Source organism: Amycolatopsis sp. NPDC028719 (assembly GCF_055565395.1).
Genome location: NZ_JBVHUL010000003.1, coordinates 276,003 through 331,413, shown reverse-complemented (window position 1 = coordinate 331,413; position 55,411 = coordinate 276,003). Strand labels below are relative to the sequence as shown.

The 55,411-nt window shown below is 72.1% G+C and carries 54 protein-coding genes and 1 riboswitch (2 of these 55 only partly in view); of the genes, 39 read left to right on the top strand and 15 right to left on the bottom strand.

Translation table 11 applies throughout. The features are described 5' to 3' along the window. The 7 genes in view from ACZ4TR_RS15425 to ACZ4TR_RS15395 are tightly spaced (at most 4 nt apart) and all read left to right on the top strand, a layout consistent with a single transcriptional unit that may run on beyond the window. On the top strand, positions 1-228 hold the final stretch of the coding sequence (locus ACZ4TR_RS15425) for a UDP-N-acetylmuramoyl-tripeptide--D-alanyl-D-alanine ligase (protein WP_465287650.1). Its footprint begins 1,275 nt before the window's first position; 228 of the gene's 1,503 nt are visible here — the last part of the coding sequence; the start codon falls outside the window, past its left edge; its stop codon occupies positions 226-228. After that, the gene (gene mraY / locus ACZ4TR_RS15420) at positions 225-1,307 is read left to right on the top strand and encodes a phospho-N-acetylmuramoyl-pentapeptide-transferase (RefSeq protein ID WP_155546014.1); all 1,083 of its coding nucleotides are present in this window, start codon (positions 225-227) and stop codon (positions 1,305-1,307) included. Before ACZ4TR_RS15425 ends, mraY begins: the two co-directional genes overlap by 4 nt. A gap of 2 nt (positions 1,308-1,309) precedes the next feature. Beyond that, positions 1,310-2,716, top strand: coding sequence for a UDP-N-acetylmuramoyl-L-alanine--D-glutamate ligase (murD, locus tag ACZ4TR_RS15415; RefSeq protein ID WP_465287649.1), 1,407 nt, complete (start codon positions 1,310-1,312; stop codon positions 2,714-2,716). Next, positions 2,703-4,202: a putative lipid II flippase FtsW gene (ftsW, locus tag ACZ4TR_RS15410; protein ID WP_364525033.1), complete on the top strand. Its 1,500-nt coding sequence runs from the start codon at positions 2,703-2,705 to the stop codon at positions 4,200-4,202. The genes murD and ftsW overlap by 14 nt, the downstream gene beginning before the upstream one ends. Next, positions 4,199-5,323 carry an undecaprenyldiphospho-muramoylpentapeptide beta-N-acetylglucosaminyltransferase gene (gene murG / locus ACZ4TR_RS15405; protein WP_465287648.1) on the top strand — a complete coding sequence of 375 codons (1,125 nt, stop codon included), beginning with the start codon at positions 4,199-4,201 and terminating at the stop codon, positions 5,321-5,323. Before ftsW ends, murG begins: the two co-directional genes overlap by 4 nt. Then, entirely contained in the window at positions 5,316-6,713 is a 1,398-nt protein-coding gene (murC, locus tag ACZ4TR_RS15400) for a UDP-N-acetylmuramate--L-alanine ligase (RefSeq protein WP_465287647.1), read from the top strand. The genes murG and murC overlap by 8 nt, the downstream gene beginning before the upstream one ends. A 4-nt stretch (positions 6,714-6,717) precedes the next feature. Beyond that, entirely contained in the window at positions 6,718-7,551 is an 834-nt protein-coding gene (locus tag ACZ4TR_RS15395; RefSeq protein WP_465287646.1) for a cell division protein FtsQ/DivIB, read from the top strand. Between the two features lie 6 nt (positions 7,552-7,557). Here the strand turns inward: ACZ4TR_RS15395 and ACZ4TR_RS15390 are convergent, their stop codons facing one another. Continuing rightward, positions 7,558-7,716, bottom strand: a complete 159-nt coding sequence (locus ACZ4TR_RS15390) for a hypothetical protein (RefSeq protein WP_465287645.1) — start codon at positions 7,714-7,716, stop codon at positions 7,558-7,560. Between the two features lie 295 nt (positions 7,717-8,011). On the opposite strand from ACZ4TR_RS15390, the gene ACZ4TR_RS15385 reads away from it, so the two are divergent. After that, positions 8,012-8,836: an NAD(P)H-binding protein gene (locus ACZ4TR_RS15385; protein WP_465287644.1), complete on the top strand. Its 825-nt coding sequence runs from the start codon at positions 8,012-8,014 to the stop codon at positions 8,834-8,836. On the opposite strand, the gene ACZ4TR_RS15380 is transcribed toward ACZ4TR_RS15385, so the two are convergent. Beyond that, the gene (locus ACZ4TR_RS15380) at positions 8,833-10,002 is read right to left on the bottom strand and encodes an MFS transporter (protein ID WP_465287643.1); all 1,170 of its coding nucleotides are present in this window, start codon (positions 10,000-10,002) and stop codon (positions 8,833-8,835) included. The two genes, ACZ4TR_RS15385 and ACZ4TR_RS15380, sit on opposite strands and share 4 nt — an antisense overlap. Positions 10,003-10,079: 77 nt before the next feature. Here ACZ4TR_RS15380 and ACZ4TR_RS15375 point away from each other — a divergent pair, with 77 nt between their 5' ends. Further along, the gene (locus ACZ4TR_RS15375; RefSeq protein WP_465287642.1) at positions 10,080-10,619 is read left to right on the top strand and encodes a CGNR zinc finger domain-containing protein; all 540 of its coding nucleotides are present in this window, start codon (positions 10,080-10,082) and stop codon (positions 10,617-10,619) included. Between the two features lie 90 nt (positions 10,620-10,709). Here the strand turns inward: ACZ4TR_RS15375 and ACZ4TR_RS15370 are convergent, their stop codons facing one another. Both ACZ4TR_RS15370 and ACZ4TR_RS15365 read right to left on the bottom strand, forming a co-directional pair. Next, positions 10,710-11,144, bottom strand: coding sequence for an OsmC family peroxiredoxin (locus tag ACZ4TR_RS15370; protein WP_465287641.1), 435 nt, complete (start codon positions 11,142-11,144; stop codon positions 10,710-10,712). Beyond that, positions 11,131-11,589 carry a MarR family winged helix-turn-helix transcriptional regulator gene (locus ACZ4TR_RS15365; RefSeq protein ID WP_364510861.1) on the bottom strand — a complete coding sequence of 153 codons (459 nt, stop codon included), beginning with the start codon at positions 11,587-11,589 and terminating at the stop codon, positions 11,131-11,133. Before ACZ4TR_RS15365 ends, ACZ4TR_RS15370 begins: the two co-directional genes overlap by 14 nt. Positions 11,590-11,662: 73 nt before the next feature. On the opposite strand from ACZ4TR_RS15365, the gene ACZ4TR_RS15360 reads away from it, so the two are divergent. After that, positions 11,663-12,169 carry a DinB family protein gene (locus ACZ4TR_RS15360; protein WP_465287640.1) on the top strand — a complete coding sequence of 169 codons (507 nt, stop codon included), beginning with the start codon at positions 11,663-11,665 and terminating at the stop codon, positions 12,167-12,169. Here the strand turns inward: ACZ4TR_RS15360 and ACZ4TR_RS15355 are convergent. Continuing rightward, positions 12,156-12,935, bottom strand: a complete 780-nt coding sequence (locus tag ACZ4TR_RS15355) for a DUF1295 domain-containing protein (protein WP_465287639.1) — start codon at positions 12,933-12,935, stop codon at positions 12,156-12,158. The two genes, ACZ4TR_RS15360 and ACZ4TR_RS15355, sit on opposite strands and share 14 nt — an antisense overlap. After that, positions 12,932-14,206, bottom strand: a complete 1,275-nt coding sequence (locus ACZ4TR_RS15350) for a class I SAM-dependent methyltransferase (protein WP_465287638.1) — start codon at positions 14,204-14,206, stop codon at positions 12,932-12,934. Before ACZ4TR_RS15350 ends, ACZ4TR_RS15355 begins: the two co-directional genes overlap by 4 nt. Positions 14,207-14,288: 82 nt before the next feature. Between ACZ4TR_RS15350 and ACZ4TR_RS15345 the strand changes: the two genes are divergently transcribed. From ACZ4TR_RS15345 to ACZ4TR_RS15295, 11 genes are all read left to right on the top strand, one after another. Further along, positions 14,289-15,566, top strand: a complete 1,278-nt coding sequence (locus tag ACZ4TR_RS15345; protein WP_465287637.1) for an NAD(P)/FAD-dependent oxidoreductase — start codon at positions 14,289-14,291, stop codon at positions 15,564-15,566. Further along, positions 15,560-16,294, top strand: a complete 735-nt coding sequence (locus tag ACZ4TR_RS15340) for a DUF1365 domain-containing protein (RefSeq protein ID WP_465287636.1) — start codon at positions 15,560-15,562, stop codon at positions 16,292-16,294. The genes ACZ4TR_RS15345 and ACZ4TR_RS15340 overlap by 7 nt, the downstream gene beginning before the upstream one ends. Next, the gene (gene sigK / locus ACZ4TR_RS15335; protein WP_364510877.1) at positions 16,287-16,892 is read left to right on the top strand and encodes an ECF RNA polymerase sigma factor SigK; all 606 of its coding nucleotides are present in this window, start codon (positions 16,287-16,289) and stop codon (positions 16,890-16,892) included. Before ACZ4TR_RS15340 ends, sigK begins: the two co-directional genes overlap by 8 nt. After that, entirely contained in the window at positions 16,889-17,659 is a 771-nt protein-coding gene (locus ACZ4TR_RS15330) for an anti-sigma factor (protein WP_465287635.1), read from the top strand. Before sigK ends, ACZ4TR_RS15330 begins: the two co-directional genes overlap by 4 nt. Positions 17,660-17,900: 241 nt before the next feature. Beyond that, complete coding sequence (ftsZ, locus tag ACZ4TR_RS15325; protein ID WP_465287634.1) at positions 17,901-19,205, top strand: cell division protein FtsZ; 1,305 nt, start codon at positions 17,901-17,903, stop codon at positions 19,203-19,205. 83 nt (positions 19,206-19,288) lie between these two features. Then, positions 19,289-19,993: a peptidoglycan editing factor PgeF gene (gene pgeF / locus ACZ4TR_RS15320; protein ID WP_465287633.1), complete on the top strand. Its 705-nt coding sequence runs from the start codon at positions 19,289-19,291 to the stop codon at positions 19,991-19,993. Beyond that, positions 19,990-20,718, top strand: a complete 729-nt coding sequence (locus tag ACZ4TR_RS15315; protein ID WP_465287632.1) for a YggS family pyridoxal phosphate-dependent enzyme — start codon at positions 19,990-19,992, stop codon at positions 20,716-20,718. The genes pgeF and ACZ4TR_RS15315 overlap by 4 nt, the downstream gene beginning before the upstream one ends. A gap of 97 nt (positions 20,719-20,815) precedes the next feature. Further along, the gene (locus ACZ4TR_RS15310) at positions 20,816-21,415 is read left to right on the top strand and encodes a cell division protein SepF (protein ID WP_364510889.1); all 600 of its coding nucleotides are present in this window, start codon (positions 20,816-20,818) and stop codon (positions 21,413-21,415) included. A 115-nt stretch (positions 21,416-21,530) separates the two neighbouring features. Continuing rightward, complete coding sequence (locus tag ACZ4TR_RS15305; RefSeq protein ID WP_072477845.1) at positions 21,531-21,806, top strand: YggT family protein; 276 nt, start codon at positions 21,531-21,533, stop codon at positions 21,804-21,806. 54 nt (positions 21,807-21,860) lie between these two features. Next, complete coding sequence (gene wag31 / locus ACZ4TR_RS15300) at positions 21,861-22,709, top strand: DivIVA-like cell division protein Wag31 (RefSeq protein ID WP_364510892.1); 849 nt, start codon at positions 21,861-21,863, stop codon at positions 22,707-22,709. 124 nt (positions 22,710-22,833) lie between these two features. Then, complete coding sequence (locus ACZ4TR_RS15295; RefSeq protein WP_465287631.1) at positions 22,834-23,451, top strand: hypothetical protein; 618 nt, start codon at positions 22,834-22,836, stop codon at positions 23,449-23,451. A 35-nt stretch (positions 23,452-23,486) separates the two neighbouring features. On the opposite strand, the gene ACZ4TR_RS15290 is transcribed toward ACZ4TR_RS15295, so the two are convergent. Next, on the bottom strand, positions 23,487-24,233 hold the full coding sequence (locus ACZ4TR_RS15290) for an ArsR/SmtB family transcription factor (RefSeq protein WP_465287630.1): 747 nt from the start codon (positions 24,231-24,233) through the stop codon (positions 23,487-23,489). Between the two features lie 65 nt (positions 24,234-24,298). Here ACZ4TR_RS15290 and ACZ4TR_RS15285 point away from each other — a divergent pair, with 65 nt between their 5' ends. The 11 genes from ACZ4TR_RS15285 (at position 24,299) to ACZ4TR_RS15235 (ending at position 38,306) form a co-directional block, all read left to right on the top strand. Beyond that, positions 24,299-25,630 (top strand): MFS transporter, encoded by a 1,332-nt coding sequence (locus ACZ4TR_RS15285; protein ID WP_465287629.1) that lies wholly within the window; start codon positions 24,299-24,301, stop codon positions 25,628-25,630. Between the two features lie 239 nt (positions 25,631-25,869). Further along, the gene (gene ileS, locus ACZ4TR_RS15280; RefSeq protein ID WP_465287628.1) at positions 25,870-29,037 is read left to right on the top strand and encodes an isoleucine--tRNA ligase; all 3,168 of its coding nucleotides are present in this window, start codon (positions 25,870-25,872) and stop codon (positions 29,035-29,037) included. A 76-nt stretch (positions 29,038-29,113) separates the two neighbouring features. Beyond that, complete coding sequence (locus tag ACZ4TR_RS15275) at positions 29,114-30,736, top strand: penicillin-binding transpeptidase domain-containing protein (RefSeq protein ID WP_465287627.1); 1,623 nt, start codon at positions 29,114-29,116, stop codon at positions 30,734-30,736. Between the two features lie 76 nt (positions 30,737-30,812). After that, a complete protein-coding gene (locus ACZ4TR_RS15270; RefSeq protein ID WP_465287626.1) occupies positions 30,813-31,496 on the top strand; it encodes an ArsR/SmtB family transcription factor in 684 nt (227 codons plus the stop codon). Positions 31,497-31,591: 95 nt separating this feature from the next. Next, a complete protein-coding gene (locus tag ACZ4TR_RS15265; RefSeq protein WP_465287625.1) occupies positions 31,592-33,070 on the top strand; it encodes a potassium/proton antiporter in 1,479 nt (492 codons plus the stop codon). A gap of 141 nt (positions 33,071-33,211) precedes the next feature. Next, positions 33,212-33,865, top strand: a complete 654-nt coding sequence (locus ACZ4TR_RS15260) for a M23 family metallopeptidase (protein ID WP_465287624.1) — start codon at positions 33,212-33,214, stop codon at positions 33,863-33,865. An 81-nt stretch (positions 33,866-33,946) separates the two neighbouring features. Beyond that, positions 33,947-34,061: riboswitch (SAM riboswitch) on the top strand. A gap of 37 nt (positions 34,062-34,098) precedes the next feature. Then, positions 34,099-35,466, top strand: coding sequence for an aminotransferase class V-fold PLP-dependent enzyme (locus ACZ4TR_RS15255; RefSeq protein WP_465287623.1), 1,368 nt, complete (start codon positions 34,099-34,101; stop codon positions 35,464-35,466). 46 nt (positions 35,467-35,512) lie between these two features. Beyond that, positions 35,513-36,136 (top strand): hypothetical protein, encoded by a 624-nt coding sequence (locus ACZ4TR_RS15250; RefSeq protein WP_465287622.1) that lies wholly within the window; start codon positions 35,513-35,515, stop codon positions 36,134-36,136. Continuing rightward, complete coding sequence (locus ACZ4TR_RS15245; protein WP_465287621.1) at positions 36,079-36,720, top strand: hypothetical protein; 642 nt, start codon at positions 36,079-36,081, stop codon at positions 36,718-36,720. Before ACZ4TR_RS15250 ends, ACZ4TR_RS15245 begins: the two co-directional genes overlap by 58 nt. 21 nt (positions 36,721-36,741) lie before the next feature. Continuing rightward, positions 36,742-37,380 carry a signal peptidase II gene (lspA, locus tag ACZ4TR_RS15240; RefSeq protein WP_465287620.1) on the top strand — a complete coding sequence of 213 codons (639 nt, stop codon included), beginning with the start codon at positions 36,742-36,744 and terminating at the stop codon, positions 37,378-37,380. Then, the gene (locus ACZ4TR_RS15235; protein ID WP_465287619.1) at positions 37,377-38,306 is read left to right on the top strand and encodes an RluA family pseudouridine synthase; all 930 of its coding nucleotides are present in this window, start codon (positions 37,377-37,379) and stop codon (positions 38,304-38,306) included. The genes lspA and ACZ4TR_RS15235 overlap by 4 nt, the downstream gene beginning before the upstream one ends. A gap of 99 nt (positions 38,307-38,405) precedes the next feature. Here the strand turns inward: ACZ4TR_RS15235 and ACZ4TR_RS15230 are convergent, their stop codons facing one another. After that, positions 38,406-39,461, bottom strand: a complete 1,056-nt coding sequence (locus ACZ4TR_RS15230; protein WP_465287618.1) for an AsnC family protein — start codon at positions 39,459-39,461, stop codon at positions 38,406-38,408. 132 nt (positions 39,462-39,593) lie between these two features. Here ACZ4TR_RS15230 and ACZ4TR_RS15225 point away from each other — a divergent pair, with 132 nt between their 5' ends. From ACZ4TR_RS15225 to ACZ4TR_RS15215, 3 genes are all read left to right on the top strand, one after another. Continuing rightward, a complete protein-coding gene (locus ACZ4TR_RS15225; protein ID WP_465287617.1) occupies positions 39,594-44,567 on the top strand; it encodes a DUF885 domain-containing protein in 4,974 nt (1,657 codons plus the stop codon). A gap of 121 nt (positions 44,568-44,688) precedes the next feature. Beyond that, entirely contained in the window at positions 44,689-45,894 is a 1,206-nt protein-coding gene (fahA, locus tag ACZ4TR_RS15220; protein ID WP_465287616.1) for a fumarylacetoacetase, read from the top strand. A 316-nt stretch (positions 45,895-46,210) separates the two neighbouring features. Then, complete coding sequence (locus tag ACZ4TR_RS15215) at positions 46,211-47,251, top strand: LLM class F420-dependent oxidoreductase (protein ID WP_465287615.1); 1,041 nt, start codon at positions 46,211-46,213, stop codon at positions 47,249-47,251. A gap of 18 nt (positions 47,252-47,269) precedes the next feature. Here the strand turns inward: ACZ4TR_RS15215 and ACZ4TR_RS15210 are convergent, their stop codons facing one another. After that, entirely contained in the window at positions 47,270-47,857 is a 588-nt protein-coding gene (locus ACZ4TR_RS15210; protein ID WP_465287614.1) for a class F sortase, read from the bottom strand. 241 nt (positions 47,858-48,098) lie between these two features. On the opposite strand from ACZ4TR_RS15210, the gene ACZ4TR_RS15205 reads away from it, so the two are divergent. Together ACZ4TR_RS15205 and ACZ4TR_RS15200 are read left to right on the top strand one after the other, a co-directional pair. Continuing rightward, complete coding sequence (locus ACZ4TR_RS15205; RefSeq protein WP_465287613.1) at positions 48,099-49,046, top strand: Ppx/GppA phosphatase family protein; 948 nt, start codon at positions 48,099-48,101, stop codon at positions 49,044-49,046. Positions 49,047-49,087: 41 nt separating this feature from the next. Next, the gene (locus ACZ4TR_RS15200) at positions 49,088-49,270 is read left to right on the top strand and encodes a hypothetical protein (RefSeq protein ID WP_364510947.1); all 183 of its coding nucleotides are present in this window, start codon (positions 49,088-49,090) and stop codon (positions 49,268-49,270) included. Here the strand turns inward: ACZ4TR_RS15200 and ACZ4TR_RS15195 are convergent. The 3 genes from ACZ4TR_RS15195 to ACZ4TR_RS15185 are packed head-to-tail and all read right to left on the bottom strand — an operon-like array spanning position 49,251 to position 52,760. Next, positions 49,251-51,656, bottom strand: coding sequence for a glycoside hydrolase family 65 protein (locus ACZ4TR_RS15195; RefSeq protein WP_465287612.1), 2,406 nt, complete (start codon positions 51,654-51,656; stop codon positions 49,251-49,253). The genes ACZ4TR_RS15200 and ACZ4TR_RS15195 overlap by 20 nt on opposite strands. Then, complete coding sequence (locus ACZ4TR_RS15190; protein WP_465287611.1) at positions 51,657-52,385, bottom strand: HAD family hydrolase; 729 nt, start codon at positions 52,383-52,385, stop codon at positions 51,657-51,659. A gap of 9 nt (positions 52,386-52,394) precedes the next feature. Next, entirely contained in the window at positions 52,395-52,760 is a 366-nt protein-coding gene (locus tag ACZ4TR_RS15185) for an ArsR/SmtB family transcription factor (protein WP_465288113.1), read from the bottom strand. A 129-nt stretch (positions 52,761-52,889) separates the two neighbouring features. Between ACZ4TR_RS15185 and ACZ4TR_RS15180 the strand changes: the two genes are divergently transcribed. After that, positions 52,890-53,402, top strand: a complete 513-nt coding sequence (locus ACZ4TR_RS15180) for a PaaI family thioesterase (RefSeq protein ID WP_465287610.1) — start codon at positions 52,890-52,892, stop codon at positions 53,400-53,402. Here the strand turns inward: ACZ4TR_RS15180 and ACZ4TR_RS15175 are convergent. Both ACZ4TR_RS15175 and ACZ4TR_RS15170 read right to left on the bottom strand, forming a co-directional pair. Beyond that, the gene (locus ACZ4TR_RS15175; RefSeq protein ID WP_465287609.1) at positions 53,386-53,703 is read right to left on the bottom strand and encodes a nuclear transport factor 2 family protein; all 318 of its coding nucleotides are present in this window, start codon (positions 53,701-53,703) and stop codon (positions 53,386-53,388) included. The two genes, ACZ4TR_RS15180 and ACZ4TR_RS15175, sit on opposite strands and share 17 nt — an antisense overlap. Positions 53,704-53,753: 50 nt before the next feature. Next, entirely contained in the window at positions 53,754-54,236 is a 483-nt protein-coding gene (locus tag ACZ4TR_RS15170; protein WP_465287608.1) for a MarR family winged helix-turn-helix transcriptional regulator, read from the bottom strand. On the opposite strand from ACZ4TR_RS15170, the gene ACZ4TR_RS15165 reads away from it, so the two are divergent. Beyond that, positions 54,235-54,696, top strand: a complete 462-nt coding sequence (locus ACZ4TR_RS15165; protein ID WP_465287607.1) for a pyridoxamine 5'-phosphate oxidase family protein — start codon at positions 54,235-54,237, stop codon at positions 54,694-54,696. The two genes, ACZ4TR_RS15170 and ACZ4TR_RS15165, sit on opposite strands and share 2 nt — an antisense overlap. Positions 54,697-54,714: 18 nt before the next feature. On the opposite strand, the gene ACZ4TR_RS15160 is transcribed toward ACZ4TR_RS15165, so the two are convergent. Continuing rightward, a protein-coding gene (locus ACZ4TR_RS15160; RefSeq protein WP_465287606.1) for an ROK family transcriptional regulator crosses the window boundary here: on the bottom strand, positions 54,715-55,411 show its 3' portion. Its footprint extends 461 nt past the window's final position; only the last 697 of its 1,158 coding nucleotides appear in the window; the start codon falls outside the window, past its right edge; the stop codon is at positions 54,715-54,717.

Genomic DNA, 55,411 nt, shown 5'->3' with positions numbered 1-55,411 from the left:
GCGGCCATGCACCAGGGTGCGTTCCAGGAAGGCTCCTGGGGCGAGGAATCCACTCTGGTACCCGACGTCGGGGCCGCGATCGCCCTGCTGCATGATCAGCTCCGCCCCGGGGACGTGGTGCTGGTGAAGGCTTCCAAGGCCGCCGGCCTCTGGCGGGTCGCCGAAGCTCTGCTCGAACCCCGGGAAACCGACAACTCCGAGAATCGCTCGAACGGTGGTGACGCGTGATCAGCATCCTGATCGCGGCCGGGGCGGGCCTGCTGATCTCCATCCTGCTGACGCCGTACCTGATCCGGGTGTTCTCCCGGCAGGGCTTCGGCCAGGAGATCCGTGAGGAAGGCCCGCAGGGACACAAGTCCAAGCGCGGCACGCCGACGATGGGTGGCGTCGCGATCATCATCGCGATGGTCGTCGGGTACTTCGCCGCGCACCTGATCAACTGGATGTTCAACTCCCGCAGCGGCGCGCCGACGGCCTCCGGGCTGCTCGTGCTGATGCTCGCGGTGGGCCTCGGGATCGTCGGGTTCCTCGACGACTTCATCAAGATCCGCAAGCAGCGCAACCTGGGGCTGAACAAGACCGCGAAGCTGGTCGGCCAGCTGGTGGTCACCATCGCGTTCGCGGTCCTGGCGCTGAACTTCGCGGACTCGCGCGGCATCACGCCGGCGTCGGAGAGCCTTTCCTACGTCCGTGACCTCGCGCTGATCACCTTCCCGTCGGTGATCTTCGTGATCTTCTGCTACATCGTGATCTCCGGCTGGTCGAACGCGGTGAACTTCACCGACGGTCTCGACGGCCTGGCGGGCGGCTCGGCGGCCATGGTGCTGGCGACCTACGTTGTGATCGCGTTCTGGCAGGAGCGGCTGAACTGCGCCAACGGCCCGGCGCCCGCCTGCTACGACGTCCGCGACCCGCTCGACCTGGCCGTGGTCGCCGCCGCGGCCGCCGGCGCCTGCGTCGGGTTCCTGTGGTGGAACGCCGCCCCGGCGAAGATCTTCATGGGCGACACCGGCTCGCTGGCCCTCGGCGGCCTGGTCGCCGGGCTGTCCATGACCACCCGCACCGAGCTGCTCGCCATCGTCATCGGCGGCCTCTTCATGGTCGAGATGATCTCGGTGGTCGCGCAGATCGCGGTCTTCCGGACGACCCGGCGAAGGCTGTTCCGGATGGCGCCGTTCCACCACCACTTCGAGCTCGCCGGGTGGGCCGAAACCACGGTGATCATCCGGTTCTGGTTGCTGTCGGCGATCTGCTGCATGTTCGGGCTCGGCCTGTTCTACAGCGAGCAGCTGGGCTTTGGGGGCTGACCTTGGACATCGCCGGTCGTCACGTCCTCGTCGCCGGTGCGGGGGTCACCGGCAAGTCGATCGTGCCCGTGCTCACCGAGCTGGGTGCGCGGGTCACGGTCACCGACGGCAACGCCGAGCGCCTGGCCGAGCTGGCAGGCCTGGGTGCCGAGCTGGTGCCCGGCCTGACCGAGCCGCCGTCCGACGTCGTCCTCGTCGTCACCAGCCCCGGCTGGCGGCCGACGTCGCCGCTGCTGGTGGCCGCGGCCGAGGCGGGCGTCGAGGTGATCGGCGACGTCGAGCTGGCCTGGCGCGTCGGGCAGCTGCGCGAGCACCCGCCGTCCTGGCTGGTCGTCACCGGGACCAACGGCAAGACGACCACCGTGGGCATGCTCGAGTCGATCCTCAAGGCGGCCGGTGCTCACGCCGTGGCCTGCGGAAACATCGGCTACGCGGCCCTCGACGCCGTTCGCGCCGGCTACGACGTGCTGGCCGTGGAGCTGTCGAGCTTCCAGCTGCACTGGTCCTCGACCCTCGCGCCGGACGCGGCCGTGGTGCTCAACCTGGCCGAGGACCACATCGACTGGCACGGCTCGATGGATTCCTACGCCGCCGCCAAGGGCCGCGTGTACAGGCGGGCCAAGGTCGCCGTGCACAACGCCGACGACGAGTGGTCCACGCGGATCGCCGAAGAGCACGCGCCCGAGAGCGCCCGCCGCGTCGGCTTCCGGCTGGACACGCCGTCCGCCGCGGAGCTGGGGCTGGTCGAGGATCTGCTGGTCGACCGCGCTTTCGTCGTCGACCCGGCGAACAGCGCCGAAGAGCTCGCCACCCTCGCCGACGTCCGCCCGGCGGGCCCGCACAACGTCTCGAACGCCCTGGCCGCCGCCTCGCTGGCCCGGGCCCACGGCGTCCCGCCGGAGGCCGTGCTGAAGGGCCTGCGCGAGTACCAGCCGGCCCCGCACCGGGCCGTCGAGGTGGCCGAGGTCGCCGGGGTCCGGTACGTCAACGACTCGAAGGCGACCAACCCGCACGCGGCCGCCGGGTCGCTGCGGGCCCACCAGAGCATCGTCTGGATCGCCGGGGGCCAGCTCAAGGGCGCCTCCGTCGACGAACTGGTGAGCAGCATCGCCGGCCGTCTCCGCGGAGTCGTGCTCCTCGGCGTCGATTCACCCGTGATCGCCGCCGCGGTGGCGCGACACGCGCCGGATGTCCCGGTGAACAGCCTCCGTCCGGGTGACCATGAACCCATGACTGCGGCGGTGAGTGCGGCCAGCGCGATGGCCCGGCCTGGTGACGTGGTGCTGCTCGCACCCGCCGCGGCGTCGTTGGACATGTTCTCGAGCTACGGCGAGCGCGGCGACGCGTTCGCCCGGGCTGTGCATGTGCTCCGCGACGACGCAGCGGGGGAGCCGAGTGACGGTCACTGAGCCCAAGCCCCGGACACCACCGAAGCGCCCGCGCCGGGAGCGCAAGGAGAGCGGCTTCGTCGCCTTCCGGACCGCGCTGACCGCGTGGCTCTCGCGCCCGCTGGCGTCGTTCCACCTCGTGCTCGCGCTGACCGGTGTGCTCACCGTGATCGGCATCGTCATGGTGCTCTCGGCGTCGTCGGTCGCGTCCTACAACCCGAAGACCGGCAGCGGGGTCTACTCGCTGTTCACCAAGCACCTGGTGTTCGTCGCGCTCGGCGGCGTGGTGTTCTGGCTGGGCATGCGGGTCAAGCTGGAGCGGATCCGGCGGATGTCGGCCACCGCGACGGTGATCTGCCTCGGCCTGCTGGTGCTCGTGCTCACCCCGCTCGGCTCGACGGTGAACGGCTCGCAGGGCTGGTTCCGGATCGGCGAGTTCACCTTCCAGCCCGTCGAGGCCGCGAAGGTCGCGCTGGCCTTCTGGGGCGCGCACATCCTGGTGATCAAGTACAACGTGATCCACCAGTGGCGGCACCTGCTGGTGCCGGTGGTGCCGATCGCGCTGCTGATGTTCGCCCTGGTCATGCTGCAACCGGATCTCGGCGGCACGGTCACCCTCGCCGTGGTGCTGCTGGCGCTGCTGTGGTTCGCCGGTGCGCCGAAACGGCTGTTCGGCGTGATCCTGGCCGGCGGCCTGGCCGGCATCCTCGTGCTCGCGGTGATCGCGCCCTACCGGCTCGACCGCGTCATGTCGTTCCTGTCGCCGGACGCCGACACCAGCGCCGAGGGCTTCCAAGCCAACCAGGCCAAGCTCGCGCTCGCCGACGGCGGCCTGTTCGGCAAGGGCCTCGGCCAGGGCGCGGCCAGCTGGAACTACCTGCCGAACGTGCAGAACGACTTCATCTTCGCCCTGATCGGCGAGGAGCTGGGCCTGATCGGCTGCATCGTCGTGCTCGCCCTGTTCGCCGGGGTCGCCATCGTGGGCCTGCGGATCGCCACCCGCAACATCGACCCCTGGATCCGGATCGTGTCCGGCACGCTCACCGTGTTCTTGGTGGCCCAGGCCGGTATCAACATCGGCTACGTCGTCGGCCTGCTGCCGGTCACCGGCGTCACGCTGCCGCTGATCTCCTACGGCGGCACCTCGCTGGTGATCACCATGCTCATCATGGGCGTGCTCGCGAACGCCGCCCGGCACGAACCGGAGGCGGTGGCCGCACTGCGCACGCAGGGGCCGGGTAAGTTCGGACGCCTGCTGCGGCTGCCCGCGCCCGACCCGTACCGCCCGCCCGCCACGCGCAAGGGGGCGGCGCGCAGTGGGGCGAAGGCGGCCAGGCCCGCGCCCCGTGCGGCGCGGCCCGCCCCGGCGCAGGAACGGCGCAAGTCGGTCCGCGAGCCGGTTCGCCGCAGCGCGGCACGGACGAGCACGGCCACGTCTCGCGGGGCCGCGCGGACAACAGCGAGCCGTGGTACCCGGAGTACCGCGAACCGGAGAGGTCATTGGTGAGCAAGCCCGTCAAGGGAACCGAGCGAGGCGTCGCGGGCCGGGCGCCCGTGGTCGTGGTCGCCGGAGGTGGCACCGCAGGACACATCGAACCCGCCCTCGCCCTGGCCGACGCCGTGAAGCGGCTGCGCCCGGACGCGACGGTGGTCGCTCTCGGCACCGAGCGCGGCCTGGAGAGCAAGCTCGTCCCGGCCCGCGGGTACGAGCTGGAGCTGATCCCGCCGGTGCCGCTGCCGCGCAAACCGACGCCTGAGCTGCTGCGGCTGCCCCTGAAGGTCCGCGACTCGGTCCGCAAGACCCGCGAGGTCCTGGAGCGGGTCGGCGCGGACGTCGTCGTCGGCTTCGGCGGCTACGTCGCCCTGCCCGCCTACCTGGCCGCGCGCGGGCGCGTCCCGATCGTCGTGCACGAAGCCAACCAGTCGCCGGGCCTGGCGAACAAGGTGGGCGCGCGGTTCGCGAAGCGGGTCGCGGTCGCCGTCGCGGGCACGCCGCTGCCGAAGGCCGAGGTCGTCGGGATCCCGCTGCGGCGGTCGATCACGTCGCTCGACCGGGCCGGGCTGCGCGCCGAGGCCCGCGCGCACTTCGGGCTCGACCCGGACGCGCCGACGCTGCTGGTGTTCGGTGGCTCGCAGGGCGCGCAGTCGATCAACTCGGCGCTGTCCGGCGCGGCGAAGGACCTGGCCGACGCCGGGGTCGGCGTGCTGCACGCGCACGGCCCGAAGAACACGCTGGTCGTGCAGGAGTTCCCGGGCAAGCCGGCGTACGTGCCGGTGCCGTACCTGGAGCGGATGGACCTGGCGTACGCGGCCGCCGACGTCGCGGTGTGCCGGTCGGGCGCGATGACCGTCGCCGAGGTGACGGCGGTCGGGCTGCCCGCGGTGTTCGTCCCGCTGCCCCACGGCAACGGCGAGCAGGCCACCAACGCGCGGCCGGCCGTCGACGCCGGCGCGGCGCTGATGGTCTTCGACGGCGACCTCACCGCGGCCAAGGTCGCCGACCTGGTCGTCCCGCTGGTCACCGACGCCGACCGCGTCGCGAAGATGGGCGCGGCCGCGGTCGGCATGGGCCACCGCGAGGCCGACGAACTGCTCGCCCGCATCGTCTTGGAGGCTGCCGGTGCCTGAACTGCCTGAAGACCTGCGCCGGGCGCACCTGATCGGGATCGGCGGCGCCGGCATGTCCGGCGTCGCGCGGATCCTGCTGGCGCGCGGGGCTTTCGTGTCGGGCTCGGACGCCAAGGAGTCGCGCGCGCTGCTGTCGCTGCGCGCCCAGGGCGCCGAGCTGTTCGTCGGCCAGAGCGCCGAGAACATTTCCGCCTTGGCCGAGCCGCCGTCCGCGGTCGTCGTTTCGACGGCGATCAAGGAGACCAACCCCGAGCTGGCCGCGGCGCGGGCCGCGGGGATCCCGGTGCTGCACCGGGCGCAGGCGCTGGCCGGGCTGATGGAAGGCCACCGCGTCGCCTGCATCGCGGGCACGCACGGCAAGACGTCGACGACGTCGATGCTCACCGTGGCGCTGCAGCACTGCCGGCTCGACCCGTCGTTCGCCATCGGCGGCGACCTCAACGAGTCCGGGGCCAACGCCCACCACGGCGAGGGCGGCATCTTCGTCGCCGAAGCCGACGAGAGCGACGGCTCGTTCCTGACCTACTCGCCGTCGGTCGCGGTCGTGACGAACGTCGAGCCGGACCACCTGGACCACCACGGCACCGCCGAGGCGTACACGAAGGTGTTCACCGAGTTCGTGGGCCGGATCGTGCCGGGCGGGCTGCTGATCGTCTGCGCTGACGACGCGGCGGCGGACGAGCTGGGCACGCAGGCGGCCGAGCTCGGCGTCCGGGTGCGCCGCTACGGCCGCACGGCCACCGGTGAGGGCGACGCCCGCATCCTGGACTACACCCCGGCGCCCGACGGCGGCGTCGTGCGGCTCCTGCTGGACGGCTCCGAGCTGTCGGTGCGGGTCGCGGTGCCGGGTGAGCACATGGCGCTCAACGCGGTCGCCGCGCTGCTGGCCGGCCTGGAGCTGGGTGCCCCCGCCGCCGAGCTGGCGGACGGGCTCGCGGCGTTCGGCGGCGTGCGGCGTCGCTTCGAGTTCAAGGGCCGGGCCGGCGACGTCCGCGTCTACGACGACTACGCCCACCACCCGACCGAGGTGGCCGCGCAGCTGCGCGCCGTGCGGACCGCGGCCGGGACCGGCCGGGTCGTCGTCGTGTTCCAGCCGCACCTGTTCTCGCGGACCAAGCTGTTCTCGGCGGAGTTCGCCGCGGCGTTGTCCTTGGCCGACGAGGTCGTCGTGCTGGACGTCTACGGCGCTCGCGAGGAGCCGGAGCCGGGCGTGACCGGCGCGCTGATCGCCGACGCGGTGACCGTGCCGGTGCACTACGAGCCCGCGTTCGACGTCGCCGCCGGTCTGGTGGCCGGGCTGGCCCGCGCGGGCGACCTGGTCGTCACCATGGGGGCCGGGGACGTGACGCAGCTGGGGCCGGAGATCCTCGCCGAGCTGGACAAGCGCTGAGCCGATGAGTCCGACCAGGGAACGCCGCCGTCCGTCCGAAGAGGACGAACGGGATCGCGCCGCCCTGGCGCGGGAACGCCGGGGGCGGCGCTCCGAGGAGGAGCGCCGCCGCACCCGCGCCGCGCGCCCCAGGCCCGGGGTGCGGAACCGGCCGAACCGGCAGGTGGTGATCCGCCGCCGGTGGGTCGCGCTGCTCACCGTGCTGACCGTCGTCGCGGCGGTGTACCTGCTGTTCTTCAGCTCGATGCTCGGGGCGAAGGACGTCTCGGTCAGCGGCTCGCGCACGGTTTCGGCCGACCGGATCCGCGACGCGGCGGCGGTGCCGGTGGACAAGCCGATGCTGCTGCTGAGCACCGACGAGATCCGCGACCGCGTGGCGGCGATGCCGGGTATCGCGACGGTCGAGGTGTCGCGGTCGTGGCCGAACACGGTCGAGATCACGGTGACCGAGCGGACGGCGATCGCGTTCTTCGACAGCGGCCCGGGCGGCGACGGCGTCCACCTGGTCGACGGCGGCGGCGTGGTGTTCAAGACGGTGCCCGGCCGCCCGGCGGGGTTGCCGGAGCTCAAACTGCCGAAGGTGTCGGCGGACGACCCGGTGACCCGAGCGGTGACGGCGGTTCTGGGCGTGATCCCGGAGCAGCTGCTGAAGCAGGTTACGACGGCGACGGCGAAGACCCCGGCGAGCGTGGAGTTCACCTTGTCGAGCGGGAAGATCGTCCGCTGGGGAACGGCGGAGCAGACGGACCGCAAGGCCAAGGTCCTGGCGGCGCTGCTCACCCAAGAGGGCAAGGTCTACGACGTCGCGGCGCCCGAGCTGCCGACGATCACTTCCTGATTCCTGTCAGGTGGCGGGCTGCGACGACCGCAACCGCCGGATGCCCCGCAGCACCGTGCCACGGTTCTCCGCCGACTTCAGCCAGGCGGGGAGCCGTTCCACCATGCTCATCGAGCCGGGAACCGGCCCGCGTTCGCGAAGCCGCGCGGCGGCGTAGGACTCCAACAGTTCTAGGTGTCCGGCGTTGTAGGCCCACAGGGTCTCGCCGCAGCAGTCGGCCACAGGCGAGACAGCGCATGCGTCTTCCAGCCACCCGGCGGCTTCGCCGCCTCGGGCTCGGTACTGCGCCGCGTCTGTGAACCGGCCGACCCGGACCAAAGGGGGCCCCGGAATCGGTCAGCGGCGTCATTCACCGGCTCATCCTGCCTGGCGCCGATCCTGGTCGTCATCGGAAATCCCCTGCACCGCATTGTCGTATGCCGTACGATCTCGTACGGCATACGACAACGTGGAGGGTGTCATGACGATCCTGGTGACGGGCGCGACCGGCAGTGTCGGACGGCTCGTGGTCGACGAGCTGCTCGAGACCGGCGCATCAGTGCGGGCGCTGACCATCGATCCCGAACGCGCGAAGCTGCCGCCGGAAGCGGAGGTGGTCGTCGGGTCGCTCGCCAAGCCGGCGACGCTGCCGTTGGAGGGGGTCGACGCCGTCTACCTGGCTCCGATGGCGCGGACCGTCCGGCGGTTCTGCGAACTGGCGGCCGAAGCGGGCATCAAGCGGGTCGTCGCGCTGTCGGGCAGCAGCGTCGGCGATGACCACGAAGGCTCCAGCGGCAACGAATACGGCGCGGTCGAGAAGGCGGTGCGGGAAGCCGGCTTCGCGTGGACGTTCCTGCGTCCCGGCGTCTTCATGAACAACACCCTCGACTGGGCGCCCATGGTCCGCGCGGGTGAGGCCGCGATGGCCTACGGCGACGCGACGCAGACCCCGATCGACCTCGGCGACATCGCCGCGGTGGCCGCCCGCGTGCTGACCACCGAAGGGCACGCCGGGCAGACGTATGTCCTCAGTGGACCTGAGGCGATCAGCCTGCGGGGGCAGGTCGCGACGCTGGAAACGGTGCTGGGCAGGGAAATCCGGTTCCGGGAGCTGACCCGCGCCGAGCAGCGCGCGCAGTGGGTCGGGTACGGCGTGCCCGAGCAGGCGGTCGACTGGCTCCTGGACGGCTTCGAGGAGACGCTGCGGCACCCGCAGGTGCCGACCGGCGTCGTCGAGGAGCTGCTGGGCCGCCCGGGGAGGACGTACGCGGAGTGGGCCGCGGCGAACCGGGCGGTGTTCGCCTAGACCCGGGTGCGCGTCATCCCGGCCAGGCCGAGCAGCGGGAGGACGCCGGCGAACACGACGACCGCCGTCCAGCCGCCGAGGTGGTAGGCGATCGAGCCGGCCTGGGAGCCGATCGCGCCGCCGATGAAGAACGTGCCGAGGTAGACGCTGTTGACGCGGGCGCGGGCCGACGGGTCGAGCTGGTAGATCACGTGCTGGCCGGTCACCAGGGTCGCCTGGACGGCCATGTCGACCGCGATCGCGGCGATCGCCAGCAGAATCACGCTGTGCGCGCCGAGCTCCGCGAGCGCGAAGGCGGCCGCGCACAGCACGAACGCGCCCGCGGTGAGCCGCCGGCCGTGGCCGTGGTCGGACCACCGCCCGGCCAGCGGCGCCACCGCGGCACCGGCCGCGCCGGCCAGCGCGAACAGGCCGACGCCGAGCTGCGTGTAGTTGAACGGCGGAGCGGTGAGCACGAACGCGATCGTCGTCCAGAACGCGCTGAACGCCCCGAACATCGCCGACTGGTACAGCGCGCGGTGGCGCAGGTCCGGGTGCTTCTTCCACATGGCCAGCGTCGAGCGCAAGAGCTGTCCGTAGTGGACGTCGGTCTTGGGCGCCCGGCGCGGCAGGATGAACCGCAGCACGACGGCGAGCGCGGCCATCGCGGCCGCCGAGATCAGGAACACCACGCGCCAGCTCGTGACCTCGGCCAGGAAGCTGGCCACGACGCGCGAAAGCAGGATGCCGAACAGCAGCCCGCTCACGACGCGCCCGACGATCCGGCCGCGGATGGCGTCGGGGGAGATGTCGGCGGCGAACGGGATGAGGATCTGCACGACGACCGACGTCGCCCCGGCGATCAGGGAAGCGATCAGCAGCACGGCGAACCCCGGGGCGACGCCGATGGCGACCAGGCTCGCGCAGGCGACCGCGAGCAGTGTCGCGACGAGACCGCGGTTCTCGAGGCGGTCGCCGAGCGGGACGAGCAGCAGCATCCCGGCGGCGTAGCCGATCTGGGTGGCGGTGACGATTCCCCCGGCGGCGGCCTCGCCGACGCCGAAGGTGTGCCGCAGTTCGGCGAGCAGCGGCTGGGCGTAGTAGAGGTTGGCGACGGTCAGTCCACAGGAGACGGCCAGTAGCAGCACGAGCCAGCCGGGCGGGGCCTTCTGCTCGGTCTCGGTCATGCGCGCCCCCTCGTGGAACCGGTTTGATCGGTTCCCGACGGTACCAGTCGAACCGGTTCCGGCGTACTGTGACCCGTATGACGGACCGATTCCGCACGGGAGCGGGCAGACTGTGCCTCGACTTCATCCGGACGCTGCGCTACCGCGGGACGCCCTCGGAGCTGGAGGAACTCCCGGACGCGGCGGCATGGGGGGCGTGGATCGACGCGTTCGGCCCGTACCCGGCCCCGGTGCGGCCCGCCTCGGCGGACGACGCGAGGGCGGCGCGCGAGGCGATTTACGCGTTGCTGACGGACTCCTTGCGTCCCTCGATGCGACAGCAACTGAACCGGTTCGCGGCTTTGCCGGTCCCTGCGCCGGCGCTGACGCCGTCGGGCGAACTGCGTTGGGGGGCTTCGGATCCGGCGTCGGCGATGGTGGCGTTGCTGGTCCGCGACGCGCTGGAGCTGGCGACGTCCCCGGAGTCCGCGCGGGTCCGCCGGTGCGCGGGTCCCCGGTGCGGGGCGCTGTTCCTGGACACGTCGAGGCCGGGGACGCGGCGGTGGTGCTCGATGGAGATCTGCGGGAACCAGGCGAAGAAGTCGACTTATCGAGCCAGGGTCGAGACCCGCCGCTAGCGCCCCAATGTGGCATTGGGTGCGTCCCACGCACCCAATGTGGCGTTCGGTGCGTCAGACGCACCGAACGCCACATTGGGGCGCTGGGACTCAGGCGAGCGCCGCGTCCATCGTGATCGTCGTGCCGGCCAAAGCCTTCGACACCGGGCACGTCTTCTCGGCCGTCTCCGCGTACTCCGCGAACTGCTCCGCCGTGACGCCCTCGATCGACGCGCGCAGCGTGATCGCGATGCCGCTGATCTCGAAGCCGCCGCCCGCGGCCGGGCCGAGGGTGACCTCCGCGCTCACGTCGATCGAGTCCGCCGTCAGCTTCTGGGCCTCCAGCACGCCCGACAGGTTCATCGCCAGGCACGACGAGTGCGCCGCCGCGATGAGCTCCTCCGGGCTCGTCTGGCCGTCCGGGTTGCCCGCGCGGGTCGGGAACGAGACGGAGAACGTGCCGGCGTTGGACGAGTCCAGCGTGACCTCGCCCTTTCCGTTCTGCAGTCCGCCGACCCAGTGGGTGGTCGCGTCACGGCTGGGCATCAGGGCCTCCAAGTGAGTACGCGGTGGCCGACGCTGTCAGCCGCCGCAGGGTTGTGATGAGCTCCCGCCGCGAAGCGTCGTCGAGGCCCAGTGCGCAGCCGATGGCCGACGGGACGCCCGCCGCGCGGGTGCGCAGGAAACGTCCTTCCTCGGTCAGGCTGATCACCACGGTGCGTTCGTCCTCGGGCAGGCGCGCCCGCGTGAGGAGCCCGTTGGCTTCGAGTCGTTTGAGCAGCGGGGAAAGCGTGCCGTAGTCCAGGTGCAGCGCCTCGCCGATCTCCTTGACCGGCCGGGCGTCGGACTCCCACAGCACCAGCAGCACGAGGTACTGCGGGTAGGTGAGCCCCAGTTCGCCGAGCAGGGGACGGTACGCGTCCGTCACGGCCCGCGACGCCGCGTAGAGCGCGAAGCAGGCTTGCTCGTCCAACTGGAACTCATCAGGCACGTCCGTAAACCTAGCCCACGATTACATCGTGTGCAAGGTATTTCTGTCGGACCCCTCTGGCACAGTGCCGATCATGACCGAACGACCGCGGCGCCCGAAGGTCCCGCTCACCGGCGGCGAGCGCGAGATCTTGACGAACCTCCTCGACTACCACCGCGCCACCGTCGCCTGGAAGAGCGGAGGGCTCACCGAAGCGCAAGCCCGCCAGGTCCACCTGCCCAGCGAGCTGACGACCGTCGCCGGCCTGCTCGCCCACCTCACGCTGAACGAGTGGTTCTGGTTCGCCGTGGTCGTCGACGGCGAGGAGGACCCCTGGGAGAAGAAGCTCGAGCAGGACCCGGACGCGGAGTTCCGGGTCCCACCCGACACGACACTGGCTCAGCTGCTCGCCGACTACGAGAAGCAATCCGCCCGCAGCCGCGAAATCACTGCCGCTCACGGCCTGGACGACGAGGTGACGCACAAGGACGAGACCTTCAACGTCCGCTGGGTCCTCACGCACATGATCGAGGAGACCGCCCGGCACGTCGGCCACCTCGACGTCCTGCGCGAGCTGACCGACGGTCTCACCGGGGAATGACCTTCTTGGGTGGCAACGGGAAGAAGCCGCTGGTCCGCTCGACGTAGTGCGCGTACGCCGGGCGGGTCTTCGCCATTCCCTTCTCCAGCATGGGTTTCCCCGTGCCGCGGGCGAGGGTGAACGTCATCGCGACGGGGGAGAGGATCGTCAGCGCGCCCGGCCACGTCGAGCAGGCCAGCAGGTAGAGGCCCCACCACACGCACGCGTCGCCGAAGTAGTTCGGGTGCCGCGTGTAGCGCCACAGCCCCGTGTCGAGCACCTTCCCCTTCGAAGCCGGATCCGCCTTGAAGCGGCGCAGCTGCTCGTCGCCGATCGTTTCGAACCCGAACCCGATCAGCCACACCACGACCCCGAGCCGGCCGAGCACCCCGAACCCGGTGCCGTACATCGCGAACTGCACCGGCAGCGAGACGAAGTACAGCACCACGCCCTGGAACAGGTACACGCGCACGAACATGCGCAGCGGCCCCGCGGCCATCCGCGCGTACCGCGGGTCCTCCGGCAGCCGGTGGTTGCGCAGGTGCAGGTGCAGCGAAAGGCGCCCGCCCCAGACGACCGTCAGGGCCAGGACCACCAGCCGCAGCGCCAGGGGACCGTCGCCGAAGGGGAACACGGCGGCCGCGACCACCGCGAAACCGAGCCCCCAGAACGTGTCGACCGTGTCGTACCGCTTGCGCGCCCGCGCGATCCCGAAGGTCGCCACCACCGCCACGAGCGTGACGCCGGCGGTGACCAGCAGCGTGCTCGCGAGCGCGCTGCCGGTCATCGGAGCCACTCCCGCGTCGCCGGCATGCCGCTGGCGCCGTGCTCGCCCGGCCGCACGCTCAGGATCTGGTCCACGCCCATCCGGTTCTCCTCGAACGCCAGCGCCCCACCGACCAGGTAGAGCCGCCAGACCCGCGCGCCGGTCTCGCCGATCAGCGCGACGACGTCGGCCCAGTTCTCCTCCAGGGTGTCGGCCCAGGCCCGGACCGTCCAGACGTAGTGCTCGCGCATCGCGTGCACGTCCCGGACCTCGAGGCCGGCGTTTTCGAGGTGCTCGACGGTCCGGCCCACCGGGCGCATCGTCATGTCGGGGGCGATGTAGCGCTCGATGAACGCGCCGCCGCCGGGGGCGACGTTCCCGCGTGACATCTGCTGGATCAGCACGCGCCCGCCGGGCCTGACCATCCTGTGCAGCGTCGCGGCGTACGCCGGGTAGTTCACCTCCCCGACGTGCTCGCCCATCTCGATCGACGCCACCGCGTCGAACGGCGCGTCCGGCAGCTCGCGGTAGTCCTGCCGGCGCACCTCGACGCGGTCTTCGAGGTCGTGCTGGGCGAGCCGGCCGCGGATGTGCTGCAGCTGCTCGGCCGAGAGCGTGATGCCGACGGCGTGCACGCCGTGGTGCTTGGCCGCGTGGACCAGCAGCGAGCCCCAGCCGCAGCCGATGTCGAGCAGCCGCATGCCCGGCCGCAGCCCGAGCTTCCGGCAGATCATCTCCAGCTTGTCGGACTGCGCCTCCGCCAGGCCGTAACCCGGCTCGTCGGAGGTGAAATACGCGCTGGAGTAGGCCATCGACTCGTCCAGCAGCAGCTGGTAGAAGGCGTTGCCGAGGTCGTAGTGGTGGGCGATGGCGGACTTGTCGCGCAGCAGGCTGTGCAGCTTGCCCGTGAGCCGCGCCTCCTCGGCGGGCGGCTTCGGCGGCGGCCCGGCGACGCCGAGACGAGCGGCGAGCTTGGCGGCTTCAACCCAGTCGCGCGGCCCGACCTTCACTCGGTTGAGCTCACCCGAGCGGGTGAGGGCCCAGATCCGGCGGAAGCCGTCCGCCAGGTCTCCTTCGACGTCGAGGTCACCGGTGACGTAGGCGCGGGCGAGCCCCAGCTCACCCGGCGAGTAGAGCAGACGGCGGAGGGCACGGCGGTTGCGGAGCACGACGGTGGGCGCGTCCACTGGGCCGGCGCGGGTTCCGTCCCAGGTCCGCAAGCCGACGGGGAGCTGCCCGCCGAGGAGCTTTTCGGCGAACGAGGCGAGGCGGTGCGCGGTGCTGTTCGGCATGTCCGGGATTCGCTCTCCCCGGCGCGGTGGATTGGTGCCGCGTCCCGCCAATCCACGCCCGGCGCGGCGGCGAAGTACCGGTGTGGAGATCACGGGAGAACGCATCGCCGTCATCGGCAGCGGGGTGGCCGGGCTGACGGCGGCATACCTGCTGCAACGCAAGCACGAGGTCCTGCTCTTCGAATCCGACGACCGGCTCGGCGGGCACGCGCACACCCACGACGTGCCCAGCGCCCACGGCGGCACCATCGGCGTGGACTCGGGCTTCATCGTCCACAACGAGCGCACCTACCCGATGCTGCTGAAGCTGTTCGGGGAGCTCGGCGTGCGCACCCGGGACACCGAGATGTCGATGAGCATCCGCTGCGACGGCTGCGGCCTGCAGTACGCCGGCGCCAAGGGGCTGCCGGGGCTGTTCGCCCAGCGCGGCAACCTCGCGCGGCCCCGCTACCTGCGGATGCTCGGCGAGGTGAAGCGGTTCCACCGGCACGCGAAGCGGCTGCTGGACACGGGTGACGCTGATGCCGCGGGTGAAGTCACGCTCGGCGCGTTCCTCGCCATCGGCGGCTACACCCGCTACTTCGTCGACCACTTCATGCTGCCGCTGGTGTCGACGGTCTGGTCCGCCGACCGCAGCGACACCCTGCGCTACCCCGCCCGCTACCTGTTCGAGTTCCTCCACAACCACGGGATGCTGAGCGTCAAGGACTCGCCGTCCTGGCGGACCGTCGTCGGCGGGTCCCGCGAATACGTCGAACGCGCGGCCAAGCAGCTCACCGCGGTCCACCTGTCCACGCCGGTGCGGTCGGTGCTGCGGACCGCCCGCGGCGTGGAGGTCCGGGACGACGCCGACACCCGGCACCGCGTCGACCGGGTCGTCATCGCCACCCACGCCGACCAGGCGCTGTCCCTGCTGGCCAACCCGACCGGCGCCGAGCAGGAGGTGCTCGGGACCTTCCGCTACTCGGCCAACGAAGCCTGGCTGCACACCGACACGAGCGTGCTGCCGTCGCTGCCCGACGCCCGCGCCGGCTGGAACTTCCGGACCCCCGTGTGCGGCGCCCCGACCGGCGCGGTCCAGGTCAGCTACGACATGAACCGCCTGATGCGGCTGGACGAGCCGACCGGGTACGTCGTCACGCTCAACCCCGGGGACGGCCCCGGCAAGCAGGCCCTGGTCGCGAAGATGCGCTACGAGCACCCGGTCTACACCCCGGAAGCCGTTGCGGCGCAACGACGGCTGCCCGAGCTCAACGACGGCGTCCTCGCCTACGCCGGCGCCTACCACGGCTGGGGTTTCCACGAGGACGGCTGTTCTTCGGGCGCCCGCGCCGCCGAGAGCCTCGGAGTCGATTGGTGACGAACGCGCTCTACGACGCCACGGTCGCGCACGTGCGGCGGATCGATCCGCCGCACTCCTTCGCGCACCGCGTGTACCTGTGGCTGGTCGACCTCGACGCGCCGCCGGTGCTGCCGTGGTGGCTGCGGCCGTTCGCCCGGTTCGACCGCCGCGACCACTTCGTCGCCGGCGACCCGCGCGGGATCCGGGAGAAGCTCGACTCGTGGCTCGCCGACCGCGACGTCGACCTGCGCGGCGGCCAGGTCGTCATGCTGGCCGCCGCGCGCGTGCTCGGGTACGTGTTCAACCCGATCAGCGTCTACTGGTGCCACGACCCGGACGGGCGGCTCGAGTGCGTCGTCGCCGAGGTGCACAACACCTACGGCGGCCGCCACGCCTACCTGCTGCGCCCCGACGAGGCGGGCCTCGCCCGGGCGGCCAAGGAGTTCTACGTCTCGCCGTTCCAGGAGATGGACGGCGAATACCGGATGCGCCTGCCCCACCCGGAAGCGCTGCTCGACCTCACGGTCGCGTTGCGCCGCGGGAGTTCCACGCCGCTGGTCGCTACGCTGCGGGGAGTTCGCCGCCCGGTGAACCCGCGGTGGCTGGCCCGGCTCGTGCTGGCCCGGCCGCTGCTCCCGCAGCGGGTGTCCGCGCTGATCCGCCGCCACGGCGTCGCGTTGTGGCTGCGGAAGGCCGCGGTCGTGCCGCGCACGCCGCAGAACGCCGGAGGACAGCTGCATGGATGAGTCGGCCCGCCGGCGCCCGGTGGCACCGGTGCCTTCGGACGCCCCGCCCGCGCCCACCGCCGAAGAGCTCATGGTGCGTGTCGCGAAGGGCGACGAGCGGGCGTTCGAGCTGCTCTACGACCAGTTCGCCGGGCCGATCTTCGGGCTGGTGCGGCGGATCGTGCGCGACTCGGCCCAGTCCGAAGAGGTCGCCCAGGAGGTGCTCGTCGAGCTCTGGCGCACCGCGACGCGGTACGTGCCGGACAAGGGCTCGGCGCTCAACTGGGCGATGACCCTGGCGCACCGCCGCGCGGTCGACCGCGTCCGTTCGGCGCGGGCCAGCACCGAGCGGGAGCAGAAGGCCACCTTCGAAGCCGCCCGCGGCCGGCCGTTCGACGAGGTCGCCGAGTCCGTCACCGCGCGGCTCGAACGCTCCCAGGTGCGCAAGTGCCTGTCCTTCCTGACCGATCTGCAGCGCGAGTCCGTGCTGCTCGCCTACTACCAGGGCTATACGTATCGCGAGGTGGCCGAAGTGCTGTCGACGCCGCAAGGAACCATCAAGACGCGGCTGCGGGACGGCTTGATCCGCCTGCGGGACTGCCTGGGGGTGACCGCGTGAGCACTCCCGAGATGCACACCCTGGCGGGCGCGTACGCGCTCGACGCGGTGTCCGACCTCGAGCGGGCGGAGTTCAGCCGTCACCTCGAGCAGTGCGACTCGTGCGCGCAGGAGGTCGCCGAGCTGCGCGCGACCGCGGCCCGGCTCGGCGTGGCGATGGCCGAGGACCCGCCGCCGGAGTTCAAGGAGCGCGTCCTGGCCGCCATGCACGCCACCCGCCAGCTGCCGCCGCGGACGCGGCCCGGCACGCACGAGCGGTCCCGCCGCTCGGCGCGGGCCCCGCGCTGGGCGGTCGTCGTGGCGGCCGCGGCGGCGGTGGTCGGGCTCGCCGCGGGCGGCGTCTTCGGCGGCATCGCCCTGACCCAGCAGCAGGAGCTGCAGTCCGCGCAGACCCGGCTCGACCAGGCGCGGCAGCGCTACGAGCCGGTGGCGGCGCTGCTGTCGGCCCCCGACGCGAAGACCGTGCACGGCGAGGCGCCCATCGGCGGCGGCGTCACGGTCATCGTCTCGAAGTCGCTGAACCGCGTCATGGTGATGGACACCGGGCTGCCGTCCCAGCCGGGCGGCAAGGTCTACGAGGCCTGGCTGATCACGGGCGGGAACGCGCCGCGCTCGGCCGGGGTGATCGCCGCGTCCGACGACGGCGGCCTGGTCGTGGCCGACGGCGTCGGGCCGGTCGACCAGCTCGCGGTGAGCCTCGAGCAGGCGGGCGGTTCGCCCACCGGTGCACCCACGGACGTGCTGATGAGCATGCCCGCGCCCGCCTGATCCCGCGCCATAGCAGACCGGGCCGGAGCGGTGTTCGCGGCTCCCAGCTCTTGCGCGTTCGAACGTGTTGTGGCAAAACACCTTGCGACACACGGCGTGCCTACTGGATTAGAGCCTGCCTGGTGCCTACCGTCCTGCCTAACGCCGGTAGTTGACATAACTCTCGATCTGCGGTTGAGGTTGAGAGCCGATCACCCGCCGGCGGGCTGTACGGGCACAACGATCAGGAAGGCGGACTTCGATGACGCCCCCGCACAACTACCTTGCGGTGATCAAGGTGGTCGGCATCGGCGGTGGCGGCGTGAACGCCGTGAACCGCATGATCGAGGTCGGCCTCAAGGGTGTCGAGTTCATCGCGGTGAACACCGACGCCCAAGCACTGCTCATGTCCGACGCCGACGTCAAGCTGGACATCGGCCGCGAGCTGACCCGTGGCCTCGGCGCGGGCGCCGCCCCCGAGGTCGGCCAGCGGGCCGCCGAAGACCACCGCGAAGAGATCGAAGAGGTCATCAAGGGCGCCGACATGGTGTTCGTGACGGCCGGTGAAGGCGGCGGCACGGGTACCGGCGGCGCGCCGGTCGTGGCGCAGATCGCCCGCAAGCTGGGCGCGCTGACCATCGGCGTCGTGACCCGCCCGTTCACCTTCGAGGGCAAGCGGCGCGGCAAGCAGGCGGAAGACGGCATCCAGTCGCTGCGCAACGAGTGCGACACGCTCATCGTCATCCCGAACGACCGGCTGCTGCAGCTCGGCGACATCGGCGTGTCCCTGATGGACGCGTTCCGCTCCGCGGACGAGGTGCTGCTGTCCGGTGTCCAGGGCATCACCGACCTGATCACCACGCCGGGGTTGATCAACCTCGACTTCGCCGACGTCAAGAGCGTCATGTCCGGCGCGGGCTCCGCCCTGATGGGGATAGGGAGCGCACGCGGTGAAGGCAGAGCCATCCAGGCCGCCGAGAAGGCGATCAACTCGCCGCTTCTCGAAGCCTCCATGGATGGTGCGCACGGCGCGCTGCTTTCGATCGCGGGTGGTTCGGATCTGGGCCTGTTCGAAATCAACGAAGCCGCGTCGCTGGTGCAGGAGTCCGCGCACCCGGACGCCAACATCATCTTCGGCACGATCATCGACGACTCGCTCGGCGACGAGGTCCGCGTCACGGTGATCGCGGCCGGGTTCGACGCCGGCGCGCCGACGCACAAGAAGCTCGACCCGTCGACGTTCGGCTCCGGCTCGCGCTCGGGCACCACGGCCTCGGCCTCGGCCGGGCAGGTCACGAACCCGCCGACGCCGCCGTCGGGCGCCACCCCGGTGCCGTCGGCCGGCAGCTCCGGCTACCCGGTCGCGCCGCCGCGGTCGCACTCGCCGCTGCCTTCGGCGACGGGCAACCAGCCGTCGGGCGGCCTCCCGCAGCCGGGCGGCGGCTCGCGCGGCTACTCTCCGATCGGCTCCAACGCGACCCAGGGCAGCCTGCCCGGCCGCGCGATGCCGGTGCACGACGACCCGTCGGACGACGAGGTCGACGTCCCGCCGTTCATGCGGCGCTGAAAGACGCAGTGGTCCGTGAAGGCCTCCTTGCCGGCTCTCAAGGCCGGCAAGGAGGCCTTCACGGCTTTTGGGAGGATGGCAGCATGCGGGTTCGGCGAGTGGTCACGACCAGGGCGGGCGGCGCGTCACGGCCGCCGTACGACACGTTCAACCTGGGTGACCACGTCGGCGACGACGAGGGGAACGTCTACGCGAACCGCAAGCGCCTCGCCGCCGAACTGGGCCTGGCCGAGGACAAGCTGGCCTGGATGGAGCAGGTCCACGGCCGCACCGCGACCATTGTGGACGGCTCCGAAACCCGGGCCGCCGAGGCGACCGACGCCCTGGTGACCGCCACCCCGGGCGTCGCGCTCGTGGTGCTGGTCGCCGACTGCGTCCCCGTCCTGCTGGCCGACGCCGAGGCCGGCGTGGTCTCGGCCGTGCACGCCGGGCGCGTCGGGACGCGGGTCGGCGTCGTCCCGGCGGCGGTCGAGGCCATGCGGGAGGCCGGTGCCGAGGTGGGCCGCATCGAGGCGCTGCTCGGCCCCGCCATCTGCGGCGACTGCTACGAGGTCCCGGCCGCCATGGCCGCCGACGTGGAAAAGCACGTCCCGGGCAGCGCGTGCAAGACCCGGCAGGGCACGCCCGGCCTCGACCTGCGCGCCGGGCTCTGGCGGCAGCTCGCCGACCTCGGCGTCGGCAAGATCGGCGTCGACCCGCGGTGCACGAACGAGGACAAGACACTCTTCAGCTACCGCCGCGACGGCACGACCGGGCGGATCGCCGGCCTCACGTGGGTCGAGGCATGACCGATCGCCGGGCCGAGCTGGCCGAGAACCTCGCCGAGGTCGAGGCGCGGATCGCCGCCGCGTGCCGCGCCGCCGGGCGGGCGCGCGACGAGGTCAAGCTGATCGCGATCACCAAGACGTTCCCGGCCGCGGACGCCGCGCTGCTGGCCGACCTCGGGGTGACCGACGTCGGCGAGAACCGCGACCAGGAGGCCGGGCCGAAGGCCGTCGAGGTGGCCGGGCTCCGGCCGGACGCGGCGCTGCGCTGGCACATGGTCGGCCGGCTGCAGCGGAACAAGGCACGGTCCGTGGTCGAGTGGGCACACGAGGTGCAGTCCGTGGACTCGGCCCGGCTCGCCGACGCGCTCGCGAAGGCCGTGCACACCGCGCGTGACGGCGGTAAACGTGAGGAACCCCTCGACGTGCTGATCCAGGCGAGCCTCGACGACGACCCGGAGCGCGGCGGCTGCCCGCTGGCCGAGCTCGGCGCGCTCGCCGAGCGCGTCACTCACACGGGTGAACTGCGGCTTCGCGGCCTGATGGCCGTCGCGCCGCTCGGCACCGACCCGGCGGCCGCCTTCGAACGGCTCGCCCGCGCGGGTGAGCGGCTCCGTGAAGATCACCCGAATGCCGCAGAAGTCTCCGCCGGGATGAGTCATGATCTCGAGCAGGCGATCACGCACGGCTCGACGTGTGTGCGTGTCGGAACCGCGTTGCTCGGCGGACGCGGTTTAGCCTCGCCCTAGGGAGCTCGCGCGGTCGTCACGTTTAGTGGTCGCCCGGGCGGGGCACTGACGGCGTGGAGAAACGTTGGTGCGGGAGCGGCTAGGGCTAGGGAGAGGCATGAGCGCGCTGCAGAAGCTGAAGGCCTACTTCGGGATGGTGCCCGCTGACGACGACGGTTACGAAGTCGAAGACGAATACAGGCGTGGCTATGACGACGACTACGACTCCTACGAGGAGCCGGCACCGCGGTCGTCTCGCTCACGGTACCGCGACGTCGACGACACTTACGACGAGCCCGTCAGCCGCAGCCGGTCACGCTCCGTCGCAGGCTCGGAGCCTGCCGTCCACGGCGCGCTCGCGATGGACCGCCAGCCGGAGCCCGTGGCGCGCCTGCGACCGGTCACCGAGCCGGTCGTGCGCCAGCCGGTGCGTGATCCGTTGAGCCGGATCACCACGCTGCACCCGACCAGTTACGCGGAGGCGCGCGCCATCGGCGAGCACTACCGCGAGGGCATCCCGGTGATCATGAACCTCACCGAGATGGAGAACGCGGACGCCAAGCGGCTGGTCGACTTCGCCGCCGGGCTCGCGTTCGCGCTGCGCGGGTCGATGGACAAGGTCACCAACAAGGTGTTCCTTCTCTCACCGCCCGATGTGGACGTCACCGCGGAAGACCGCCGGCGGATTGCCGAGGGCGGATTATTCTTGCGGGGCTGAAGTCTCGCGGACCGCTGAGCGCAAGCAGACGTGATTTTGTCGACCCGATGCCGCGTCGACCCCCTTAACTGCGTCTTCTCCGAGGACGCCCGGTTAGAGTAGGTACGTGGAAGCTGTGTGGCTGGTCGTCTGGTACGTGCTGTTCGCCTTCTGGCTGCTGCTGACGGCACGGATCGTGATCGAACTCGTCCGGACGTTCGCCCGTGAGTGGCATCCGGCCGGGGGGGTTGCGGTGACGCTCGAGACCATCTACACAGTGACGGACCCGCCGGTTCGTCTGTTCAGACGAATCATTCCGATGGTTCGAATCGGCGGCGTCGGACTGGACTTGTCGATTATGGTGCTGCTGCTGGTTGTGTTCTTCGCGATGCAACTGGCGACTCCAAGTTGATCGGGGAAGAACTTGGATGGACCCTGCAGGCCATGGAGTGCGTGAGGTGATCTGATGTCGTTGACCCCCGCTGACGTGCATAACGTTGCGTTCAGCAAGCCGCCCATCGGCAAGAGGGGCTACAACGAGGACGAGGTGGACGCGTTCCTCGACCTGGTGGAGACCGAGCTGGCCCGCTTGATCGAAGACAACAACGAGCTGCGCCAGCAGATGGAGCAGCTCGACGCCGAGCTCGAGTCGACTCGCAGCGAGCTCGACAGTGCCAAATCTGCGCAGCCCCCGATGCGTGAAGAGCCGTCTCGGCGCCTCGCGCCGGTGCCGCCGCCGCAGTCCGCCATGGAGCAGACCCAGGCGCACTCGATGGTCGGCGACAGCGCCGAGCCGAACGTGCAGGCCGCCAAGGTCCTGGGCCTGGCCCAGGAGATGGCCGACCGGCTGACCGCCGAGGCGAAGACCGAGTCCGACGGGATGCTGGCCGAGGCCCGCACCAAGTCCGAGCAGCTGCTCTCGGACGCCCGGGCGAAGTCCGACTCGATGGTCAACGAGGCGCGTACCCGCGTCGACACGATGCTGAACGACGCGCGGACCCGGGCCGAGACGCTGGAGCGCCAGGCGCGCGACAAGGCGACGACGCTGGAGCGCGAGTCGCAGCGCAAGTACACCGAGACGATGAACAGCCTCAACGCCGAGAAGGGCGGGCTGGGCAAGAAGATCGAAGAGCTGCGCACGATCGAGCGGGAGTACCGCACGCGGTTGCGCGGGTTCCTCGAGTCCCAGCTGCGTGAGCTCGACGACCGCGGCTCCGCGGCCCCGGCGTCGGCATCGTCGAACTCCGGGCAGTCGTCCGGTTCGTCGAGCGGCGGCCAGGGCTACTCGTTCGGCCCGCGCGCCGAAGCGGGCTGAGTCTTCTCCGGATCCCACCCCGCCGGCAGTGAGCCGGTGGGGTGGGCCACGGTTCGGAGTCGTTCCGGTACCGCACGTGGGCGGGTCATCGGACGATCTTGCCTGGTTCGTGCTGTAATTCAGCGTGCTTTACATCGTGCTGGTCCTGGTACTGGCGGCTCTGGGGTTGCTCGTCTCCGCGCTCATCACTGCTTCTTCACTGTGGGCGTGGGTGTCCATCGGCCTTTCGGTGCTGGCCGGGCTGATCCTGGTCGCCGACTGGCTGCGCCGTCGGCGTCGCGCCTCGGCACCTGCTGAGCCCGAGAAGCCGGCCTCCGGGAAACCTGCCTCCGAAGAGCCGGTTCCGTCGGCGGAGGTGCCTCCCGCGGAGGAAAAGCCGGCCGAGGAGGAGCAGACCGTCCTCATCCCGGCCGCCGGTGACCTGGGGGACCCGGCCGACACGCCGGAACCCGAACCTGAACCCGAGAAGACCGTGGTGGCGGAAGCTCCGGCCGAAACCGCGAACGACACCGAGTCCGATCCGGGTGAGGAAGAGACGTCGGACGCCGACATCGCCGTCCTGGCCGACCTCGAGGACGAGGTCGTGGTCGTGGACGAGCACCCGCGCTACCACCTGACGACCTGCGTCTGGCTCGGCACCCGCGACACGATCCCCATCGGCGTCGGCGAGGCGCGTCAACTCGGCTTCACCCCCTGTGACCGTTGCCGCCCCGACGCGAACCTGGTCGCCGTCCACCGCTGATCGACGACACGCGAGCGCGGCGCGACGACACGCCGTCAGGCGGCGAGGTCCGCGAGGCCCAGATGGGTGCCGAGCGCCCGCGCACCCTCCGGCGTCAGCTTCACCGCGCGATGCGCCCGCCCGCGCCGCCGCACCCAGCCCGCCTCGATGAACCGCGTCGCCACGGCCGCGCCCAGCGCGCCCGCCAGGTGGTGGCGCTGCTCGCTCCAGTCCAGGCAGAACTTCAGCAGGGGACGGCGGCCGGCCGCGGCCGCGTCGAGATCCACGCCCAGCGAGCCGAACACGGCGGTCGCGTGCGGACCCAGCGTGTACGGGTGTTCGCGCACCGGAGCCGAAATCCGGTCACCCGGCCGCCGTCGCGTGTCGGAGGCTCCGGACAGCGCACCCCGTGCGAGCAACGCCGACGTGACCGCCACCCCGAGCCGGCCGGCCAGGTGGTCGTAACAAGTCCGCGCCGTGCGCAGCGCCTCCGCGCGCGTCCCCTCGCGCAGCGAAGTCACCGGTTGTGCCGGCGAGAACCGCGCCAGCGTCTCCATCAGCTCGGCCGGGTCCGGGCCGGCCAGCCGGTAGAACCGGTGCCGCCCCGACTTCTCGGCGACCACCAGGCCCGCGTCCCGCAGCCTCGCCAGGTGCGCGCTGACCCCCTGCGCGGACAGCCGGGCTTCGGCCGCCAGCACGGACGCCGCCAGCGCCCGGCCGTCGGCGAGCGCGAGCAGCACCCGGACCCGCGCCGGGTCCGCGAACAGCGCCGCGGTGCGGGCGATGTCGGCGTCGCCTTCCATGTCTCCAGGATGCCCCCGGCACACTTCCACCGCGACGGAAGCGTCCCCGCGGTCCACTGGGGACCATGCGTTCCGCCCTCCTCGTCACCATGTGCGCCGGCATGTTCCTCGTGCAGCTGGACGTCACGGTCGTCAACGTCGCCCTGCCCGCCCTCGGCGCGGACCTGGGCGGCGGCCTCGCGGCACAGCAGTGGGTGGTGGACGGCTACGCGGTCGTCCTGGCCGCGTCGCTGCTCACCGGCGGCGCGCTCGGCGACGTCTTCGGCCACCGCCGGGTCGTCCTCGCGGGCTTCGCGATCTTCGGCGCGGCGTCGGCGGCGTGCGGGTTCGCCGGGTCGGCGCCGTGGCTCGTCGCCGCGCGCGCCGGGCAAGGTCTCGGTGCGGCACTGCTGCTGCCCGGCACGCTCGCCGTCATCACGAACGCCTACCCGGGACACGCCGAGCGCGCCCGAGCCCTCGGCGTCTGGGCCGGGGTGTCGGCGCTGGCGCTCGCGGCGGGCCCGGTGCTCGGCGGCGCGGTCGTCTCCGCGGCGGGCTGGCGGCCGGTGTTCTGGCTCAACGTCCCGATCGTGCTCGCGGCCGCACTCGTGACCCGGCGGCTCGTGCCCCGCGGCGACCGCGCGCCCGGCCGGCGGGTCGACGTCGCCGGTGTCGCCACCGCCGCGCCCGCCCTCGGCGCCGGCGTCTACGCGGTCATCGGCGGCAGCGTGCCCGCCGCGGTGGTGGCGCTCATCGCGCTGACGGCGTTCGTGGCCGTGGAGCGGCGTTGCCCGGACCCGATGCTGCCTCTCGACATCTCGCGGCGGACGGCGGGCGCGAACTTCGTCGCGGCGGCGATGAACTTCGTCGGCATCGGCGCGATCCTCGTGCTGACGCTGTACCTGCAGGGGGTGCGCCACGCCTCGCCGTTGACCGCGGGGCTCGAGGTGCTGCCGTTGTTCGGGCCGCTTTCGGTGCTGGCGCCGGTGGCGGGCCGGCTGACCGGCCGCTTCGGGCCACGCCCGCTGATGGTCACCGGACTCGCCCTGGGCGCCCTCGGCATGCTGAACCTGGTGCTGCTCAACGGGAACAGCGGCTACGCGGCCCTCCTGCCGACGCTGCTCGGGCTCGGCGCCGGGATGGGCCTGCTGACGACGGCGGTGGTGACGGCCGCGGTCGGCGGCATCCCGCCGGAACGCGCGGGCGTCGCCAGCGGCATCAACAACACCGCCCGCCAGGCCGGCGGCGCGCTCGGCGTCGCGGTGCTCGGCGCGGTCGCCGGCGAGCCCGGCAGCCGGTTCCTCGACGGGCTGCACCGGGCCGGCCTGATCGCGGGGGCGTTGTGGCTGCTGGCGATCGGCGTGACCCTCGCCGGCGTACGTGCCCCTCGTGACAACCGGGTTGCGCGGGCCGGTTAACCTGGTAACCAGCAAGGCGTCGATCCGGCCATCACCGGGGAGCCTCCGGAAGAACCGAGCTTCACCGCTCTCAGTAGAACCGGACGGGTGCGGCCCGTGACAGCCGCCGAACGAGCGGCCCGGGAGCACGTGCCGGGCAAGCGGGGTGGTACCGCGGTGCGCCGCCAGGCGTTTCGTCCCCGTGTGGACGACCGGGAGCCGGTCGTCCGTACGAGAGCGACGAACCGAGGAGCACCGGGATGTACCCCCAGGCCCAACTCGACGACGGCGCGGGAGTTCCGTCGCAGCCGTCCTTCCCCGAGCTGGAGAAGCAGGTCCTCGCCTACTGGGAGACGGACCGGACGTTCCAGGCGACCATCGACGCGCGCCCGGCCGGCGAGCACGGTGACAACGAGTACGTCTTCTACGACGGCCCGCCGTTCGCCAACGGCCTGCCGCACTACGGCCACCTCCTCACCGGGTACGTCAAGGACCTGGTGCCGCGCTACCAGACGATGAAGGGCCGCAAGGTCGAGCGCCGCTTCGGCTGGGACACCCACGGCCTGCCGGCCGAGCTCGAGGCGATGCGCCAGCTCGGGATCACCGAGACGTCCGAGATCGAAGAGATGGGCATCGCGAAGTTCAACGAGGCTTCGCGCGAGTCCGTCCTGCGCTACACCGACGAGTGGCGCGACTACGTCACCCGCCAGGCCCGCTGGGTCGACTTCGACAACGACTACAAGACACTCGACGTCAGCTACATGGAGTCGGTGCTCTGGGCGTTCAAGCGGTTGTGGGACAAGGGACTCGTCTACGAGGGCTACCGCGTCCTGCCCTACTGCTGGCGCGACGCGACGCCGCTGTCCAACCACGAGCTGGGCATGGACGCCGACGTCTACCGCAACCGGCAGGACCCGGCCGTCACGGTCGGCTTCCGGTTGCAGGACAACGGGAACGAGCTCGACGGCACCTACCTGCTGATCTGGACGACGACGCCGTGGACGCTGCCGTCGAACCTCGCCACCGCCGTGCACCCCGACGTGCGGTACGTCGTCGTGGAGAGCGAGGACCTGCCCGGCAAGCGGTTCCTGCTCGCCGAAGCGCGCGTCGCCGCGTACGCGCGTGAACTCGGCGAGGAGCCGACGGTCGTCGCGCACTACACCGGCGCGCAGCTGCTCGGAACCCGTTACGCACCCCCGTTCCCGTACTTCACCGGCACCGAGAACGCGCACCGCGTGCTCTCGGCCGACTACGTCACCACCGACGACGGCACCGGTGTCGTGCACATCGCGCCCGCCTACGGTGAAGAGGACAAGGCCGTCACCGACGCCGCCGGCATCCCGCCGGTCACGCCGGTCGACGCGCACGGCAAGTTCGACGCGACCGTGCCGGACTACGAGGGCCAGCAGGTCTTCGACGCGAACCCGAACATCGTCCGCGACCTCAAGAACGGCACGGGATCGGCCGGGCAGCAGGGTGCCGTGCTGCTGCGGCACGAGACCTACGACCACTCCTACCCGCACTGCTGGCGCTGCCGGAACCCGCTGATCTACCGCGCGGTGTCGTCGTGGTTCGTCGCGGTGACGCAGTTCAAGGACCGGATGGTCGAGCTGAACCAGCAGATCACCTGGTACCCGGAGAACGTCAAGGACGGCCAGTTCGGCAAGTGGCTGGAGAACGCGCGCGACTGGTCGGTCTCGCGCAACCGCTACTGGGGCACGCCGATCCCGGTGTGGCAGTCCGACGACCCGGCGTACCCGCGCACCGACGTCTACGGCTCGCTCGACGAGCTGGAGGCCGACTTCGGCGTCCGGCTGGACAACCTGCACCGGCCCTACATCGACGAGCTGACCCGGCCGAACCCGGACGACCCGACCGGGAACTCGACCATGCGCCGCGTCCCGGACGTCCTCGACGTCTGGTTCGACTCGGGCTCGATGCCGTATGCCCAGGTGCACTACCCGTTCGAGAACGCCGACTGGTTCGAGCACCACTACCCGAGCGACTTCATCGTCGAGTACATCGGGCAGACCCGCGGCTGGTTCTACCTGCTGCACGTGCTCGCGACGGCGCTGTTCGACCGGCCGGCGTTCCGCACCTGCGTCTCGCACGGCATCGTGCTGGGCTCCGACGGCGCGAAGATGTCCAAGTCGCTGCGCAACTACCCGGACGTCAACGAGGTCTTCGAGCGCGACGGCTCCGACGCCATGCGCTGGTACCTGATGGCCAGCCCGATCCTGCGCGGCGGCAACCTCGTCGTCACCGACAAGGGCATCCGCGACGCCGTCCGCCAGGCCGTGCTGCCGCTGTGGAACTCGTACTACTTCCTCGCGCTCTACGCGAACGCGGAAGGCGTGGAAGGCCAGTGGCGCACGGATTCGGCGAACGTGCTCGACCGGTACGTCCTGGCGAAGACGCACGAGCTCGTCACCGACGTCGAGTCCGCGATGGACCACTACGACGTCGCGGGCGCGTGCCAGACCGTGCGGGACTTCCTCGAGGTCCTCACGAACTGGTACGTGCGGCGCTCCCGGGACCGCTTCTGGGCCGGCGACCAGGACGCGATCGACACGCTGCACACCGTCCTGGAGGTGACTTCGCGGGTCGCGGCGCCGCTGCTGCCGCTGACCACCGAGGTCGTCTGGCGCGGCCTCACCGGCGGCCGCTCGGTGCACCTCACCGACTGGCCGAACGCGCTCGACCTGCCCGCGGACGCGGCGCTGGTCACCGCGATGGACCGGGTGCGGCAGGTCGCGTCGTCGGCGCTGTCGCTGCGCAAGAGCAACAAGCTGCGCGTGCGGCTGCCGCTGTCGTCGCTGGTCGTGGCGGCCGGCGACGCCGAGTCGATGGCGCCGTTCGCCGACATCCTGCGCGACGAGGTGAACGTCAAGGCGGTCGAGCTGACCACCGACGTCGCCGCGCACGGCGGGTTCGAGGTCGCGGTCAACGCGCGGGCGGCCGGCCCGCGCCTGGGCAAGGACGTCCAGACCGTGATCAAGGCCGTCAAGGCGGGCGACTGGTCGCTGCAGGGTGACACGGTCGTCGCGGCCGGGATCGCCCTGCAGGAGGGCGAGTTCGAGCGGCGGCTGGTCGCCAAGGGCGGCGGCGCGGCGGCGGAGCTGCCCGGCGGCTCGGGGCTGGTCCTGATCGACACCGAGGTGACGCCGGAACTGGCGGCCGAAGGCCTGGTCCGCGACCTGGTCCGGGTCGTGCAGCAGGCGCGCCGCGACGCCGGGCTGGACGTCGCCGACCGGATCGCGCTGACCGCCGACGCCCCTTCCGAGGTCGTCGAGGCGGCCCGGACGCACGAGGAGTTCCTGGCCTCGGAGACGCTGGCGACGTCGGTGACCCACGGTCCGGTGGCCGAGGGCTTCGCCGGCACGGTCGGCGACGGCACCAAGGTGACCGTTTCGGTAGCAAAAGCCTGACCGGCTGTCGTAGGTGGCCGGTAAGATCGGCCGGCCACCTACGGCGGTGGCGTTCCTTGGGGGAGGGGTACGCGAAATGAGTCCGGGCAAGAGACGGGGCATCCTGATCGGCGGCGCGCTGCTGGTCGTCGTGGTCGTGGTGGCAGCGTTCTTCGTGCTGAGCGGCGGGGATGCGGCACCGACGGCGGAAGCCGGGGCCACGAGCGTCGAGAAGCCGGGTGCCATCGACCCGCACACGGCGATCACCGAGTACCTGCAGGACCTGGCCGAGAACAACACCGACGCCGCGAGCCGGCTGACCGACGCCGCCCCGGCGGCCGCGGTGGCCCTGCGCGACGCCCGCAACACGCTGAACCCGTCGTCGCTGGCGGCCAAGCTGACCGTCCTGCAGCCGACCCCGGCCGGGGGGACGCAGACCGGCGGCACGTTCAGCCTCGCGTGGACGCTGAAGCCGGGCCAGGTCTGGACCTACGACGTCCCGTTCCAGCTGGCCCAGGCCGGCGGGAAGTGGCTCGTGCACTGGGCGCCGTCGCTGCTGCACCCGAAGCTGGAGGCGGGCCAGCGGCTGGTGATCAGCACGGCCGTGCAGGACACGACGGCCGTCGCCGACCGCGACGGCAAGCCGCTGCTGATCAGCGGGGCCGGCGGCCTGCGCGCGGTCGAAGGCGACCCGGCGCCGCTGCTGCGGTCGGCGCTCGGCGGGCAGGTCACGGCGGCGGCGGGGGGCGGCTTCGCCGTCCAGCGGGTCGACATCGGCGGCAAGAACGTGGAGACGCTGTTCGGGAAGGCTGACGGCGAGGCGAAGACGCTGACGTCGAGCCTGAGCCTGACCGCGCAGAAGTCCGCGCAGGCCGCGGTGGACGGCTTCAAAGGCTCGGCCATGATGGTCGCGCTCGACACCGGTTCGGGCGACATCCTGGCCGTCGCGCAGAACGCGGCTGCCGGAGACACACCGAAGGCGCTGCACGGCCTGTACGAGCCGGGCTCGTCGTTCAAGATCGCGACGTCGGTCGCCGCGATCCAGCAGAGCGGCCTGAACGCGGGGTCGCCGGTCGACTGCCCCGGCGTCGCGACCGTCGGGACGCGGACGGTCAAGAACGAGGGCTTCGAGCTGGGCGCGACGAACCTGCAGACGGCGTTCGCCCGGTCGTGCAACACGACGTTCGGGCAGCTGGCGCTGGACCTGCCGGCCGACGGGCTGAAGAAGGCGGCCGACGAGCTGGGCCTCAACGCCGACTACGAGATCCCCGGGATCGACACCGAGCTGGGCAAGGTCGAGCCCGCGGCGAGCAAGGACGAGCAGGTCGAGGACGGGTTCGGCCAGGGCCGGATCCAGGCCAGCTGCCTCGGCGGCGCGCTGATGGCCGCCACGGTCGCGTCCGGCAAGGCGATCACGCCGCGGCTGTGGCACGACCTCGAGACCACGGTCGTCAAGGGGTACTCGCCGCCGCCGGCGGCGGCGCTCGGCCAGGTGCGGAAGATGATGCGCGCCGTGGTCACCAGCGGCACGGGCCGCGGTGCGGCGGGCGCGGGCGACGTGTTCGGCAAGACGGGCACGGCCCAGTTCGGCGATGGCTCCGACGCCACCGGCTGGTTCGTCGGGTACCGCGGCAACGTGGCGTTCGCGGTGCTCCTGGAGGACTCGAACGACTCGGGCCCGGCGGTCGCCGTGGCCGCGAATTTCCTCAAAGCCCTCTGACCCGGACGGCACTTTCACGTGAAAGTGCCGCGATGCTTCGGCCGCGGGCGAAGGGTGGCCGCCGTACCGTGGTCGCATGGAGACGATCGCTCTCGCCGAGGTCGCCGCGGTGCTCGCCGATCCGAGCCGCGCCACCATGTGCCTCGTCCTGCTGGACGGGCGGGCGTGGACCGTCGGCGAACTGGCCAAGGCGGCCGGGATCGCGCTCTCCACGGCCAGTGAGCACGTCACCCGGCTGGTCGACGCCGGGTTCGTCGCCCGGGTCAAGCAGGGCCGGGCCAGCTACGTCCGGATCGCCGACCCGCGCGTCGCCGAACTGATCGAACACCTCGCCCAGCACGCCGAGCACCGGCCGGTGACCGGGCTGAAGTCGTCGCTCCGGGTGAAGCGGCTCGGGTTCGCCCGGACCTGCTACGACCACCTCGCCGGCGTGCTCGGCGTCGCCCTCCGCGACGGCATGCTCGCCACCGGCCTGATCGACGCCGACGGCGGGCTGGCGCTGACCGGCCGCGGCCGCGAGGTGCTGGCCGGGCTCGGCGTGCCGGCCGGGACCGGGCGGCGGTCGCCGCTGCGCGACTGTCTGGATTGGACGGAGCGGCGCGACCACCTCGCCGGAGCAGTGCCCGCGGCGCTGCTCGAACGAGCGGTGAGCGCCGGCTGGGTCGGCCGCGACGGGCATCGCGCGGTGAAGGTGTTTCCGGCGGCGGAGAAGCCGTTCGCCGCGCTCGGTGTCGACCTCGCCGCGCTCGGTGGGCCTTAACACACCACGCCCTCGGCGCGCGGCAGCGGTACACGAACGAGTTAACCCGGTCGCTTCACTATTCTGAGGGCCCACGGCACTCGGAGGGAGGCGGCATGGACCAGCTTCCCGTGCTGCTCGGCGTCGGCGGTGCCGTGCTGCTCGCCTCCGTGCTCGCCGTGCGCGTGTCGATCCGGCTGGGCCTGCCTTCGCTGCTGCTCTACCTGGCGATCGGCGTGCTGCTGGGCGAAGCCGGCTTCGGCATCCGGTTCGACAACCCCGAGCTGACCCAGTCACTCGGCCTCGCCGCGCTCGTCATGATCCTCGCCGAAGGCGGCCTGACGACCCGCTGGTCGGCCGTGAAACCCGCACTGGGCATCGGGATCGCACTGTCCACTGTGTCCGTCGTGGTGAGCGTCGCGGTGACCGGCGCCGCCCTGCACTGGCTGCTGGGCCTCGACTGGCGGTTCGCGCTGCTGTGGGGCGCGGTGCTCGCGTCGACCGACGCCGCCGCGGTGTTCTCGGTGCTGCGCTCGGCCGGGATCGGCAAACGGCTCACCGGAGCGCTGGAACTCGAGTCGGGCATCAACGACGCACCGGCGTACATCGCCGTCGTCGTGCTGGCCGAAGGCGCCACTGTGGACTGGACGCTGCCGCTGCTGGTGGTCTACGAACTCGGGGCGGGCCTGGCGATCGGGCTCGGCTTCGGCTGGCTCGGCGGGATCGCGCTGCGCCGGGCCGCGCTGCCGGCGACCGGGCTCTACCCGCTCGCCACGGTCGCGGTGTGCGTCGTGGCGTACTCGTCCGGGCAGCTGCTGCACGCGTCCGGGCTGCTCGCCACCTACGTCGCCGCGCTGGTGCTCGGCAATTCGCGGCTGCCGCACCGCTCGGACACGCTGTCGTTCGCCGAAGGGCTCGGCTGGCTGGCGCAGATCGGGCTGTTCGTGCTGCTCGGCCTGTTCGCCTCGCCGAGCCGGCTGCTCGAGGCGGTGGTGCCGGGCCTGGTGGCGGGGGGTGTGGTGCTGCTGCTGGCCCGGCCGATCTCGGTCGTGCTGGCGATGCTGCCGTTCCGGCTGCCGTGGCGGGAACAGGCGTTCCTGTCCTGGGCCGGGCTCCGCGGCGCGGTGCCGATCGTGCTCGCGATGATCCCGCTGTCCCAGGGGCTGCCGGGCGCGCAACGGCTGGTCGACGCGGTGTTCGTGCTGGTCATCGTGCTGACGTTGCTTCAGGGCGCGACGCTGGGGCCGCTCGGGCGGTGGCTGGGCCTCGCGAAGAAGTCCGAGGCGCACGAGATCGATGTCGACTCCGCGCCGCTGGACGAGCTGGGCGCCGAACTGCTGCAGGTCCGCATCCAGCCCGGGTCGAAGCTGCACGGCGTGTACCTGTCCGAGCTGCGGCTGCCGGTCGGCGCGACGGTCAGCCTGGTCGTGCGCGAAGGCGCCGGCTTCACGCCGCAGAAGACCAGCCGGCTCCAGGAGCACGACCAGTTGCTGGTCGTCACGACGAGCGGGGTCCGCGACACCGTCGAGCGCCGGCTCCGCGCGGTGGACCGGGCTGGTCGCTTGGCCCGCTGGAAGGGCGAGTCGGGCCGCTAGCGGGTTCCGGCTTTCTCGGGTCGTCCGGCGTTCCTCACTAAATCTCACACGATCTTCCCTTCGTTCCCTCTTTTGGCTTACTGTGCGCTCCATTCTCTAGTTCGAATGGGTGAATGACGAGCCAAAGGAGTACGCAGGGTGATGAAACTTCCCGTGCGTGGCGCGAGTCTGGTCGCGGCGATCGTCGTGACGACCGGGCTGGCCGGCGTCCCGGACGCGGCCGCGGAGGTCGGCCCCTTCCCGGCGCTCGCCCTGCCGTTCGAGGCCGGCCAGCAGGTGTACTCGGCCGGCATCCACTCCGACGACGGCAGCACCGGTGTCAAGAACGCGATCGATTTCAGCCCGGCCGACAAGGTCGTGCGGGCGCCGCTGGCCGGCACTGTCCACCTTCAGCACTGCGCGGGCGGGGACTGGGTGACCATCGACCACGACGGCGGCTGGCGCACCGGGTACTACCACCTGGAGGCCATCGAGGTCACCGACGGTGAGCACGTCGAGGCCGGGGCCGAACTCGGCTCGACCGGCAACGCGCTGCCGTGCGGCGGCAGCAGCACCGGCGCCCACGTGCACTTCACCCTCTGGACCCTGCCGGACGCCCCGGCGGCGAACTGGGACGGCAAGTCGTTCGCCGAGGTCTCGACGACGGTCGCGGCGGCCAGTGGCGAGCCGGTCGACGGGAAGACCATCGGCGGCTGGCGCTTCACTGCCGGAGCCGGGCAGTACACCGGCACGGCGACGCACCTCGCCGACCACGCCGTGACGCGGCTGCCGGGACACTTCCGCGCGAAGCTCTAGTCTTCACGGTGTGTGAGCGGCGTCTCAGAATGTGAGGCGGGGGTTGGCCGCCGGCGGCGTTCTCGGTTACCTTCGGGCTCAGGTCATGAGTGCCAGCGCGAAGCCCCGGCTTGCTGGCCGGCAACCCTCCTGCCGCGGTGGGGTGCCCCGGGTGAAGACCGGGCCGGTCGCGCCGTGCGACGGGCAAGCGCGGGCCCCTCGCCAGGGTCCCCCGGACCGCCGAGGAGGCACCGATGACTCTCGCCATCGACCGCACCAGCACGACCACCACCCCGGCCGACCTTGCCGCCACTCTCGAAACCCTTGCCCCGCAAAGCATTCCGACGGTCGCCGGTGCCGCACTGCGGGTCCCGCTCGTGACCGGCGAAACCATCGGGTACGCCAACCTCGACCACGCCGCGAGCGCCCCCTGCCTCGACGCCGTCCGCACGAAGGTCGACGAGTTCCTGCCCTGGTACGCCAGTGTCCACCGCGGCGCGGGCTTCGCGTCGCAGGTCTCGACCCGCCTTTACGAGCGCACTCGCGACGTCCTGCGCCGCTTCGTCGGCGCCCGCCGCACCGACACCGTCGTCTTCACCCGCAACACCACCGACTCGTTCACCCTGCTCGCCCGCAGCCTGCCCCGGCACACGACGGTGGTCGTCTTCGACACCGAGCACCACGCCGCACTGCTGCCGTGGCAGGGCCCGAACGTCCGGCGGATCCCGACCCCGCGCACCCGCCTCGCGGCAGTGTCCGCTGTGGACGAAGCGCTCACGGATTCCCCGCAGGGGCCGCGTCTGGTGGTCGTCACGGGGGCGTCCAACGTGACCGGTGAGCTCCTGCCGGTGGCGGAGATCGCCGCCGTGGCGAGGAAACACGGCGCTCGCATCGCGCTCGACGCCGCCCAGCTCGCCCCGCACCGCCGGATCTCGATCAAGGACCTGGACGTCGACTACGTCGCATTGTCCGGCCACAAGCTGTACGCGCCCTTCGGTGCGGGTGCGCTGATCGGCCGCGCCGACTGGCTGCGCGCCGCCAAGCCGTACCTCGCCGGTGGCGGCGCGACCAAGCTCGTCACCGAGGACGCGGTCGTCTGGAACACGGGCCCCGAGCGCCACGAAGCCGGCTCGCCCAACACCGTCGGCGTGTACGCGCTCGGCGTCGCGTGCGAGACGCTCAGCGAGAACTGGGACGCCGTCGTGGCGCACGAGCAGGCCCTGCTCACCCGGCTGCGCAAGGGACTCGAGGGCATCCCGGGCTGCGCCGAGCTGCGGCTGTTCGACGCACCGGTCGACCGCGTCGGCACGCTCAGCTTCATCCTCGACGGCTTCGACCCGGGCTGGGTGGCGGCGGTGCTGTCGGCCGAGTACGGCATCGGCGTCCGCGACGGCGCGTTCTGCGCGCACATCGCGGCCAAGCGCCTGATCGGCATCGCCGGCGGCGACGGACAGCAGGCGATCCGCGTCAGCCTCGGCTTGGGCAGCACCGAAGAGCACGTCGACCGCGTCGTGCTGGCGCTGCGCCAGATCGTCGCGCGCGGAGCCCGCTGGGAGTACACGAAGGTGGAGGGCCGCTGGGCCCCGGTCGGCGACCCGCGGGAGCTGCCGCCGTTCTGCTGAACGCTAGCCTGGGGCGATGGGGAGAGGGTCACGTTCCTGGTTTCCGTTGGCGCTGCTGGGGTTCGCGCAGATCGGCATGGTCGCGGTGCAGCTGTTTTCGCGCCGGAGCCCCGCCGAAGACGAGTCCGCGAACCTGCTCCTCGGGCCGACGCCCTCGGCCGGCGCGGAGTACGGCCGCACGCAGTGGCTGACCCAGGACGCGTTCTACTCGCTCGGGCGGGGCCTGCCCACCGGCCCGGTCTGGCTGGTCGCGCTCGGCGTGGTGCTGGCCGGCACAGCGGTCTGGTACGCGGCCGCCATGCGGCCCGTCCGCACCGGGTGGTTCGTCCTCGGGACGGTGGGCGCGCTGCTCGCCCTCCCGCTGCTCGACCTGGTCGGGTCGTGGCAGTTCCGCCTCGGCGACGGGCTGCGGGGTCCGCTGCTGGCCACGCTCGGCCTGCTGGTGCTCGCCGCGTACGAGCGCAGCAGGCTCGTGCTGCTCACCGCGATCGTCTTCGCGGTGATCGCGGTGGTGCTCTCGGCGGACATCGTGGGGGTGCTGCTGTCGGCGATCGTCCTGCTCGCCGCGGCGTTCGCGGTACTGCTGCGCCCGGCACCCGATACCCTGCGACGATGGGGAGTTCGCGGCGGTACTGGTTCCCGTTGGCGGCGCTGGGGTTCGCGCAGCTGATCATGGTGCTCGCCGAACTGCTCCCGGGGGAGAGCCCCCCGGCCGGGTATTTCACGGACCTGCGCGCGCTGCCGATGAGCCGGGAGAACGAGCTCGCCACCAGCACTTTCGGCGGTACGGGTCTCCGATCCGGCTACCGGGACCTCGCCGTCGCCGTCTCGGTCGGCCGCGGGTCGTCGGCGACGCTCGGCTGGCTCGCCGCGCTCGCCTGCGTCGTGGCCGCCGTCGCCGGCTGGTACTGGCTGGACCTGCGCCGCGCAGGGACGCCGCCGCGCACCGGCCGGTTCGTCCTCGGAACCCTCGGTGCCCTGCTCGCCATCCCGGTGCTCGACCTGGTCGGGGCGCTGCAGTTCCGCCTGGGCGCGGACGTGCGCGGCGCGCTGGTGGCGACGCTCGGGCTGCTGCTGCTCGCGGGGTACGAGCGCAGCCGGTTCGTCGTCGCCGTCGCGGGGGTGTTCGCGCTGGTCACCGTGGTCTTCCTGCCGCCGGTGGCCGGGGCGCTCGTGGCGGCGGGCGTCCTGTTCGGGGCCGCGTTCGCGGTCCTCCTGCGGGGCCCCGCCGACACTGCCGCCGACACCCCCTGACCAGCCGTGGACAATGGAGCCGTGAGCACCGAGCCCAGCCACTCCGAACCCGACACCGACGCTGCCGCCGAGGTGGCGCCCGAGACCGTGCAGGAGACGCCGGAAGAGCCCGCGAAGCCGCTGCTCCCGAAGCGCCGCGTGGGCTGGGTGTTCGCCGTCGCGGTCGTGTTCTGGGCGATCGACCTGGTGACGAAGAACCTGGTCGCCGCCAACCTCGAGGGCAAGGAGCCGCTCCGGATCCTCGGCGGGCTGATCTACTTGCAGGTGATCCGCAACCCGGGTGCCGCGTTCTCGATGGCCACCGGCATGACGTGGGTGCTCGCGCTGGTCGCGCTCGCCGTCGTCATCGCGATCATCTGGCTGTCCCGGCGGCTGCGCTCGATCGGCTGGGCCATCGGGCTCGGCCTCGTGCTCGCCGGTGCCACCGGCAACCTGACCGACCGCATCTTCCGCGCGCCCGGCGGGCTGCAGGGTCACGTCGTCGACTTCATCTCGGCGTTCGCCCCGAACGGCAAGGGCTTCGCGATCTTCAACATCGCCGACTCGGCGATCTGCGTCGGCGGCGCGCTGATCGTGCTGCTTTCGCTGCTGGGCAAGGACTACGACGGCACGTCGACCAAGGACAAGAAGAAGGCCGAAGCGCCGGAGGAGAAAGCGTGAGCGCGCGGATGCTCCCGGTGCCCGACGGGCTCGACGGCATGCGGGTCGACGCCGGCCTCGCCAAGCTGCTCGGACTCTCCCGCACGGTCGTCGCGGAACTGGCCGAATCCGGTGACGTGCTGCTCGACGGCCGGCCCGCCGGCAAGTCCGACCGGCTGTCCGGGGGTGGCCTCCTGGAGATCACGCTCCCGGAGCCGGCGAACCCCGTCGAGGTCGTCGCCGAACCGGTGGACGGCATGAAGATCCTCCACGACGACGACGACATCGTCGTGATCTCGAAGCCGGTCGGCGTCGCGGTGCACCCGAGCCCGGGCTGGACCGGCCCGACGGTGGTCGGCGGCCTCGCCGCGGCCGGCCTGCGGATCGCGACGTCGGGCGCGGCCGAGCGCCAGGGCGTCGTGCACCGGCTCGACGCGGGCACGACCGGCGTGATGGTGGTGGCCAAGAGCGAGCACGCGTACACGGTGCTCAAGCGCGCGTTCAAGGAACGCACGGTCGACAAGGGCTACCACGCGATCGTCCAGGGCCACCCCGACCCGATGCGCGGCACGATCGACGCCCCGATCGACCGCCACCCCCGCCACGACTACAAGTTCGCGGTCGTCCAGGGCGGGCGCCCGAGCGTGACGCACTACGAGGTCGTCGAGGCGTTCCGGGCGGCGTCGCTGGCGCACATCAAGCTGGAAACCGGGCGGACGCACCAGATCCGCGTCCACTTCTCGGCGCTGCGGCACCCGTGCGTCGGCGACCTGACGTACGGCGCGGACCCGGTCCTGGCCCGCCACCTCGGCCTGAACCGCCAGTGGTTGCACGCGAAGACCCTGGCGTTCGCGCACCCGGCCGACGGCCGGTGGGTCGAGTTCGAGTCGGAGTACCCGGACGACCTCGCGAACGCGCTGAAGATCCTGCAGGACGAGAGCTACTGACCGCTGGGTACGGCAGCGGTGCCTCCGCCGGTGTCTTGAATGAGTCATTCAGGACACCCGAAGACCTGAATGACTCATCCAAGACACGATCCGCGAGCCTCAGTCCTCGATCGACCAGGTCAGCGTGCGCTCGTCCGGTTCCGGCCGCGGGCTCCAGCGGACCGACACCACCCGCGTCGCGTCCGGGAGGACGTACACCGTGTGCCCGCCCAGGGTTTCGCCGGGTGGGACGCCGATCTTGTGCGGGGGCCGCGACGTCAGCGACACCGGGGCCTTGCCGATCGCGGTGCCGTCGGCGGCGAGCAGCTCCAGGTAGTTGTCCGGCAGCGACGCGAACGGGATGGCCCCGCGGTTGGTGATCTCGGTGTGCACGACCACCGCGCGTTCGCCCTCTTCGAGGCGGTAGCCGGCCGCGCTGAACAGGTAGTCGGCCGGGTCCTGGACTTCCAGCAGCTGCACCGAGAGCTGCTCGCCCTCCAGGCCCTGCGTCTCCATGACCTCGCGGATCCGGCCCTGCTTGCCCCCGGCCGGGGCCGCGGGGCGGGCGGGCTCGTCGCCGCGGGCCCACGACGCCGTCTGCGGCAGTCCCCACGTGCTCACCACCGGGTCCAGCGGCACCGGCGGCGGGGCGAACTGCTGGGGCGGCCGCTGCTGAGGCGCCCGGGGCGGCGGGCCCGGGTACGGCCCGGACGGCGTCCCCTGGACGTGGTACGGCCCGGACGGCGCCCCTTGCACGTTGTACGGCCCGGACGGCGCCCCTTGCACGTTGTACGGCCCCGACGGCGCGCCCTGCACGTTGTACGGCCCCGAAGGCGCGCCTTGCACGTTGTACGGACCGGAGGGCACCCCGTGCGGGCCCGGCGGCGGCATCGGCGCGGGCTGCTGCGGTACCGGCTGCGACGGCGGGGGCGGGAACTGCTGCGGCGGCCGGTTCGCCCACGACGGCGGCGAGCCCGCGATCGCCGCCCGGAGGCCCTGCGGGTCGCTCTCGACGCCGACGAGCAGCGGCAGCCCGCTGCCGGACAGCGCCACCAGCCGGTAGGCGACCTCGCGCGGATCCATGCCGACCTTCGCCGCCAGCTCGTGCACCGCGGCCTTGCCGAGGTCGGCGAGCGCGGCGAGCAGGCGGGTATCCACGGGATCGGTCACGGCCACCCGCTGAACGCTACCGCCTCGCCGGAGCGGCCGCGCCGAGGTGGTCCGCCCCCGGCGAACGGCTCACCGTTCTTGTCGGTGCTCTCCATTAGGGTCGGCCTGGAGCACATCACCGAAGCTGGGGGTCCTGCCATGACCGCGGTCACCGAACTCGCCGACGAGTTCGTCGAAGCGCTGTTCGCCGCCGATCCGCTGACGCCCGCGCTGCTGGGCGTCCGCCCGGCCGAGCCCGGCCTGCCGGACCTGTCCGCCGAAGCGGAGCAGGCGCACCGCGCCCGGCTCGCGGAGTTCGCCGAGCGGGCCCGCGCGCTGCCCGTCGAAGGGCTCTCCGCCGAGGACCGGGTCACCCGCGAGGTCCTGATCGCCACGGCCGAAGACCGCGTCGCGTCGATCGACAGCCGGATGGCCGAGTACACGGTCACCGACATCATGGTCGCGCCCGCGGCCTCGCTGCTCATGGTGCTGCCGATGACGACCGTGACGGCGGGCGAGACCGCGGAAGCCCAGCTCGGGCGCCTGGCCGCGATCCCGGAGTACCTGCGCCAGGCCGCGCGGCGGCACGCCGCGGGCATCGCCGACGGCCTCGTCCCGGTGGCGCACCTGGTCGAGGCCGCGATCGCGCACCTCGACCGCTACCTCGCCGACCCGGACGCCGACCCGCTGCGCCGCCAGCCGGCGCCGGACGAGGAGTTCGGCCGCCGGCGTGACGAGCTGCTGGCCGACGTCGTCCGCCCGGCTTTCGCCGAGTACCGCGAGTTCCTCGTCACCGAGGTCAAGCCACACGGCCGGTCCGCCGAGCAGCCCGGCCTGAAATGGCTGCCCGGCGGCGAAGAGACGTACGCGCGGCTGGCGAAGGTGCACACGACCACCGACCGCACCCCGGAGGAGCTGCACCGGACGGGGCTCGACATCATCGACGCGCTGGCCGCCGAGTACCGCGAGCTGGGGCAGCGGGTGTTCGGCACCGACGACCTGGCGGAGATCTTCGAGCGCCTGCGCACCGACCCGGCGCTGCGGTGGACCAGCGCCGAAGAGCTGCTGGACACCGCCCGCACCGCCGTCGCGCGGGCGACGGCCGAGGCCCCGAAGTGGTTCGGGACCGTGCCGTCGCAGCCGTGCCTGGTCGAAGCCGTGCCCGAGGAGGCCGCGCCCGGCGCGCCCCCGGCGTACTACCTGCGCCCGGCCGCCGACGGTTCCCGGCCCGGCATCTACTTCGCGAACACCCACGAGGCCACCGAGCGCTTCCGGCACTCGGCCGAGTCGGTCGCGTTCCACGAAGCGGTGCCGGGGCACCACTTCCAGCTGAGCGTCGCGACCGGCCTGACCGACCTGCCACTGCTGCGCCGCATCGGCTCCTTCACCGCCTACACCGAGGGCTGGGGCCTCTACAGCGAGCGCCTCGCCGAGGAGATGGGGCTGTACTCCGACGACGTCGCCCGGTTCGGCATGCTGACCGCCGACTCGATGCGGGCGGGCCGCCTGGTCGTCGACACCGGCCTGCACGCGCTCGGCTGGAGCCGCCAGCAGGCCGTCGACTACCTGGCCGAGCACACGCCGATGGCCCGCGTCGAGATCGAGGCCGAGATCGACCGTTACATCGCGTGGCCGGGCCAGGCACTGGCGTACATGGTGGGGCGGCTGGAGATCCAGCGGATCCGCCGGGGCGCCGAGGAGCGGCTCGGTTCGCGGTTCGACATCCGCGCCTTCCACGACCTCGTGCTCGCCGGCGGCGCGCTGCCGCTCTCGGCGCTCGCCTCCGCCGTCGACGACTGGGTGGCCGGGCACGGCGACACGGCCAACGGCCTGGCCGCCGAGCTCGTCGAGCTGACCTTCGAGCACGAGCCGCTGTTCCCCTCGGTCTTCGGCCTGCCCGGCGACCACGACCGGCTCGCCGACCAGAGCCGGGCCGCCCAGGAGCGGTACCTCGCCGCCTACCGGAGCCTGGCCGCCCGTGCCCGGGCGCTGCCGGCCGACAGCCTGACCGCGGAAGAGGCCGTGACGCGCGAGGTCGTCGTCGCCACCGCCGAAGTCGAGGCCGATCGGCTCGGGGCCCGCAGCGCCGACATCGCGGTCAGCGACGGGCTGACCGCGCCGGCGCTGGGGCTGCTGCTGTACCTGCCGTACTACCGGCTCGACGACGAGAAGAAGGCTCGCGGCTACCTCGCGCGGCTCGCCGCGGCCGGCACGTTCCTCGAGCAGCTGACCGAGCGGCAGCGGGAGAGCCTCGCCGACGGGCTCGTGCCGGCGGCGTACCTCGCCCGCGTGGGTGTCGAGTACATCGACCGCTACCTCGCCGCGCCGGACAGCGACCCGCTGAAGGTGGGCACGACGGCGGCCGTCGAAGGCTTCGAGGCCGAACGCGACCGGCTGCTCGCCGAGGTCGTCCACCCGGCTTACGCCCGCTATCGCGACTTCCTGCGCACCGAGGTCGAACCGGTCGGGCGGCCCGACACCGCGCCGGGCATCGGCCACGTGCCGGGTGGCGCGGAGCGGTACGCCGCGCTGATCCGCGCGGAGACGACGACCGAGCGCACGGCCCAGGACCTGCACGACACCGGGCTGGCGCTGATCGAGCAGCTCGGGGCGGAGTATCGCGAGCTGGGGCAGAAGGTGTTCGGCACCACCGATCTCGCCGAGATCTTCGAGCGCCTGCGCACCGATCCGGCGTTGCGCTGGCGCGACGGCGAAGAGCTGCTGTCCGCGGCCCGGGACGCCATCGCCCGCGCGGAAGCCGTGGCGCCGCAGTGGTTCTCGCGAGTCCCGGCGGAGAAGTGCGAGGTCGCGCCGGTGCCCGAGGCCGACGCGGCGAGCGGCACGATCGCCTACTACCTGCAGCCGTCGCTCGACGGTTCGCGGCCGGGCACCTACTACGCCAACACGTACGAGGCCGCCAAGCGCCCGCGGTTCACCAGCGAGGCGATCGCGTTCCACGAAGCCGTGCCGGGCCACCACTTCCAGCTCAGCCTGGCCCAGGAGCTGCGGGACCTGCCGTTGCTGCGGCGGATCGGCATGTTCAACGCGTACGGGGAGGGCTGGGGTCTCTACGCCGAGCGCCTCGCCGACGAGATGGGGCTCTACTCCGACGACGTCGCGCGGCTGGGCATGCTGACGCAGGACTCGATGCGGGCGGGCCGGCTGGTCGTCGACACCGGGATGCACGCGCTGGGCTGGAGCCGGCAGCGGGCGATCGACTTCCTCGTCGAGAACACGCCGATGGCGCGGATGGAGATCGAGGCGGAGATCGACCGGTACGCCGGCTGGCCGGCCCAGGCCCTCGGGTACATGGTGGGGCGGCTGGAGATCCAGCGGCTGCGCGCCGAGGCCGAGGCGGCGCTCGGCGACCGCTTCGACATCCGGGACTTCCACGACGTCGTGCTGGGCCACGGCATGCTGCCGCTGCCGGCGCTGGCCAAGGTCGTCACCGACTGGATCGCGAGCCGGACCGACACCCCGGATTCGCTCGCGGACGAGTGCCTGGAGCTGATGTTCGAGGCCCAGCCCCTGCTGCCGTCGCTCTACGGCCTCCCGGGCACGCACGACCGGCTCGCCGACCAGTCCGCCGAGGCGGGCGCCCGGCAGCGCGCCGCGTTCGCCGGCTTGATCGCGCGGGCCGAAGCGCTCGACACGGCGGCCTTGTCGCCGGACGAGCGCGTCACCCGTGACGTCGTGATCTGGCAGGCGCGCACGCTGATCGACGTGCACGACTCCGGCCGCGCCGACATCGCGGTCAGCGACGGGCTCGCGGCGCCGGCGCTGGAACTGCTGATGGAGCTGCCGCAGACGGTCCTCGACGACGAGGCCAAGGCCCGCGGCTACCTGAGCCGGCTCGCGGCCGTCGGCACATACCTGGACCAGCTGATCGAGCGGCAGCGGGCGGCGCTCGCCGCGGGCCTCACCCCGCCGGAGTTCCTGACGCGCATCGGCGTCGCGTACGTCGAGCGCTACCTCGCGGCCCCGGCCGCCGACCCGCTGAAGGTGCCGGTCCACGGGCTCGAGGCCGAGCGCGACCGGTTGCTGGACGAAGTCGTGCGCCCGGCGTACGCGCGCTACCGCGACTTCCTGGCCGACGAGGTCGTCCCGGTCGGGCGGCCGGAGACGTCGCCGGGCATCGGCGACCTGCCGGGCGGGCCGGAGCGCTACGCGGCGCTGATCCGCGCGGAGACGACGACCGAGCGCACGGCCCAGGACCTGCACGACACGGGGCTGGCGATCATCGAACGGCTGGCGGAGGAGTACCGCGAGCTGGGGCAGAAAGTCTTCGGCACGAAGGATCTCGCGGAGATCTTCGAGCGGATCCGCACGGACCCGGCGCTGCGCTGGCGTGACGGCGACGAGCTCCTGGACGCCGCCCGGCGGACGATCGCGCGGGCGGAAGCCGTGGCGCCGCAATGGTTCTCGCGCGTTCCCGAGCAGAAGTGCGAGGTCGCCCCGGTGCCCGCCGCCGAAGCCGAGAGCGGCTCGATCGCGTACTACATCGACCCGTCGCTCGACGGTTCGCGCCCGGGCACGTACTACGCCAACACGCACGAGGCGGACCAGCGGCAGCGGACGCTGGGCGAGTCGGTGGCGTTCCACGAAGCCGTGCCGGGGCACCACTTCCAGCTGACGCTCGCCCAGCAGCTCACCGGAGTCCCGCTGCTGCGGCGGATCGCGATGTTCAACGCCTACGCCGAAGGCTGGGGGTTGTACGCGGAACGGCTCGCCGACGAGATGGGGCTGTACTCCGACGACGTCTCGCGTCTCGGCCTGCTGACGCAGGACTCGATGCGGGCGGCGCGGCTGGTCGTCGACACGGGGCTGCACGCGCTGGGCTGGAGCCGGCAGCGGGCCGTGGACTTCCTCGTCGAGAACACGCCGATGGCGCGCATCGAGATCGAGGCGGAGATCGACCGCTACGCCGGCCACCCCGGCCAGGCGCTCGGCTACATGGTGGGCCGCCTGGAGATCGAGCGGCTGCGCGCGGAGGCCGAGGCGGCGCTGGGCGACCGGTTCGACATTCGCGAGTTCCACGACACGGTGCTGGGCAGCGGAACCCTGCCGCTCCCGGTGCTGGCGGACGTGGTGGCCACGTGGGTGGCGGCCCACTCCGAGGGAGTCAAGGAGTGAAGGCCGGCGTGAGACGCCGTGTCGACCCGCGAATCACGCGTGTCGACTCCGCGATCACGCGTGTCGGCTCGTCGAGCACGCGTGCGGTGACCAGGCCCCGCCCGGACCACGAGGAGCAGACTTGACCTGGCTCGACCTCGCCGACGACACGCCGTTCGGCCTGGATAACCTGCCCTACGGCGTGTTCTCCGTGGGCGGCGCGCCCGGGCGGCGGGCCGGGGTGCCCGTCGGCGAGCAGGTCCTCGACCTGACCGCCGCGGCCGCCGAGACCGCGGCGGCCTTCGCGCCGCTGCTCACGGCCGGGGTGCTCAACCCGCTGCTGGCCGCCGGGCCGGACACCTGGCGGGAGGTCCGCGAAAGCGTCCGGACCTGGCTGACCGAGCCCCGGTACGCCGACCTGCTGCGCCCGCACCTCGTGCCGCTGGCGGAAGTGACCACGCACCTGGCCTTCGACGTCGCCGACTACGTCGACTTCTACTCCAGCGAGCAGCACGCGCTCAACGCCGGCCGGATCTTCCGGCCCGACGCGGCCGAGCTGCCGCCGAACTGGAAGCACGTGCCGATCGGCTACCACGGCCGGGCGGGCACGGTCGTCACGTCGGGCACGCCGGTCGTCCGCCCGCACGGGCAGCGCAAGCCGCGCAACGCCGACGCTCCTTCGTTCGGCCCGTCGCGGCGGCTGGACATCGAGGCGGAGGTGGGGTTCGTCGTCGGCGTCCCGTCCGCGCCCGGCACCCGGGTGTCCACTGAGGACTTCACGGACCACGTCTTCGGCGTCTGCCTGGTCAACGACTGGTCGGCCCGCGACATCCAGGCCTGGGAGTCGCAACCGCTGGGCCCGTTCCTCGGCAAGTCGTTCGCGACGTCGGTGTCGCCGTGGATCGTTCCCCTCGCGGCGCTGGAGCACGCGCGGGTCGACGGCCCGCCGCAGGACCCGGAACCGTTCGAGTACCTGCGCACGAGCGAAAAGTGGGGGCTGGACCTCGCGATCGAGGTCCGGCTCAACGGCCACCTGGTGTCGAGCCCGCCGTTCGCGACGCAGTACTGGACGGCGCCGCAGCAGCTGGCCCACCTGACGGTCAACGGCGCGAGCCTGCGCACGGGCGACCTGTTCGCCTCGGGCACGGTGACGGGCCCGGACCGCGACCAGCGCGGCTCGTTGCTGGAGCTGTCCTGGGGCGGGCGCGAGCCGCTGGACCTGCCCGGCGGGCAGCAGCGGACGTTCCTCGAGGACGGCGACGAGGTGGTGATCAGCGCGACGGCCCCCGGCCCGGCCGGCACGCGAATCGGCTTCGGCGACGTCCGGGGCACAGTCGTCCCCAGCTGACCCGCGGTGAGCCAGAATGCCGCGTAACCGAAACCCGTGACTGAACGCGGAACTCGCGTGATCGAAGACGGATTTCGCGAGTTCCGTCTTCGATCACGCGAATTGCGGCCCGAAGCACGCGAGATTCGCCCGTGATCACACCGGAGCACGCGAGATCGGGCAGTGACGTTTCCGGCCCGGGTGCGCCGGCCGGGCCCGGGCACGCGATGCCGGCGCGCACCGGCCGGTGAGTGGCGGCGCGCACATCGCCGGCGCGCGGCCCGGCCGACCCCGTTAAGATCCGCGACTAAGCGCTTGCTCAGCAATGGAGGTGGCCATGCGGATCGGGACCGCGATCAACTACGCCGGGGGTTTCGCCGAAAGCGTCGCGGACATCGTCGAACTCGAGAAGGTGGGACTCGACGTAGCTTTCGTTCCCGAGGCCTACTCGTTCGACGCCGTCAGCCAGCTCGGCTACCTGGCGGCGAAGACCGAACGCGTCCAGCTCGCGTCGGGCATCTTCCAGATCTACACCCGCACTCCGACCCTCACCGCGATGACCGCGGCCGGGCTCGACTTCGTCTCCGACGGGCGGTTCATCCTCGGGCTCGGCGCCTCCGGGCCGCAGGTCATCGAGGGCTTCCACGGCGTGAAGTACGACGCGCCGCTGGCCCGCACGCGCGAGATCGTCGAGATCTGCCGTCAGGTGTGGCGCCGCGAGCGCGTCGTCCACGACGGCAAGCACTACACGATCCCGCTGCCGCCGGAGCAGGGCACCGGCTTGGGCAAGCCGCTCAAGCTGATCAACCACCCGGTGCGCGAGCGCATCCCGGTGCTGCTGGCCTCGCTCGGGCCGAAGAACGTCGCGCTCACCGCCGAGATCGCCGAGGGCTGGCAGCCGATCTTCTTCCACCCGGAGAAGGCCGCCGACGTCTGGGGCGAGTCGCTGGCCGCGGGCAAGGCCCAGCGCGACCCGGCGCTGGGCGAGCTGGACACGTTCGTCAGCGCCGCGCTGGCGATCGGCGACGACGTCGAGCCGCTGCTCGACCACCTGCGCCCGCTCGTCGCCCTCTACGTCGGCGGGATGGGCGCGCGCGGCAAGAACTTCTACAACGACCTCGCCTGCCGGTACGGCTACGAGGCCGAGGCGAAGCTGATCCAGGACCTGTACCTCGACGGCAAGAAGGAGGAGGCCGCGGCGGCCGTGCCGACCGAGCTGCTGCGCTCGATCTCGCTGGTCGGCCCGGCCGGGTACGTCAAGGAGCGGCTGGCGGCGTTCAAGGAAGCGGGGGCGACGACGCTGGTCGTCAACCCGATGCTGCCCGGGCGCGAGGCGCGGGTCGAGGCCGTGGCCCGGCTGCGGGAGCTGCTCGGCTGAGCTGCCTCGCACCGAGTGCTAGACCGGTGTCGCGTAGACGGCGATCCGCGGAGAGTCGATGCCGGCGAGGTCGTGGGTTCCGTCGCTGGTGATCAGGCGCAGCTCGGGGCCTGGTCCGTCCGGGGCCACGAGCGTGCTGTCCGGCTCGCCGGCGGGGAACGTCGCGGTCCGGCGCACCGTGAAGCGGGCTTCGCGGCCCTCGTCGTCGCGCACGACGACCGCGGCGCCCGGGGTCAGCGTGCCGAGGCGGGCGAACGCGCCGCGGGAGTACCCGAAGCCGACGTGCCCGGACAGCACGGCGACGCCCGGGGCGCCGGGGGCGGGTCCGTCGGAGAACCAGCCGACGCCCATCGCCGTGCCGGGCTGCTCCCGGCGGCCGGCGACGTGGCCGAGCTCGACCAGGTGGTTCACCACGAGGCCCAGGTCGGGGATCGCCAGCGTTTCCGGCAAGACGCCGGCGCCGACGGTCACCGGCCGGTCCGCGGCCGCCTCGGGAGTGCCCGGGGCGAGCACCGTCGTGACGCCGAGCAGGACGCAACCCAGCCCGGCCACCACCGCGAGCACGGCGGCGGCCGGCCGGACGAGCGGCGAATGCCGCTCACTCACGTTCCGCTGCCGCACGCCGGTAAGTCGGGACGCGGAGAGCGGGCGTTACCGAATCGTGTCCACGAGTGGTGCGATTCACTCCACCGGATCATCCCGTTGTGACCTTCGCGTCAACAAAGCACGTCCGGAGGAGGTAAAGCCGACAATTCCCGGCGAACCGCGGCGATTTCGGGCAGTATTGCGTGTTTCGACCCGTCGAACCGGGGGAAACCGCTCGTCCGGAAGTGAGGTGCGCCGAGCCGTGCGAAGAATCGAAGAGCCCGCGGTGGGCGTACTGGACGTCGGCTCGTTCAGCGCGCGTCTGGTCGTGGTCCCGGTGGACGGCTCGCCGCGCGAACCCGTGCTGAACCACCAGACGCGACTGCGTCTCGACCGAGAGCTCGACGGCCGCGGCCGGCTCTCGGACCGCGGCATCGCCGCCGTCACGGCCGCCGTCGCCGCGGGCATGACCACCGCGTACCGCCACGGCGTGAACAACGTCTACCCGCTCGCGACGTCTTCGATCCGCGACGCCGCCAACGCGGCGGACGTCGTCGCGCACGTCGCCGGGGAAACCGGCGTCGAGCTGCGGTTCCTCTCCGGTCGCCGGGAAGCCGAACTGACCTACCTGGCCACCCGCCGCTGGTTCGGCGCGGAGGCCGGGCCGCTGCTGGTCCTCGACATCGGCGGCGGCACGGTCGAGCTGGCCGCGGGCCGCGGCGACCAGGCCACGTTCGCGCGGTCGCTGCCGCTGGGTGCGCGCTCGATGACCCGTGACTGGCTGCCGGGCGAGCGCGTGTCGACCAAGCAGGTCAAGGCGTTGCGCGCGCACGCGCTCGACGTCGTGACCACGACCCTGGGGGCCGCGGACGTCGACGACCCGCACGTCGTCGGGTGTTCGAAGGTGCTGCAGCAGCTCGCGCGGCTGGCGGGTGCCCGCCCGAACAAGTGCAAGGAGCTGCGTCTCGACGACCTGCGGGCCTGGATCCCGCGGCTCGCCGCGCTGCCGCCGTCGAGGCGCGCGGAGCTGCCAGGGATCTCCCGCAGCCGTGCCCACCAGGCGCTGGCGGGCGCGATCGTGGCGGAAGCGCTGCTGACGGTCGCGGGCGGCAAGGTCGCGATCTGCCCCTGGTCGACCCGCGACGGCCTGCTGCTGACCCTGCAGGACCAAGCGCGGGAAAAGACGCGCAACAAGGTCGCGGCGGCCTGACCCCCTGGCCGCGGCCGGGAAAACCGGGTATTCCGGAAGGTATGAGCCAGCAGCAGCACAGCCACGCCCGCGACGACGAAGACGACGAGCTCCCCAAGCTGCCGAACGCCGGCAAGCTGACCCACGACGTGCCCACCGCGCCCGACCCGGACGTGAACCCGGGTGGGACCGAAGAGGTACCGGCCCCACCCGGGCGGACTGCCGTCAGCGACCTTCCAGAGTGACCGGGTTGGTCGGATCCGCGTACTGACGCACCTTCTCCGAGTCCCGCCGCATGGGGGCGCGGCCCGGCGGCTGGCGCGGCGGGTCACCCGCGTCGATCTTCGGGATCGCGAACCGCTGCGGCTCGGCGGTGACCGTGACCCGCTCGCCGTGGTGCAGCACTTCCAGCGGCTCGCCGTCCAGCACGTGGTACGTGGCCTGGTCGCGGTCGATCTCCACCTGGAACCGGGTGCCGCGGAACATCAGGCGGAAGGTGATCCGGTCCAGCTGCGGCGGCAGCCGCGGCGCGAACGCCAGCGTCGAACCGTGGTCGCGCAGGCCGCCGAAACCGGCCACGGCGCCCTGCCACGCCCCGGCCAGCGACGCCATGTGCAGGCCGTTGCGCACGTTGTTGTGCACGTCGTGCAGGTCGGTCAGCGCGGCTTCGGCGAGGTAGTCGTAGGCCAGCTCGAGGTGCCCGACCTCGGCCGCGACCACCGCCTGCGTGCCCGCCGACAGCGAGGAGTCGCGCACGGTCCTCGCTTCGTAGTAGGCGAAGTTGCGGGCCTTCTCCTCCAGGCTGAAGGAGTCGCCGCACAGGTACAGCGCCAGCACCAGGTCCGCCTGCTTCACGACCTGCTTGCGGTACAGGTCGAAGTACGGGAAGTGCAGCAGCAGCGGGTAGTGCGCGATGTCCGTGTGCTCGTAGTCCCACTCGTCGTGGTCGAGGAAGCCCTCCGACTGCGGGTGCACGCCGAGTTCTTCGTCGTAGGGCAGGTACATCGCCGCGGCGGCCGCGCGCCACGAGTCGACCTCCACCGTGTCGACGCCGAACTTCGCGGCCACGTCCGGCTGGCGTTGGCACGACTCCGCCGCCGCCAGCAGGTTCCGCTTCGCCATCAGGTTCGTGTAGACGTTGTTGTCCGCCACCGCCGAGTACTCGTCCGGCCCCGTGACGCCGTCGATGCGGAACGCGCCGTGCCGGTCGTGGTGGCCCAGCGACGCCCACAGCCGCGCGGTCTCCAGCAGCAGTTCGGTGCCGTAGTCGCGCTCGAACTGGTCGTCACCGGTCGCGTTGAGGTAGCGCAGGACGGCGTCGGCGATGTCCGCGCTGACGTGGAACGCGGCCGTGCCCGCCGGCCAGTACGCCGAGCACTCGGCGCCGTTGATCGACCGCCACGGGAACGCCGCGCCGCGCAACCCCAGCTGGTGCGCGCGTTCCCGCGCTTTGTCCATTGTGGAGTGCCGCCAGCGCAGGGCGTCGCGCGCCGCGTCCGGGATGGTGTAGGTGAGCACCGGCAGGACGAACGATTCGGTGTCCCAGAAGGCGTGCCCGTCGTAGCCCGGCCCGGTCAGCCCCTTGCCCGCGATCGCGCGGCTTTCGCCGCGGGCCCCGGCCTGCAGGAGGTGGAACAGCGCGAAGCGGACGGCTTGCTGCAGCTCGGGATCGCCGTCGATCTCGATGTCGGAGGTGGCCCAGTAGTCGTCGAGGAATTGGCGCTGCTCGGTGACCAGGCCCTTCCAGCCGGTCTGGCGCGCGCCCGCCAGCGCGGCCTCGACCTGCGACCGCAGCGCGGGCACCGAACGCTGCGCGGACCAGCCGTAGGCGAGGAACTTCGTGATGCGCAGCCGGCCGCCCTTCGGCACGTCGACCGCGACGGTGAGCCGCGCGAGGTCCTCCTCGGAGTGGATGCGGGCGCGGATCCCGTCGTCCACCTCGATCTTGTGGTCCATCGCCGCGGCCATCCGCAGCCCGGACCGGCGGGTCTGGTGCACCAGCACGGCGTTGTAGTCGGACGCGCGGTGGAACTCGCCGACCAGCGGCGAGTTCAGCGCGGCGGCCACCCGCGGGTCGCTCGTGTCCGACTCGATGGGCTCGTTGGCCAGCAGGTCGGACTGCACGACCAGCTGCAGGTCCTCGTCGAGCGGTTCGACCTCGTACCGGATCGCGGCGACCGCGCGCTGGGTGAACGACACCAGCCGCTCGGTGCGCACGCGGACCCGCCGCCCGGTCGGCGACGACCATTCGGTGCTGCGGCTGAGCGTGCCCTTGCGGAAGTCGAGGACCCGGTCGTGCTTGGTGGCGGCGCCGTAGCGCATGTCGAGCGGCTCGTCCTCGACGAGCAACCGGATGATCTTGCCGTCGGTCACGTTGACGACGGTCTGGCCCTCTTCGGGGTAGCCGTAGCCCGCTTCGGCGTAGGGGAGCTCGTGCTGCTCGTAGAAGCCGTTGAGGTAGGTGCCGGGCAGCCCGCGCGGCTCGGCCTCCTCGAGCGTGCCGCGCAGCCCGATGTGCCCGTTCGACACGGCGAACGCCGACTCGGTGCGCTGCAGGGCGTCGACGTCCATGCCGCGCCACCGCAGCTCCCACGGCGCGCACTCGTAGCCGCGGGGTTCTTCCTCGGTCATTCAGTCCTCCAGGAGGTCGGCGAGGTCGTCGACGACGATGTCGGCCCCGTGGGCCCGCAGCTGGTCGGCCTGGTTCGCGCGGTTCACGCCCACGACGTAGCCGAAGCCGCCGGCCTTGCCCGCCTGGACGCCGGACTGGGCGTCCTCGAACACGGCCGCGTGGGCGGGTTCGACGCCGAGCGCCGCGGCGCCGGCCAGGAACGAGTCCGGCGCGGGCTTGCCCTTCAGGTGCTGCTCGCGGATCGTGAGGCCGTCGACGCGGGCTTCGACGTACTTGCTCAGGTCACCGGCGTCGAGCACCTTCGCACCGTTCGCCGACGACGTCACGACGGCGATCCGCAGGCCGGCGGCCTTGACCGCTTCCAGGTACCGGATCGAGCCGGGGTAGGGGTTCACCCCCCGTTCCTCGATGATTTTCAGGACGAGCTCGTTCTTGCGGTTGCCGACACCGTTGACGGTGGGGGCGTCCGGAGCGTCGTCGGGAGTGCCTTCCGGCAGCTCGATCCCGCGCGAGCGCAGGAATTCGCGGACCCCGTCGGCGCGCGGGCGGCCGTCCACATAGGTCGCGTAGTCCAGATCGGTGAACTCCCGGAAGTCAGCACCGTCGCGGGCGTGCAGAAATTCGTCGAAAGTCCGTTTCCAGGCTTGGCTGTGGAGAACCGCGGTGCCGGTCAACACTCCGTCGAGGTCGAACAGGCAGGCGGTGATGGTCTCGGGCAGTCCCGTCATGCCCGCACGTTACCGTTCGTCGTCGTGCGCGGGCTGTTCCGGGTGCGGCCGCACCCGGTGGATGAGCTCGTGCACGGTGGCGTCGGCGAGCCGGTAGCGCACGACGCGCCCGGTCCGCTGGGTGGTGACGAGCCCGTGCGCGCGTAGCAGCCGCAGGGCCTGGGAAACCGCGGTGTCGGTCATGCCCGTGACGGCGGCGAGGTCGGTGACGCTGATTTCGCGGGCGTAGTGGATCGAGACCAGCAACGCGAGCCGCGACGGGTCGGCGACCACGGAAAACCGCTGCGCCCACTCGTCGATGACGGCGCGGTCGCCCAGCCCGTCGACCGCGGCGGCCACCCGGTCGGGGTCGATGAGCTTGCGGCCGGGGTCGATGTCCACCCCCGGATGATTCCACCCGGGTCGCGGGCGGACCACCGGTGGCCTGGGTCACGCCCTTCTTGACGTCGGCGCGTGCGCGGGCGACGCTGCGATTAAGACAGTTGTCATAATCGAGGAGCCGAGATGACCGACGTCGCCGCCGGGGCGCAGACCCGCTCGAAGACCATCACGTGGCAGGACCCGCTGCCGACCGCCCGGCTCGGGAGCACGATGACCGGGTTCGACTACCTGACGGCCATTGCCGACGGCACGCTGCCCGGTCCGCCGATCGCCGCGCACTTCGGGCTGCGCTGGGAGCACATCGGCCACGGCGAGGTGGTCGCCGTCGCCGAGCCGGACGAGTCGCTGTACAACCCGATCGGGATGGTCCACGGCGGGGTCGCGGCCACGATGCTGGATTCGGTGGTCGGCTGCGCGGTGCACACGACGCTGCCGGCCGGCGTCGGCTACTCGTCGGTGGAGCTGAAGGTGAGCTACCTGCGCGCCATCCACGCGGGCCGCGGCGAGATCCGCGCGACCGGGCGGGTGGTGAAGGAGGGCTCGCGGATCGCGTTCGCCGAAGGGGAGATCCGCGACGCCGAAGGCAAGCTCCTGGCGACGGCGTCGGGGACCTGCGTGCTCACCCGGGCTGCTTGACGTCCCAGTGCTCGACGAGCAGGCCGTCCTCGACGCGCAGGATGTCGACGATGGCCGTCCCGCCTACGTGCAGGTGCACCATGACGAGGTCGTGCTCGGCGGCGATGTGCTTGATCTCGGCGGTCGCCCCGGCCGGCGACGAGTTCTTGACGGCGTCGGCGAACGCGTCGCGGCCGTTGGGCAGGCCGGGGCTGTGGGTGACGAAATCGGGGTGCAGCGCGGCCTTCGCGGCGTCGAAGTCCTTGTGCACGAACAGGTTTTCCAGGCAGTCGACGACGATCATGCGGTTCGTTTCGCTCATGGGGGCATCGTCGGCTTCGCGAGCTTCGCCGTCGATTACGTGGCAGGTAATCACCTGGGCGGCCGGACCCTTCTCGCGCGGATCGCGTCGCCGCCGCCGAAGCGGCCGATGACCGCGGCCAGCAGGGCGCGGGTGTCGTCGACGCGGTCGGTGCCGAACTCCGTCTCCAGCTCGTTTTGAAGGTCCTTTCTGAGGCGCCGGGTCGCTTCGACGGCCTGGTGCGCGTGTTCGGTGAGGTGCAGCAGCTTCGTGCGTGCGTCCTCCGGGTCGGGCTCGCGGCTCAGCAGCCCACGGCGTTCGAGATCGGCGACGGCCTTCGACGCGGCTTGCTGCGTCACGCCCATTCGCTCGGCCAGCGCGGTGATGGAAAGCGGAGCGGCGAGGACGTGCTGGATCACGACGCCGTCGTTGAAGCGCAGGTCGCCCAGGCCCTGTGCGGTGAGCCGCCGCTGCACCTCGTCGGTCATCGCCCAACCCGCGAAGAGGGCGGTGAGTGACAGGTCGAGGTCGTCCGGCGTAGGATGCACAACCATGGTTGTGGAGTCTATCAGGGTGCCGGCCGGGCTGGCCGGAGCGTTCGTCCGCGTGGCGCACCGGATCGTGTGGTGCACGCTGGCGACCGTCGACCGGCGGGGCCGGCCGCGGTCGCGGGTGGTCCACCCGATCTGGGAAGCGGGCCCGGACGGGCTGACGGGGTGGCTGTTCACCCGGCCGACGCCGCTGAAGCTGGCGCACCTGGCGGCGTCGCCGTACGTGTCCTGCTCGTACTGGGACCCGCGGCACGAGGTGGCGGTGGCGGAGTGCCGCGCGGAGTTCGCCGACGACGAGGAGACGCGCCGGTACCTGTGGGACCTGTTCGCCTCGACCCCGGAACCGCTGGGCTACGACCCGAAGATCCTGGGCGGCGAGGACCACCGCGACCCGAAGATCGCGGTGCTGAAGCTGACCCCGTGGCGCATTTCGACCGGCGGCGAAGCCTGGCGCGCGGCCTGATCTCGGCGCCGGCGCGGCCTAAGCGGCACCGACGCGGCGGTCGAAGACCAAGCCTTGCGCCGCCCGCAGCCCGACGCTGATCGCTCCCGTCAGCACCGCGTCCTCGCCCAGCTCGCCCTGGACCACCTTCGGCACCAGCGGCGTGAACGCCCGCAGCGCGCGGTCCAGCGGCTCCAGCAGCAGATCCGCCGCGGCCCCCATCCCGCCGGCCAGGACGATCAGCTCCGGGTCGATCACCGCCGCCACCGAGGCCACCGTGTACGCCAGCCGGTCGGCTTCCGCCTCCAGGGCGCGCCGGGCCAGTTCGTCGCCTTCGCGGGCCAGGCGGAACACCTCGCGGGCCGATTTCGCCGTGCCCAGGCCGAGTTCGCGGGCGCCGCGGACCACCGACTGGGCCGCCGTCGCCTCTTCGAGGTGCCCGCGTGCGGGCGGGGAGCCGGGGGAGTCGGCCGCGCGCGTGCGGCCGTACGGCAGGTAGCCGATCTCGCCCGCCGCGCCCGTCGCGCCGCGGAACACCCGGCCGTCGACCATCATGCCCATGCCGACGCCCGTGCCGATCGTGATGCAGCCGAACACCGACGCCCCGCGCGCGGCGCCGCTTTCGCCCTCGCCGACCGCCGTCAGGTTCGCGTCGTTCTCCACCATCAGGTCCGGGCCCAGCGCCGCTTCGAGGTCGTCGATCAACCCGGCCCGGCCCCAGCCCGGCAGGTTCGGC

Excerpts from the sequence above, each read along its gene's own strand:
- ACZ4TR_RS15395 (WP_465287646.1), top strand. The coding sequence starts at position 6,718 with ATGAGTCCGACCAGGGAACGCCGCCGTCCGTCCGAAGAGGACGAACGG.
- ACZ4TR_RS15385 (WP_465287644.1), top strand. The coding sequence starts at position 8,012 with ATGACGATCCTGGTGACGGGCGCGACCGGCAGTGTCGGACGGCTCGTG.
- ACZ4TR_RS15380 (WP_465287643.1), bottom strand. The coding sequence starts at position 10,002 with ATGACCGAGACCGAGCAGAAGGCCCCGCCCGGCTGGCTCGTGCTGCTA.
- ACZ4TR_RS15375 (WP_465287642.1), top strand. The coding sequence starts at position 10,080 with ATGACGGACCGATTCCGCACGGGAGCGGGCAGACTGTGCCTCGACTTC.
- ACZ4TR_RS15370 (WP_465287641.1), bottom strand. The coding sequence starts at position 11,144 with ATGCCCAGCCGTGACGCGACCACCCACTGGGTCGGCGGACTGCAGAAC.
- ACZ4TR_RS15360 (WP_465287640.1), top strand. The coding sequence starts at position 11,663 with ATGACCGAACGACCGCGGCGCCCGAAGGTCCCGCTCACCGGCGGCGAG.
- ACZ4TR_RS15355 (WP_465287639.1), bottom strand. The coding sequence starts at position 12,935 with ATGACCGGCAGCGCGCTCGCGAGCACGCTGCTGGTCACCGCCGGCGTC.
- ACZ4TR_RS15350 (WP_465287638.1), bottom strand. The coding sequence starts at position 14,206 with ATGCCGAACAGCACCGCGCACCGCCTCGCCTCGTTCGCCGAAAAGCTC.
- sigK (WP_364510877.1), top strand. The coding sequence starts at position 16,287 with ATGGATGAGTCGGCCCGCCGGCGCCCGGTGGCACCGGTGCCTTCGGAC.
- ftsZ (WP_465287634.1), top strand. The coding sequence starts at position 17,901 with ATGACGCCCCCGCACAACTACCTTGCGGTGATCAAGGTGGTCGGCATC.
- pgeF (WP_465287633.1), top strand. The coding sequence starts at position 19,289 with ATGCGGGTTCGGCGAGTGGTCACGACCAGGGCGGGCGGCGCGTCACGG.
- ACZ4TR_RS15315 (WP_465287632.1), top strand. The coding sequence starts at position 19,990 with ATGACCGATCGCCGGGCCGAGCTGGCCGAGAACCTCGCCGAGGTCGAG.
- ACZ4TR_RS15310 (WP_364510889.1), top strand. The coding sequence starts at position 20,816 with ATGAGCGCGCTGCAGAAGCTGAAGGCCTACTTCGGGATGGTGCCCGCT.
- wag31 (WP_364510892.1), top strand. The coding sequence starts at position 21,861 with ATGTCGTTGACCCCCGCTGACGTGCATAACGTTGCGTTCAGCAAGCCG.
- ACZ4TR_RS15290 (WP_465287630.1), bottom strand. The coding sequence starts at position 24,233 with ATGGAAGGCGACGCCGACATCGCCCGCACCGCGGCGCTGTTCGCGGAC.
- ACZ4TR_RS15285 (WP_465287629.1), top strand. The coding sequence starts at position 24,299 with ATGCGTTCCGCCCTCCTCGTCACCATGTGCGCCGGCATGTTCCTCGTG.
- ileS (WP_465287628.1), top strand. The coding sequence starts at position 25,870 with ATGTACCCCCAGGCCCAACTCGACGACGGCGCGGGAGTTCCGTCGCAG.
- ACZ4TR_RS15275 (WP_465287627.1), top strand. The coding sequence starts at position 29,114 with ATGAGTCCGGGCAAGAGACGGGGCATCCTGATCGGCGGCGCGCTGCTG.
- ACZ4TR_RS15270 (WP_465287626.1), top strand. The coding sequence starts at position 30,813 with ATGGAGACGATCGCTCTCGCCGAGGTCGCCGCGGTGCTCGCCGATCCG.
- ACZ4TR_RS15265 (WP_465287625.1), top strand. The coding sequence starts at position 31,592 with ATGGACCAGCTTCCCGTGCTGCTCGGCGTCGGCGGTGCCGTGCTGCTC.
- ACZ4TR_RS15260 (WP_465287624.1), top strand. The coding sequence starts at position 33,212 with ATGAAACTTCCCGTGCGTGGCGCGAGTCTGGTCGCGGCGATCGTCGTG.
- ACZ4TR_RS15255 (WP_465287623.1), top strand. The coding sequence starts at position 34,099 with ATGACTCTCGCCATCGACCGCACCAGCACGACCACCACCCCGGCCGAC.
- ACZ4TR_RS15245 (WP_465287621.1), top strand. The coding sequence starts at position 36,079 with ATGGGGAGTTCGCGGCGGTACTGGTTCCCGTTGGCGGCGCTGGGGTTC.
- ACZ4TR_RS15225 (WP_465287617.1), top strand. The coding sequence starts at position 39,594 with ATGACCGCGGTCACCGAACTCGCCGACGAGTTCGTCGAAGCGCTGTTC.
- ACZ4TR_RS15215 (WP_465287615.1), top strand. The coding sequence starts at position 46,211 with ATGCGGATCGGGACCGCGATCAACTACGCCGGGGGTTTCGCCGAAAGC.
- ACZ4TR_RS15200 (WP_364510947.1), top strand. The coding sequence starts at position 49,088 with ATGAGCCAGCAGCAGCACAGCCACGCCCGCGACGACGAAGACGACGAG.
- ACZ4TR_RS15195 (WP_465287612.1), bottom strand. The coding sequence starts at position 51,656 with ATGACCGAGGAAGAACCCCGCGGCTACGAGTGCGCGCCGTGGGAGCTG.
- ACZ4TR_RS15190 (WP_465287611.1), bottom strand. The coding sequence starts at position 52,385 with ATGACGGGACTGCCCGAGACCATCACCGCCTGCCTGTTCGACCTCGAC.
- ACZ4TR_RS15180 (WP_465287610.1), top strand. The coding sequence starts at position 52,890 with ATGACCGACGTCGCCGCCGGGGCGCAGACCCGCTCGAAGACCATCACG.
- ACZ4TR_RS15175 (WP_465287609.1), bottom strand. The coding sequence starts at position 53,703 with ATGAGCGAAACGAACCGCATGATCGTCGTCGACTGCCTGGAAAACCTG.
- ACZ4TR_RS15165 (WP_465287607.1), top strand. The coding sequence starts at position 54,235 with ATGGTTGTGGAGTCTATCAGGGTGCCGGCCGGGCTGGCCGGAGCGTTC.
- ACZ4TR_RS15170 (WP_465287608.1), bottom strand. The coding sequence starts at position 54,236 with ATGGTTGTGCATCCTACGCCGGACGACCTCGACCTGTCACTCACCGCC.